Annotated in this window: 51 protein-coding genes and 1 riboswitch (2 of these 52 cut by a window edge); of the genes, 26 read left to right on the top strand and 25 right to left on the bottom strand. The window is 70.7% G+C overall.

Annotation, left to right across the window (positions count from 1 at the left end):
* The 3 genes from ACFVFQ_RS15175 to ACFVFQ_RS15165 form a co-directional block, all read right to left on the bottom strand.
* On the bottom strand, nt 1–266 hold the beginning of the coding sequence (locus ACFVFQ_RS15175) for a serine/threonine protein kinase (protein ID WP_383414802.1). It extends 1462 nt beyond the left edge of the window; only the first 266 of its 1728 coding nucleotides appear in the window; it begins with the start codon at nt 264–266; its stop codon lies off the left edge, out of view.
* 107 nt (nt 267–373) lie between these two features.
* Complete coding sequence (murJ, locus tag ACFVFQ_RS15170; RefSeq protein WP_383414799.1) at nt 374–2572, bottom strand: murein biosynthesis integral membrane protein MurJ; 2199 nt, start codon at nt 2570–2572, stop codon at nt 374–376.
* Between the two features lie 46 nt (nt 2573–2618).
* The gene (locus ACFVFQ_RS15165; protein WP_383414796.1) at nt 2619–4865 is read right to left on the bottom strand and encodes a DUF6049 family protein; all 2247 of its coding nucleotides are present in this window, start codon (nt 4863–4865) and stop codon (nt 2619–2621) included.
* 247 nt (nt 4866–5112) lie between these two features.
* On the opposite strand from ACFVFQ_RS15165, the gene ACFVFQ_RS15160 reads away from it, so the two are divergent.
* Entirely contained in the window at nt 5113–6588 is a 1476-nt protein-coding gene (locus tag ACFVFQ_RS15160) for a CCA tRNA nucleotidyltransferase (protein WP_383414793.1), read from the top strand.
* Nucleotides 6589–6743: 155 nt separating this feature from the next.
* Here ACFVFQ_RS15160 and ACFVFQ_RS15155 read toward each other — a convergent pair whose 3' ends face one another.
* The 4 genes from ACFVFQ_RS15155 to ACFVFQ_RS15140 all read right to left on the bottom strand — a co-directional run bounded on the left by ACFVFQ_RS15155 (nt 6744) and on the right by ACFVFQ_RS15140 (nt 10644).
* Nucleotides 6744–7367: a hypothetical protein gene (locus ACFVFQ_RS15155; protein ID WP_383414790.1), complete on the bottom strand. Its 624-nt coding sequence runs from the start codon at nt 7365–7367 to the stop codon at nt 6744–6746.
* 126 nt (nt 7368–7493) lie between these two features.
* Entirely contained in the window at nt 7494–8753 is a 1260-nt protein-coding gene (locus ACFVFQ_RS15150) for an MFS transporter (protein ID WP_383414787.1), read from the bottom strand.
* 77 nt (nt 8754–8830) lie between these two features.
* A complete protein-coding gene (locus ACFVFQ_RS15145; protein ID WP_383414785.1) occupies nt 8831–9913 on the bottom strand; it encodes an inositol-3-phosphate synthase in 1083 nt (360 codons plus the stop codon).
* Between the two features lie 59 nt (nt 9914–9972).
* On the bottom strand, nt 9973–10644 hold the full coding sequence (locus tag ACFVFQ_RS15140) for a helix-turn-helix transcriptional regulator (protein ID WP_383414782.1): 672 nt from the start codon (nt 10642–10644) through the stop codon (nt 9973–9975).
* Between the two features lie 730 nt (nt 10645–11374).
* Between ACFVFQ_RS15140 and ACFVFQ_RS15135 the strand changes: the two genes are divergently transcribed.
* The gene (locus ACFVFQ_RS15135) at nt 11375–13657 is read left to right on the top strand and encodes a transglycosylase domain-containing protein (protein WP_383414780.1); all 2283 of its coding nucleotides are present in this window, start codon (nt 11375–11377) and stop codon (nt 13655–13657) included.
* Between the two features lie 122 nt (nt 13658–13779).
* Nucleotides 13780–15261, top strand: coding sequence for a glycosyltransferase family 87 protein (locus ACFVFQ_RS15130; protein WP_383414777.1), 1482 nt, complete (start codon nt 13780–13782; stop codon nt 15259–15261).
* Nucleotides 15262–15343: 82 nt separating this feature from the next.
* Here ACFVFQ_RS15130 and ACFVFQ_RS15125 read toward each other — a convergent pair whose 3' ends face one another.
* The 3 genes from ACFVFQ_RS15125 to ACFVFQ_RS15115 form a co-directional block, all read right to left on the bottom strand.
* Nucleotides 15344–16375, bottom strand: coding sequence for an alanine racemase (locus ACFVFQ_RS15125; RefSeq protein WP_383414774.1), 1032 nt, complete (start codon nt 16373–16375; stop codon nt 15344–15346).
* 61 nt (nt 16376–16436) lie between these two features.
* Nucleotides 16437–17555: a lipid II:glycine glycyltransferase FemX gene (locus ACFVFQ_RS15120; RefSeq protein WP_383414771.1), complete on the bottom strand. Its 1119-nt coding sequence runs from the start codon at nt 17553–17555 to the stop codon at nt 16437–16439.
* Nucleotides 17556–17691: 136 nt separating this feature from the next.
* Nucleotides 17692–18009, bottom strand: coding sequence for a hypothetical protein (locus ACFVFQ_RS15115; protein WP_383414769.1), 318 nt, complete (start codon nt 18007–18009; stop codon nt 17692–17694).
* Between the two features lie 230 nt (nt 18010–18239).
* Here ACFVFQ_RS15115 and rpsF point away from each other — a divergent pair, with 230 nt between their 5' ends.
* The 4 genes from rpsF to rplI all read left to right on the top strand — a co-directional run bounded on the left by rpsF (nt 18240) and on the right by rplI (nt 20033).
* Entirely contained in the window at nt 18240–18530 is a 291-nt protein-coding gene (gene rpsF / locus ACFVFQ_RS15110) for a 30S ribosomal protein S6 (RefSeq protein ID WP_383414766.1), read from the top strand.
* Nucleotides 18531–18612: 82 nt separating this feature from the next.
* Nucleotides 18613–19206, top strand: a complete 594-nt coding sequence (locus ACFVFQ_RS15105) for a single-stranded DNA-binding protein (RefSeq protein ID WP_274914620.1) — start codon at nt 18613–18615, stop codon at nt 19204–19206.
* A 125-nt stretch (nt 19207–19331) separates the two neighbouring features.
* Nucleotides 19332–19568, top strand: coding sequence for a 30S ribosomal protein S18 (gene rpsR / locus ACFVFQ_RS15100; RefSeq protein ID WP_003978893.1), 237 nt, complete (start codon nt 19332–19334; stop codon nt 19566–19568).
* 18 nt (nt 19569–19586) lie between these two features.
* Nucleotides 19587–20033, top strand: a complete 447-nt coding sequence (gene rplI / locus ACFVFQ_RS15095) for a 50S ribosomal protein L9 (protein WP_383414761.1) — start codon at nt 19587–19589, stop codon at nt 20031–20033.
* 82 nt (nt 20034–20115) lie between these two features.
* On the opposite strand, the gene ACFVFQ_RS15090 is transcribed toward rplI, so the two are convergent.
* Together ACFVFQ_RS15090 and ACFVFQ_RS15085 are read right to left on the bottom strand one after the other, a co-directional pair.
* Nucleotides 20116–20982 carry a trypsin-like serine peptidase gene (locus tag ACFVFQ_RS15090; RefSeq protein ID WP_383414758.1) on the bottom strand — a complete coding sequence of 289 codons (867 nt, stop codon included), beginning with the start codon at nt 20980–20982 and terminating at the stop codon, nt 20116–20118.
* A gap of 40 nt (nt 20983–21022) precedes the next feature.
* Nucleotides 21023–22360 (bottom strand): MATE family efflux transporter, encoded by a 1338-nt coding sequence (locus tag ACFVFQ_RS15085; RefSeq protein ID WP_383414755.1) that lies wholly within the window; start codon nt 22358–22360, stop codon nt 21023–21025.
* A gap of 460 nt (nt 22361–22820) precedes the next feature.
* Here ACFVFQ_RS15085 and dnaB point away from each other — a divergent pair, with 460 nt between their 5' ends.
* Nucleotides 22821–24299 carry a replicative DNA helicase gene (gene dnaB / locus ACFVFQ_RS15080; RefSeq protein ID WP_383414752.1) on the top strand — a complete coding sequence of 493 codons (1479 nt, stop codon included), beginning with the start codon at nt 22821–22823 and terminating at the stop codon, nt 24297–24299.
* Between the two features lie 23 nt (nt 24300–24322).
* Here the strand turns inward: dnaB and ACFVFQ_RS15075 are convergent, their stop codons facing one another.
* Nucleotides 24323–25264, bottom strand: coding sequence for a beta-ketoacyl-ACP synthase III (locus ACFVFQ_RS15075; RefSeq protein WP_383414749.1), 942 nt, complete (start codon nt 25262–25264; stop codon nt 24323–24325).
* Nucleotides 25265–25372: 108 nt separating this feature from the next.
* Here ACFVFQ_RS15075 and ACFVFQ_RS15070 point away from each other — a divergent pair, with 108 nt between their 5' ends.
* The 6 genes from ACFVFQ_RS15070 to ACFVFQ_RS15045 all read left to right on the top strand — a co-directional run bounded on the left by ACFVFQ_RS15070 (nt 25373) and on the right by ACFVFQ_RS15045 (nt 32033).
* Nucleotides 25373–25999, top strand: a complete 627-nt coding sequence (locus ACFVFQ_RS15070; RefSeq protein WP_383414746.1) for a TetR/AcrR family transcriptional regulator — start codon at nt 25373–25375, stop codon at nt 25997–25999.
* Nucleotides 26000–26073: 74 nt separating this feature from the next.
* Complete coding sequence (locus ACFVFQ_RS15065) at nt 26074–27216, top strand: MerR family transcriptional regulator (RefSeq protein ID WP_383414743.1); 1143 nt, start codon at nt 26074–26076, stop codon at nt 27214–27216.
* Between the two features lie 35 nt (nt 27217–27251).
* Nucleotides 27252–27956 (top strand): hypothetical protein, encoded by a 705-nt coding sequence (locus ACFVFQ_RS15060; protein WP_383414741.1) that lies wholly within the window; start codon nt 27252–27254, stop codon nt 27954–27956.
* 182 nt (nt 27957–28138) lie between these two features.
* A complete protein-coding gene (locus ACFVFQ_RS15055) occupies nt 28139–29614 on the top strand; it encodes a serine hydrolase domain-containing protein (RefSeq protein ID WP_383414739.1) in 1476 nt (491 codons plus the stop codon).
* Between the two features lie 160 nt (nt 29615–29774).
* Nucleotides 29775–30914 (top strand): pyridoxal-phosphate-dependent aminotransferase family protein, encoded by a 1140-nt coding sequence (locus ACFVFQ_RS15050; RefSeq protein WP_383414735.1) that lies wholly within the window; start codon nt 29775–29777, stop codon nt 30912–30914.
* A 321-nt stretch (nt 30915–31235) separates the two neighbouring features.
* Complete coding sequence (locus ACFVFQ_RS15045; protein ID WP_383414732.1) at nt 31236–32033, top strand: TetR/AcrR family transcriptional regulator; 798 nt, start codon at nt 31236–31238, stop codon at nt 32031–32033.
* A gap of 16 nt (nt 32034–32049) precedes the next feature.
* On the opposite strand, the gene ACFVFQ_RS15040 is transcribed toward ACFVFQ_RS15045, so the two are convergent.
* Both ACFVFQ_RS15040 and ACFVFQ_RS15035 read right to left on the bottom strand, forming a co-directional pair.
* Nucleotides 32050–32502: a GNAT family N-acetyltransferase gene (locus ACFVFQ_RS15040; protein ID WP_383414729.1), complete on the bottom strand. Its 453-nt coding sequence runs from the start codon at nt 32500–32502 to the stop codon at nt 32050–32052.
* 86 nt (nt 32503–32588) lie between these two features.
* The gene (locus tag ACFVFQ_RS15035; RefSeq protein WP_383414726.1) at nt 32589–33071 is read right to left on the bottom strand and encodes a MarR family winged helix-turn-helix transcriptional regulator; all 483 of its coding nucleotides are present in this window, start codon (nt 33069–33071) and stop codon (nt 32589–32591) included.
* Nucleotides 33072–33204: 133 nt separating this feature from the next.
* Here ACFVFQ_RS15035 and ACFVFQ_RS15030 point away from each other — a divergent pair, with 133 nt between their 5' ends.
* Nucleotides 33205–34443 (top strand): MFS transporter, encoded by a 1239-nt coding sequence (locus ACFVFQ_RS15030; RefSeq protein ID WP_383414723.1) that lies wholly within the window; start codon nt 33205–33207, stop codon nt 34441–34443.
* A gap of 58 nt (nt 34444–34501) precedes the next feature.
* On the opposite strand, the gene ACFVFQ_RS15025 is transcribed toward ACFVFQ_RS15030, so the two are convergent.
* A complete protein-coding gene (locus ACFVFQ_RS15025) occupies nt 34502–35032 on the bottom strand; it encodes a DUF2269 domain-containing protein (protein WP_383414720.1) in 531 nt (176 codons plus the stop codon).
* A gap of 154 nt (nt 35033–35186) precedes the next feature.
* On the opposite strand from ACFVFQ_RS15025, the gene ACFVFQ_RS15020 reads away from it, so the two are divergent.
* From ACFVFQ_RS15020 to ACFVFQ_RS15010, 3 genes are all read left to right on the top strand, one after another.
* Nucleotides 35187–35822: an HAD family hydrolase gene (locus ACFVFQ_RS15020; RefSeq protein ID WP_383414717.1), complete on the top strand. Its 636-nt coding sequence runs from the start codon at nt 35187–35189 to the stop codon at nt 35820–35822.
* Nucleotides 35823–36280: 458 nt separating this feature from the next.
* Nucleotides 36281–38020 carry a globin domain-containing protein gene (locus ACFVFQ_RS15015; protein WP_383414714.1) on the top strand — a complete coding sequence of 580 codons (1740 nt, stop codon included), beginning with the start codon at nt 36281–36283 and terminating at the stop codon, nt 38018–38020.
* Between the two features lie 94 nt (nt 38021–38114).
* Nucleotides 38115–38936, top strand: coding sequence for a pyridoxamine 5'-phosphate oxidase family protein (locus ACFVFQ_RS15010; RefSeq protein WP_383415035.1), 822 nt, complete (start codon nt 38115–38117; stop codon nt 38934–38936).
* Nucleotides 38937–38960: 24 nt separating this feature from the next.
* Here ACFVFQ_RS15010 and ACFVFQ_RS15005 read toward each other — a convergent pair whose 3' ends face one another.
* The 5 genes from ACFVFQ_RS15005 to ACFVFQ_RS14985 all read right to left on the bottom strand — a co-directional run bounded on the left by ACFVFQ_RS15005 (nt 38961) and on the right by ACFVFQ_RS14985 (nt 42763).
* Nucleotides 38961–39440 (bottom strand): NUDIX domain-containing protein, encoded by a 480-nt coding sequence (locus ACFVFQ_RS15005; protein ID WP_383414711.1) that lies wholly within the window; start codon nt 39438–39440, stop codon nt 38961–38963.
* A gap of 54 nt (nt 39441–39494) precedes the next feature.
* Complete coding sequence (locus ACFVFQ_RS15000) at nt 39495–40391, bottom strand: LysR family transcriptional regulator (RefSeq protein ID WP_383414709.1); 897 nt, start codon at nt 40389–40391, stop codon at nt 39495–39497.
* Nucleotides 40392–40668: 277 nt separating this feature from the next.
* On the bottom strand, nt 40669–41793 hold the full coding sequence (locus ACFVFQ_RS14995) for a cystathionine gamma-lyase (protein ID WP_383414706.1): 1125 nt from the start codon (nt 41791–41793) through the stop codon (nt 40669–40671).
* A gap of 22 nt (nt 41794–41815) precedes the next feature.
* Nucleotides 41816–42382, bottom strand: a complete 567-nt coding sequence (locus ACFVFQ_RS14990; protein ID WP_383414703.1) for a low molecular weight protein-tyrosine-phosphatase — start codon at nt 42380–42382, stop codon at nt 41816–41818.
* 3 nt (nt 42383–42385) lie between these two features.
* Nucleotides 42386–42763 (bottom strand): phage holin family protein, encoded by a 378-nt coding sequence (locus ACFVFQ_RS14985; protein WP_383414700.1) that lies wholly within the window; start codon nt 42761–42763, stop codon nt 42386–42388.
* A 48-nt stretch (nt 42764–42811) separates the two neighbouring features.
* On the opposite strand from ACFVFQ_RS14985, the gene ACFVFQ_RS14980 reads away from it, so the two are divergent.
* The 4 genes from ACFVFQ_RS14980 (at nt 42812) to ACFVFQ_RS14965 (ending at nt 45321) form a co-directional block, all read left to right on the top strand.
* The gene (locus tag ACFVFQ_RS14980) at nt 42812–43129 is read left to right on the top strand and encodes a cupin domain-containing protein (RefSeq protein WP_383414697.1); all 318 of its coding nucleotides are present in this window, start codon (nt 42812–42814) and stop codon (nt 43127–43129) included.
* Between the two features lie 204 nt (nt 43130–43333).
* Nucleotides 43334–43567, top strand: coding sequence for a DUF5326 family protein (locus tag ACFVFQ_RS14975; RefSeq protein ID WP_383414694.1), 234 nt, complete (start codon nt 43334–43336; stop codon nt 43565–43567).
* Nucleotides 43568–44017: 450 nt separating this feature from the next.
* Nucleotides 44018–44794 carry an IclR family transcriptional regulator gene (locus ACFVFQ_RS14970; protein ID WP_383414691.1) on the top strand — a complete coding sequence of 259 codons (777 nt, stop codon included), beginning with the start codon at nt 44018–44020 and terminating at the stop codon, nt 44792–44794.
* A gap of 104 nt (nt 44795–44898) precedes the next feature.
* Nucleotides 44899–45321 carry an SsgA family sporulation/cell division regulator gene (locus ACFVFQ_RS14965; protein ID WP_383414688.1) on the top strand — a complete coding sequence of 141 codons (423 nt, stop codon included), beginning with the start codon at nt 44899–44901 and terminating at the stop codon, nt 45319–45321.
* A 171-nt stretch (nt 45322–45492) separates the two neighbouring features.
* Here the strand turns inward: ACFVFQ_RS14965 and ACFVFQ_RS14960 are convergent, their stop codons facing one another.
* Nucleotides 45493–46821, bottom strand: coding sequence for a YibE/F family protein (locus ACFVFQ_RS14960; RefSeq protein WP_383414685.1), 1329 nt, complete (start codon nt 46819–46821; stop codon nt 45493–45495).
* 71 nt (nt 46822–46892) lie between these two features.
* Nucleotides 46893–47049, top strand: a riboswitch (TPP riboswitch).
* Here ACFVFQ_RS14960 and thiC point away from each other — a divergent pair.
* Complete coding sequence (thiC, locus tag ACFVFQ_RS14955; protein WP_383414682.1) at nt 47044–48819, top strand: phosphomethylpyrimidine synthase ThiC; 1776 nt, start codon at nt 47044–47046, stop codon at nt 48817–48819. It overlaps the preceding riboswitch by 6 nt.
* Nucleotides 48820–48924: 105 nt before the next feature.
* On the opposite strand, the gene ACFVFQ_RS14950 is transcribed toward thiC, so the two are convergent.
* From ACFVFQ_RS14950 to ACFVFQ_RS14940, 3 genes are all read right to left on the bottom strand, one after another.
* A complete protein-coding gene (locus tag ACFVFQ_RS14950) occupies nt 48925–49809 on the bottom strand; it encodes a hypothetical protein (RefSeq protein ID WP_383414679.1) in 885 nt (294 codons plus the stop codon).
* A 209-nt stretch (nt 49810–50018) separates the two neighbouring features.
* The gene (locus tag ACFVFQ_RS14945) at nt 50019–51086 is read right to left on the bottom strand and encodes a metallophosphoesterase (RefSeq protein ID WP_383414676.1); all 1068 of its coding nucleotides are present in this window, start codon (nt 51084–51086) and stop codon (nt 50019–50021) included.
* A 270-nt stretch (nt 51087–51356) separates the two neighbouring features.
* Complete coding sequence (locus ACFVFQ_RS14940; protein WP_274914593.1) at nt 51357–52457, bottom strand: LacI family DNA-binding transcriptional regulator; 1101 nt, start codon at nt 52455–52457, stop codon at nt 51357–51359.
* A 396-nt stretch (nt 52458–52853) separates the two neighbouring features.
* Here ACFVFQ_RS14940 and hisC point away from each other — a divergent pair, with 396 nt between their 5' ends.
* The 3 genes from hisC to cydB all read left to right on the top strand — a co-directional run.
* Nucleotides 52854–53948 carry a histidinol-phosphate transaminase gene (gene hisC, locus ACFVFQ_RS14935; RefSeq protein WP_383414672.1) on the top strand — a complete coding sequence of 365 codons (1095 nt, stop codon included), beginning with the start codon at nt 52854–52856 and terminating at the stop codon, nt 53946–53948.
* Nucleotides 53949–54451: 503 nt separating this feature from the next.
* Entirely contained in the window at nt 54452–55960 is a 1509-nt protein-coding gene (locus ACFVFQ_RS14930; protein ID WP_383414669.1) for a cytochrome ubiquinol oxidase subunit I, read from the top strand.
* A 10-nt stretch (nt 55961–55970) separates the two neighbouring features.
* Nucleotides 55971–56571, top strand: partial view of a cytochrome d ubiquinol oxidase subunit II gene (gene cydB / locus ACFVFQ_RS14925; RefSeq protein ID WP_383414666.1) — the 5' portion only. The gene runs 401 nt beyond the window's last position; only the first 601 of its 1002 coding nucleotides appear in the window; its start codon is at nt 55971–55973; its stop codon lies beyond the right edge, outside the window.

Raw genomic sequence — 56571 nt, 5'->3', positions numbered from 1 at the left:
GCTCGCCAGCTGCTGAATCCGTCCAGACGGGTGACGCACTCTTCGAGGCGGTAACGTCTCGCCAGCTTGTGACCGCTGTGGAGTTCCGGTGGCTTGGAATCGGTTGCCTGGGCACCCTTCTCGTCGGTGCGTGCGGCGTCCTTTTCCTTGCCGGATACCTTCTCGGCCTGTGCACCGTCGTCCGTGGCCCGCCCCGCCTTGGCGGTCAGCGGCTCCTCGCCGCTCGTGTCGGCCACGTCGACGGCAGCCGTGCTCCGTTCCGCCACCGTCGTTCCTGCCTCCCCATCCGTTGCAGGCTCAATGAGCCAAGACAATTGTGCCCACAGTCCGCCACTATGCACGACACACGGTGGCAGTCGATGGTTGTGCCCGGTCAGCGTCCCAGCTTGGACCTGACCATGCCCACCAGGGCGTTCAGCTCCTCGATCCGCATTTTTCGGGCGGCGAGGTAGAAGACGGCCAGAAGTGCGGCGGCTCCGGCGATGAGCGCGGCGAGCGAGCCGACGAACCCGGTGCCGAGCGCCTGCATCAGCACGTACACCAGGGCACCGGAAACGATCGTGGCCGGGATGCTGGCGCCGGCCAGCCGCGCGTAGGTTCGCACGACGTGCGGGGTGTCCAGGTCGCCGCCCATCCGCTTGCTCAGCCGGCGCCAGGCGACGCCGACGCCGATGACGTAGGCGAGTCCGTAGGACGCCGCCATGCCCACCACGGCCCAGCGGGCGGGCAGGACCAGGAAGCAGAGGGCGGAGGCCGCGGTGTTGACGCCGGCGACGATCACCGTGTTGTAGAAGGGGGTGCGGGTGTCCTCGTACGCGTAGAAGGCGCGCAGGACGACGTACTGCACCGAGAACGGGATCAGGCCCACGCCGAAGGCCATCAGCATGTAACCCATGGGGATGCCGGCGCCGGACGAGCCGTAGACCAGCGTGCACAGCGGGATGCCGAGGGAGAGGAACCCGAACGAGATCGGGACGATGGCCACGGCCGAGGTGCGCAGGCCCTGCGACATGTCGTCGCGGACCGCGCCGGTGTCGCCGTCGTGGGCGGAGCGCGCCAGCCGGGGCAGCAGTGCGGCCATGACGGAGACGGTGATGATCGCCTGCGGCATGTTCCAGATCAGCTGGGCGCTGGCGTAGGAGATGAAGCCGGTGCCCGGGTGGCCCTGGTGGTCGGCGGTCTTGCCGGCCCAGGTGGAGAGCTGGGTGACGACCAGCACGCCCGCCTGGTTGGCGAGGACGAACAGCACCGTCCACTTGGCGAGCTTGGCGGCCTTGCCCAGGCCGTGGCCGCGCCAGTCGAAGCGGAGCCGGAGCTTGAAGTCGGCGTCGCGCAGGTACGGGATCATCGCCAGCGCCTGGACCACCAGGCCGAGGAGCGTGCCGATGCCGAGCAGTCGGATGCCGGCGTCGGGAATGGTGGTGACGCCGATGTGGGAGGTCTTCGCCGTGCCGTAGACCCAGATGAAGAGGCCGAATGTGGCGATCATGACGATGTTGTTGAGGACCGGGGTCCACATCATCGCGCCGAAGCGGCCGCGGGCGTTGAGGATCTGGCCCATGACGACGTGCAGGCCCATGAAGAAGATCGTGGGCACGCAGTAGCGGGTGAAGGCGACCGCGACCTCGTTGGCCGCCGGGTCGCGGGAGATGTCGAACGAGACCAGTTTGACCAGCAGAGGTGCGGCGAAGACCGCGAGTATCGTCAGCGCGCCCAGGACGACGACGACGAGGGTGAGCAGCCGGTTGGCATACGCCTCGCCGCCGTCCTCGTCCTCCTTCATCGCGCGGACGAGCTGCGGGACGAAGACGGAGTTCAGGCCGCCGCCGATGGTCAGGATGAAGATCATCGTCGGGAGCTGGTAGGCGACCTGCCAGGAGTCGCCGAGCACCGCGCCGCCGAGGGCCGCGACGATCAGCGCGGAGCGGACGAAGCCGGTGAGCCGGGACACCATCGTGCCGGCGGCCATCACCGCGCTGGACTTCAGCAGCCCGGACGCGCGGCCGCCGGACGGCTTGCCGGCCGCCGCGACCGGGGCGGGCTCGGGCTCGGGTTCGGCCTCCTCGACGGCCTGCTGGGCCAGCGGCTCCGGTCCGGGAGCTGCCGGCGCCTGCTGGGCGACGGGAGCCGGGGCGGGGCGCGGCGGCTGGTACGGCTGCTGCTGGTCCCGGAAGAGGTGCGCGAACGCGTCCCGCTCGGGGCGCTCGTCGGCGCCCTGGGCCATCAGCGCGTCGCCGCCGGCGAACTGCACCGTCGCGTCGGGGTCGCCCTGCGACAGGTCCTGGACCGGGCCCTGCGGCTGCGCCGGTGCGGGCCACTGCTGCGGGCCGGGCGGCTGCTGGTAGAGCGGATTCGCGGGCGGTCCCGAGGGGGACGGGTGCGCGGGGTGGCCATACGGCGCCGCGCCGGCCGGGTCCTGGGACGCCGGGGCCGGAGCCTGCTGCGGATCGTTGCGGTAGGCGTCCTGGACGTGGGGGTCCTGGTCCGCGGGCAACGGTGGCGTCGGAGGGACCGCCCCCGAGGGATCGCCGTGCGAACCCCGGCCGCGGCCACCGTCATACGGCGCATTCATCGCTGCCCCACCTCATCCGTCGCCGGCCATCCGGCCCCGTCGTCTATCAACGGTCCACTTTCTCACCTGAGCCGGAGGGCCCGGACTTCTCCGAACCGGTGTCCGGCGTGGGGTCACTCGGCTGCTCGGGGCTGTCGCCGCCGGGGTTGCCGCTGTCGCCGCCCTCGCCATCGGCGGTGGCACCGCCGTTGTCCTCGCCGTTCTCCTCGTCCCCGGCGCGCTCGGAGGCCGCCCGCTTGCGCTGGAGGTAGATCCGCACGCCGGCGAGCACCAGCAGCAGGACACCGCCGGCGATGACGAGCATCACAGTGGCGGTGATCTCGGTGACGTTCACCCGGAACGTCATGGGCTCACCGTAGGGCGTGCCGTCCGCGGTGTAGAGCTGGGCGGTCACCGAGGCGAGACCGTTGGCGTTCGCCGTGGTCTCGAACTTGAACGACTGGCTGTGCCCGCCGTCCACCTTGATCTCCTGGGACTTCCCGACGTCCAGCCGGTTGGGCTGCGACGAGGTCAGCCGCAGCGTCAGGCCCTGAACGCCTTGGAGGAGGTTGTTCTGCACCGTCACCGGAATCGTGGCGCTACGCCCGGAGAGCGTCGCCTCGGTCTTCGGGATCAGGCGGACCTTCTTGGTCAGGCCGTCGAGGTAGTCGCGCACCGAGGTGCGGAAGGCGGTGGCGCCCTTGGAATCGCCCCGCCACGACGTCGACATCTCGCGCATTATGGCGTTGCCGAACGGGGTGACCACCCGCTCGGGATGGGCCAGGACCACCTTGAAGTCGTCCAGCGCGGACTGGGTGTCCTCGATCTGTCGGAAGGCGTCGGTGGGGAGCTCCTGCTGCCGCAGTTCCGACGGGTACGCGGAGCGGCCGGGGATCTGGCGGTTGGCGGCCGGGTCGGGCTTCGCCTTCGCCGCGTCCCCCAGCTTCGTCGGCTGGACCCAGCCGGCCTGCTCCAGATTCCGCAGCGCGCCGGCCATCGCCTGGGCCTGGGTCGCCGAGGGCATGCGCTGCGGTGCGACGACGATGCTGCGCTGCTGCTCGGGGTTCTCCAGGCCGATCATCTGGGCCTCGGCGAGGAACTCCTGGATCGCCAGGCTGGCGTTCCCGGACTTCGACATGTCGCCCTCGAAGGCCCGGGAGAGCTGGGCGTCGGTGACGATGGCGGTGTTGCCGCCACCGATGGGCCGGGCCGCGGTCGGGGTGTACGGCAGGTTGTTGTCCCGCAGGCTGTCGCTACGGGTGATGACGTTGTGGGCGCCGGCCGAGGTGGCGACGTCGACGATCGAGGAGTCGATGGCGCCGTTCACCGGCCAGGTGAAGTCGGTGCGCGGCTTCACGCCGAGGATGGTGTCCACGGCCTTCGAGGCGAGCTCGGTGGCCGGGCCGAGGTGGCCGAGCGAGCTGGGCACGCTCTTGCCGTGGTGCGCCAGCGAGGCCAGGTCAGGGTCACCGAAGGGCAGGGCGACGACCTCGTGGCCCTTCACGGCGTTCTGCAGATCGTTGAGCCACTGCTTGGCGGCGGCCTGGTTCTTGCCGACCGGGCCGTCCGGGTCGTGCACGTGGTACGGCTTGGTCATCGCCTCGACGGTCGCGAGCAGGTCGGGGTCGACGACGAAGGTCACCGGGAGGTTCTTCCCGAGCTCGACCATCTTCTGGAGCCGGCCGCCGGGGGCGATCTCCGACGCGAGGCCGTCGTTGCGGAAGACCGGCGTCTGCTGGGCGTCGGCGCCGGTCTCGGCCGTGAGGTGGGTGGTGGAGATCAGCGGCCACAGGTAGGTGAGCTGGGTCTTCTTCGACGGCGCGGAGCCCTGCCAGGGCAGCAGGGTCCGGTCGATGCCGAGGACCTGGTCGTACGACGCGCTCGGGCCGTGCCCGGACAGGGTCACGCCGAGCGGATAGACCCCGTCGCTGCTGAGGCCGAGGTCCTTGACCGGGACGTTGAGGGTGAAGGTCCGGCTGGTGCCCGGGTCCAGCCGGTCGATCTTCTCCGTGTGGTCGCCGATCTCCTTGCCGTCGGCGCCCGGCAGATAGCCGGTGCGTTTGGTCACGGCCTGAATGGAGCTGCGGTCGTTGAGCGCCGCGCCGCGGTGCAGTCCGACGTGGGCGTCGGTGATCGCGCTCTTGGTGTCGTTGGTCAGCGTGCCGGAGACGGTGACGGTGTCGTCCTTGCCGGGGGCGACCGGGGACATCGCGTTGATCGTCACGTTGACCGGGTGCGAGGCCGCCCGGGCCTCGGGGGCGTGGGTGACCTGGAGCGTCCCCACGAGCAGGGGCACTCCGGTGAGCAGCGTCACGGTCCTTCGCAGCCATCGGCCACGCGGCCGTTCAGTCGCCTGGAACCCTGCCGCATCGGCCACGCGCTCGCCCGTCCCTCGTCGTCGTCAGTGGTCGTCGGAATGTGCGTCCACGAATGGTAACGAGGCCCGGCGTGCCGTAGTGCCGGGGACTGCGCCACATGATCATGACGGTGGGATCTGGTGGCCGCTGTCCCCTTTATTAACGTGGCGCCGCGAGCCGCGCGGCCACGTACCCTTTTCTGTTGTGCCGAACGCCAACAATGACTTCCCCACCACGCGGTCCGAGCAGGCTCCGCAGTCGACGAACGCGCTGAACCACGTGCAGCGCCGTGCCGTGAGCGAGCTGCTGCGGGTTTCCCCCGTCGCGGACGACCTGGCCCGTCGCTTCCAGGAGGCCGGGTTCACGCTTGCCCTGGTCGGCGGGTCGGTCCGGGACGCGCTGCTCGGCCGGCTCGGTAACGATCTGGACTTCACCACCGACGCCCGTCCCGAGGACGTGCTGAAGATCGTCCGGCCATGGGCGGACGCGGTCTGGGAGGTCGGCATCGCCTTCGGCACGGTCGGCTGCAAGAAGGACGCGTTCGACATCGAGGTCACGACCTACCGCTCGGAGGCGTACGACCGCACCTCGCGCAAGCCCGAGGTGTCCTACGGCGACTCGATCGAGGACGATCTGGTCCGTCGGGACTTCACGGTCAACGCCATGGCGGTGCTGCTTCCGCAGAAGGAGTTCGTCGACCCGCACGACGGTCTGGAGGACCTGGCGGCCCGCGTGCTGCGGACTCCGGGGACGCCGCAGGAGTCGTTCTCCGACGACCCGCTGCGGATGATGCGGGCGGCCCGCTTCGCCGCGCAGCTGGACTTCACGGTGGCGCCCGAGGTCGTCGAGGCGATGACGGCGATGGCGGAGCGCATCGAGATCGTCTCCGCGGAGCGGGTGCGCGACGAGCTCAACAAGCTGATCCTGGCGCCGAATCCGCGCAAGGGCCTGCGGCTGCTGGTCGATTCCGGGATCGCCGACCGGGTGCTGCCGGAGCTGCCCGCGCTGCGTCTGGAGAGCGACGAGCACCACCGGCACAAGGACGTCTACGAGCACACGCTGACGGTGCTGGAGCAGGCCATCGACCTTGAGGACGACGGGCCCGACCTTGTGCTGCGGCTGGCGGCGCTGCTGCACGACATCGGCAAGCCGAAGACGCGGCGTTTCGAGAGCGACGGTCGGGTCTCCTTCCACCACCACGAGGTGGTCGGGGCAAAGATGACCAAGAAGCGCATGACCGCCCTGAAGTACTCAAACGACATGATCAAGGACGTTGCGCGCCTGGTGGAGCTGCATCTGCGGTTCCACGGGTACGGCACGGGCGAGTGGACGGACTCCGCGGTCCGCCGCTACGTCCGGGACGCCGGCCCGCAGCTGGACCGCCTGCACAAGCTGACCCGCTCGGACTGCACCACGCGCAACAAGCGCAAGGCGGCCGCGCTGTCGCGGGCCTACAGCGGGCTGGAGGAGCGCATCGGTCGGCTTCAGGAGCAGGAGGAGCTGGACGCGATCCGTCCGGACCTGAACGGCAACGAGATCATGGAGATCCTCGACGTCGGCCCCGGCCCGCAGATCGGCAAGGCGTACAAGCACCTGCTGGAGCTGCGGTTGGAGCACGGTCCGATGGACCGCGAGGCGGCGGTGGCCGCTCTCAAGGAGTGGTGGGCGACGCAGAGTTGAGGCGCCGGAGCCCGTGGCGACCGTGAAACCGGCGGTGTTTCACGTGAAACCGGGCGAAGTGCAACGGGGCGGTGTTTCACGTGAAACGCGGCGGCAGAGGCTCTGCCGTTTCACGTGAAACACCGCCCCGCGGTGCAAGTGGGCGGATTCCGCGGCTACTTGACGTCCTGGAGGCAGAGCACGAACCGGGTGTCGGAGGCCCGGCGGCGGTGCTGGACCTCCGAATAGGCCCTCGTGCCGCTGGGGCAGAGCGAGACGTCCGTGGTGTCGGTGTGGACGGACTTCACCTTGTACTTGGCCTCCGCCGTACCGCAGTCCACCACCTTGAGATCGGGCTTGATCTCGTTGCCCTCGTTCTTCATGCAGTCGCCGGCCTTGGCGGTGTCGGCGTCGTGCCAGCTGCTCACCCAGGCCACCCCGATGACGACCAGGCCCACGACCACGACGATGCCCTTCAGGATCGCCTTGGGCGACCGGCCTTGGCGGGCCGGCGGCGGGGGCACGGGAGCCCCGTTCTGCAGGAAGGGCTGCTGCGGCGCCTGCGGATAACCCTGCGGCTGCTGCTGGCCGTACGGCGGCTGCGGTTGCTGGGGGTAGGCGTATCCGCCCTGGGGCGCGGGCCCGCCCTGCGGCTGCCCGCCCGGAGGCGGTCCGTAGCCGGCCTGTGGCGGCTGGGGAGGCTGCGGGTAGGGAGGCTGGCCGTACGGCTGCTGTCCGTATGGCTGCTGCCCGTACGGGGGTTGGCCGTACGGGTTCTGCCCCTGCGGAGGCGTGGTCATGGGAAGTTCCCCCGAAATCTGGTGTGCCCAGACGTGCGGTGTCCGGGCGCGTGAAGTACGCCCGTAAGGTATCTGCTCCGCTGGGGCGCCGTATCGGCGCGGGTGTTGGATGCCGGCGGAGAGTGTTCAGCGGCGCACGAAGCGGACCAGGGCCGCGGCGACCACCGCGTAGAGCGAGGCGACCACGACGATCAGGACTACGGACCGGCCGTCGGGCGGCAGCATCAGGGCGGCGACCGCGGCCGCGCCGACGAACGCGACGTTGAACAGCACGTCGTAGATGGCGAAGATGCGGCCGCGGAAGGCGTCGTCGACCGAGGACTGGACCACCGTGTCCGTGGAGATCTTGGTCCCCTGGGTGCCCAGGCCGAGGACGAAGGCGGCCACCAGCATCGGCGCCGGGCGGAAGAACAGCCCGAGTGCGGGTGCCAGGACCGCGCCCGCCGCGGCACAACAGGCCATCCAGCCGAAGGGGCCGAGCCGTTCGACCGCCCAGGGGGTGACCACCGCGGCCGCGAAGAAGCCGGCTCCCGACACGGCGACGGTCACCCCTAGCAGCGCCAGCCCCTCGGACGTGGTGCTGGACCAGGCGTACCGGCACAGCATCAGCACCATGACCGTCAGCGCGCCGTAGCAGAAGCGGACCACCGTCATGACGGTGAGCGCGCTGGCCGGGGTGGGACGGGCGGCGAGATGGCGCAGGCCCTCCACGAGCCCGCGCACGGTGCTCAACAGGGCGTCTTTCAGATGGGGTTGGAGCACCGAGGGGTCCGGCCCGAGGAGCTGTGGGGTCATCCGCAGGGCGGTGAGGGCGGAGCAGAGGTACAGCCCGGCGGCCAGCAGCACCACGAGGCCGTCCACACTCGTGCCGGCCAGTCGGAGCGCGAAGGCCAGCCCGCCGCCGGCCGTCATGGCGAGCGTTCCCGCCGTGGGGGAAAGGGCGTTGGCCATCACGAGCTGGTGCAGGCCGTCGACCACGCGGGGCAGGGCGGCCGAAAGTCCCGCCAGGACAAAGCGGTTCACGGCGGTCACGCACAGCGCGGAGACGTAGAAGAGCCAGTCGGGGACCCGCACCGCGATCAGCACCGCGGTGAGTGCGGCGAGCAGGGCGCGCAGGAGATTGCCGTGGAGCAGGACCTGCCGCCGGCGCCAGCGGTCGAGCAACACCCCGGTGAACGGCCCGAGAAGGGAGTACGGCAGCAGCAGGATCGCCATGGCGGAGGCGATCGCCTCGGGGGACGCCTGTTTCTCGGGCGAGAAGATGACGAAGGTGGCGAGCGCCGCCTGGAACACCCCGTCGGCGGCCTGCGAGAGGAGCCGCACGGCCAGGAGCGAACGAAAGTCGCGCAGCCGGAGTAATACGCGGAGATCGCGCACAACATGCATGAGGCACAGCCTCACACAGCCCGCCGGCCTCCGGGAGGAATAACCGGAGGCCGGCGGTGGGAGGGGGCGGGACGCGCTTAGCGCTCGACCTCGCCGCGGATGAACTTCTCGACGTTCTCCCGCGCCTCGTCGTCGAAGTACTGCACCGGCGGCGACTTCATGAAGTACGAGGAGGCGGAGAGGATCGGGCCGCCGATGCCCCGGTCCTTGGCGATCTTGGCGGCGCGCAGCGCGTCGATGATGACGCCCGCGGAGTTCGGGGAGTCCCAGACCTCCAGCTTGTATTCGAGGTTCAGCGGGACGTCGCCGAAGGCGCGGCCCTCAAGGCGGACATAGGCCCACTTGCGGTCGTCCAGCCAGGCCACGTAGTCGGACGGGCCGATGTGGACGTTCTTCTCGCCCAGTTCGCGGTCGGGGATCTGGGAGGTGACCGCCTGCGTCTTGGAGATCTTCTTGGACTCCAGGCGCTCGCGCTCCAGCATGTTCTTGAAGTCCATGTTGCCGCCGACGTTCAGCTGCATCGTGCGGTCCAGGACGACGCCCCGGTCCTCGAAGAGCTTGGCCAGCACGCGGTGCGTAATGGTGGCGCCAACCTGGGACTTGATGTCGTCACCGACGATCGGCACGCCGGCCTCGGTGAACTTGTCCGCCCACTCCTTGGTGCCGGCGATGAAGACCGGGAGGGCGTTGACGAAGGCGACCTTGGCGTCGATGGCGCACTGCGCGTAGTACTTCGCCGCGTCCTCGGAGCCGACGGGGAGGTAGCAGACCAGGACGTCGACCTGCCGGTCCTTGAGCACCTGGACGATGTCGACCGGGGCCTGGTCGGACTCCTCGATCGTCTCGCGGTAGTACTTACCCAGGCCGTCGAGGGTGTGGCCGCGCTGGACCTGGACACCGGTGTTCGGCACGTCGCAGATCTTGACGGTGTTGTTCTCGCTGGCGCCGATGGCGTCCGCGAGGTCGAGGCCGACCTTCTTGGCGTCAACGTCGAAGGCGGCCACGAACTCGACGTCGCGGACGTGGTATTCGCCGAACTGCACGTGCATGAGGCCGGGCACGCGGCTGTCCGGGTCGGTGTCCTTGTAGTACTCGACGCCCTGTACCAGCGAGGCGGCGCAGTTGCCCACGCCGACGATGGCTACGCGAACCGAACCCATTCCGGTTGCTCCCTGTGATCTCGATGAGGACCTGGAGGGCAGGGCCTCATGTGGTGGTGTCATTCGGACGGGTCCGGCCGGGAACCACCCCGGTGCCGGGGCAGGCCGCCCGTGTCTCCTGACTGGTTGTTCTTGTCCTGCGCTGTGGAGTCCTCCGGTGCGCGCTGCTCGCGCCCGGTGCGCTCGCTCTCGATGAGCTCGTTGAGCCAACGGACCTCGCGCTCCACGGACTCCATGCCGTGCCGCTGCAGTTCGAGGGTGTAGTCGTCCAGGCGCTCGCGGGTCCTGGCCAAGGAAGTGCGCATCTTCTCCAGGCGTTCCTCCAGCCGGCTGCGGCGGCCTTCCAGCACGCGCATCCGCACATCCCGAGACGTCTGGCCGAAGAACGCGAAGCGGACACCGAAGTGTTCGTCCTCCCAGGCGTCCGGCCCGGAGTGGCTGAGCAGTTCCTCGAAGTGCTCTTTGCCCGCCGGGGTCAGCCGGTAGACGATCTTGGCCCGGCGTCCGGTGAGCGCCGTGGCGGGAACGCCCTCCGGGGCGCCACCCGTTTCCTCGACGAGCCAGCCGTTCGCGACCAGCGACTTGAGGCAGGGGTAGAGCGTGCCGTAGCTGAAGGCGCGGAAGACCCCGAGCGAGGTGTTGAGCCGCTTGCGCAGTTCGTAACCGTGCATCGGGGATTCCCGGAGCAGACCGAGGACGGCGAATTCGAGGATGCCGGAACGCCTGCTCATCCTCCGCCTCCTAGGCCCTGTGCGGTCTTTATCTCGCTCTGATGTATCGAGTCGATACATCCAGACGATAGAACGGGGCCCTGGGCGGAACAAGAGGTCAGACGGTGAACGGCGTCACATCACTTATTCGTGCGACGCAACCTGACTGTTTTGGAGTGAATTTCAACACTGGGCAGGTTTTGGCCGTGCGTAGTCTGTGCGGCATGCAGACTGCCGGGAACCGTGGGCCTATACGTGGCGTCCCTGACCTCGGTGTAGTGCGGCCCGCGCGTCAGGAACGGGCCGTGCACTGGGGGGACCTGAAGCCAACTGCCGCCTTCAGGCGACGAGAGAGCGCGCCTGTCCGAGGAGTATTCGTTCCATGAGCGAGCACCGTCGCAAACCACCCCAGCCGCAAGGTGGCGGGCGTGCCGCTGCCAGACGCGCCGCACAGCCTTCCGGGCGCCGCGCTGCTCCGTCGCGCACCGATGACACCACCCCGCTGACGCCCCAACCGCGGCCGGGTGGCCGCGCCGAGGCCCGTCGGGCCGCCCAACGGGGCGGCCGACGCAAGGCGTCCGACTCCACAGCCATGGCGTCCGGTGGTGGCGTCGGCCAGGGCGGCGGTCGCCGTGGTGGTGGTGGCGGTGGCGGTGAAGGGGGTCGCGGGCGAGGCCGTGGCGGCGGAAAGCCGCCCAGGAAGCGCTTCATTGACTACCCGCGTGCCAACCACACCGGTTGGCGGCGGTGGATGCCGTCCTGGAAACAGGTGGCCAGCATCTGCGTCGGGACCGCCGCCCTGATCGTCGGCGCGGCCGGCGTCGGGCTCGCGATGGTGCAGGTGCCCAACGTGAACAAGGCCGCCAAGTCGCAGAACAATGTCTACCTTTGGTCCAACGGCAAGGTCATGGCCCGCGACGGCGAGACCAACCGTCAGGTGGTCGGGATCAGCGAGATCCCGATGTCCATGCAGAACGCGGTGATTTCAGCGGAGAACGCCTCGTTCCGGAGCGACCACGGCGTCGACCCCATGGGTATCCTCCGGGCCCTGGTCAACATGGCCCGGGGCGGTGACACCCAGGGCGGCTCGACCATCACTCAGCAGTACGTCAAGAACGCGATGCTGAGTCAGGAACAGACCATTGACCGGAAGTTCAAGGAACTGTTCATCTCGATCAAGGTCGGCTGGAAGCAGACCAAGCCCGAGATCCTGCAGGGCTACCTGAACACCAGCTACTTCGGTCGCGGTGCCTACGGGATCCAGGCCGCGGCACAGGCGTACTACGGCAAGGACGCCTCCAAGCTGGACCCGAGCGAGAGCGCCTTCCTGGCCTCCGTACTCAAGGGCGCCAACCTCTACGACCCGTCGGGCGGCATCGGCGCGAACGCCACGCCCGCCCTCAACACGGCGCGGGCCAAGCAGCGTTGGGCCTGGATCCTCGACCGCATGGTCGCCAACAAGCACCTGTCGCAGGCGGACGAGGCCAAGTACAAGGCCAAGGGCTTCCCCACCCCGCTGAAGCCGAGGCCGGTGGCGAGCAAGGGCGGTCAGATCGGTTACCTGATCGACGTCGCCAAGAAGTACGTCCTCAAGAACACGGACATCAGTGAGGCCCGCTTCGACAAGGGCGGCTACACGGTCCAGACGACCTTCGACGAGAAGAAGACCAAGGAACTCGCCGCCGCGGTGCAGAAGGTCAACGACCGCTACATCGACCCGAAGAAGCGTCCGGACAAGGACAAGTACGTCCAGTTCGGCGGCGCTTCGGTGGTGCCGGGCGACGGCCGGATCGTGGCGCTGTACGGCGGCGAGGGCTACGACAAGGGGCACTTCAGCAACAACGCCGACACCTTCGGCGTGCCGGTCGGCTCGACCTGGAAGCCGTTCGTCCTCTCCGCGGCGATGAAGTACGGGAAGGCCGGGAGCGGCCAGCCGATCTCGCCGGACAGCAAGTACAACGGCGACGACCACCTCAAGGTGAAGAACGCGGACGGCTCGTATGTGCTGAAGAAGGACGGTTCGCCCTTCTACCAGGTGAACGAGAGCAACTACCCCTGGGGCTACATCTCCTTGCGGAAGGCGATGGAGCAGTCGGTCAACACCCCGTTCGTCCAACTCGGCATGGACGTCGGCATGGACAAGGTGCGGTCCATGGCGCAGGCCGCCGGCATCTCGCAGTCCAGTTTCGACAAGAACCTCAACCCGTCGTTCGCACTGGGTACTTCGACGCCGAGCGCGATCCGGATGGCGGACGCCTACGCCACCTTCGCCTCCTCCGGTACGCAGGTGGAGCCCTACTCGGTGACCAAGGTGGTCTCCGAGGGCAAGGAACTGCCGGGCTTCGACAAGCCGACTCCGAAGTCGAATGCGATCGACGCGAACATCGCCAACAACGTCACCGACGTGCTGCAGAACGTGATCAAGAACGGCACCGGCAAGAACGCCCTGAAGTTGGGCATGCCGGCCGCGGGCAAGACGGGTACCACGGACGAGAACAAGTCGGCCTGGTTCGTCGGCTACACCAAGCAGTTGTCGACCGCCATCGCCATGTTCCGCGAGGACGCCCAGAACCCGCGCCAGCTGTCGATGAACGGCGTCGGTGGCTTCGACTCGATCCACGGTGGCGCGCTGCCGACCGAGGTGTGGACGCAGTACATGATGCAGGCGATGGAGGGCATGAGTCCGCAGCCGTTCCCGGAGGCCCAGCCGATCGGGCAGGTCATCAACGAGCCCGGCATGCCCACCCCCACACCGACGCCCACGCCGAGCGCCACGCAGTCGCCGAGCCCGACGGCCACGCCCAGCCAGAGCGCCACTCCGACGGGCAGTGGCAGCCCGACGCCGACCAAGAGCTGCTCTCCCTGGGACCTGCACTGCAAGGACCACGGAGGCAACGCCGGGACGACCGGCGGAGGCCCGGGCGGACCGGGTGGTGACACCGGTGGGACGCCTCCCGGCACCCCCGACCCGACCAACGGCGGGGGCACCGGCGGAGGCATCTTCGGCGGGCCCACCGGAGGTGAGACGGGCTGAGCGTTTCACGTGAAACGTTGACGCGTTTCACGTGAAACATGGCTCGACGAAGCCCCCGACCCGGCGCGACCGGGCGGGGGCTTCGTCGCGTTCGTCCCCGGTCCGTACGGCAGGATGGGGCCATGACGAGCCTGCGACAGGACGAGCCCGTTCGGCCGACGAAACGGGATGAGGTGGCCGCGGCCGGCAGCGAGCTGGTCGGCGGGCCGATCGGCCGGCGCGCCCTGCTCGGGGCGCACTGGCTGACGCCGGTGCGGGTGGTCGTGCTCGTCGCCCTCGGCATGTTCGCGCTCGGCATGGTGCAGAAGCTGCCCTGCTACAACGGCGGCTGGTTCTTCGGCGCCACCAGCCAGTACGTCCATGCCTGCTACTCGGACATCCCCCACCTCTACTCGGGCCGGGGCTTCGCCGACGGCCTGATCCCGTACTTCGACAAGCTGCCCGGGGACATGCAGTACCTGGAGTACCCGGTGCTGACCGGGCTCTTCATGGAAGTCGCGTCGTGGCTGACCCCGCACGGCGGGGCGATCCAGGGCCGGGAGCAGATCTACTGGCTGGTCAATGCCGGCATGCTGATGGTCTGCGCGGCCGTCATCGCGGTCTGCGTGACCCGGACCCACCGGCGGCGTCCGTGGGACGGGCTGCTGGTGGCCCTGGCGCCGGCCTTCGCCCTCACCGCCACCATCAACTGGGATCTGTTGGCGGTCGCCCTGACCGCCGCCGGCATGCTGATGTGGTCGCGCAGTCGCCCGTTGGCGGCCGGCGTCCTGATCGGGCTGGCGACCGCGGCGAAGCTCTATCCGGTGCTGCTGCTGGGCCCGCTGCTGGTGCTGTGCTGGCGGGCCGGGACCTGGCGCGCTTACGGGCGGACCGTCCTCGGCGCGGTGGTCTCCTGGCTGGTGGTGAACCTGCCGGTGATGATCGCCCACGACGCCTCCGGCTTCCACATCCGCGAGGGCTGGGCGAAGTTCTACACCTTCAGCCAGGAGCGGCCGATCGACTTCGGCTCGCTCTGGCTGCTGCTCTCCCAGCGCACCGGCAACCCGCTGGAGAACGCCAACCTCTACGCGACGCTGCTGATGATCGTCGGCTGCGGCGCCCTCGCGCTGCTGACGCTCTACGCTCCGCGCCGGCCGCGCTTCGCCCAACTCGCCTTCCTGGTCGTGGCGTTGTTCATCCTCACCAACAAGGTCTACTCGCCGCAGTACGTCCTGTGGCTGATCCCGCTGGCCGCGCTGGCCCGGCCGCGCTGGCGGGACTTCCTGATCTGGCAGGCGTGCGAGGTCATGTACTTCCTGGGGATCTGGCTGTACCTGGCCTACACCGGCAACGGCGACAAGCACCAGGGGCTGCCGCCCGAGGGCTACCAACTGGCCATCGCCGTGCACCTGTTGGGCACCCTCTATGTGTGTGCCCTGGTCGTCCGGGACATCCTGATGCCCGAGCGCGACGTGGTCCGCAGGGACGGGGACGACGACCCCTCGGGCGGTGTCCTGGACCGCAGCCCCGATGTCTTCGTCCTCGGGGGGACGGCCCACGAGCCGCGGCACGCGGTGCGCTTCGAGGCGACACCGCGGGTGCGCTGGGGCGTCGCCCGGGACTGAGCGGCGGAAAAGCATCGGGGGCCCGGTGCCGCGGAGAGTTCCGCGGCACCGGGCCCCTGACGTTGTGTGCGGGCCGGCCGGCTCAGCGGTCCACGACGCGGTCGTACTGCGTGGTCGTGTGCCGCAGATGGGCCACCAACTCCTCGCCCACCTTGGGCTCGGGGGCGTCGCCCGGGACGAAGAGGATCGACACCTGCATGTGCGGGGGCTCGGCGAACCAGCGCTGCTTGCCGGCCCAGACGTACGGCGCCAGGTTGCGGTTGACGCTCGCCAGGCCGGCGCGGGCCACGCCCTTGGCGCGCGGCATCACCCCGTGCAGCGCCTTGGGCGACTCCAGGCCCACGCCGTGCGAGGTGCCGCCGGCCACCACGACGAGGTAGCCGTCCGAGGCCGCCTTCTGCTGGCGATAGCCGAACCGGTCGCCCTTGGCGACGCGGGTGACGTCGAGGACCGAGCCGCGGTACTCGGTGGCGTCGTGGTCGCCGAGCCAGAGCCGGGTGCCGATCCGCGCCCGGAAGCGGGTCTGCGGGAACTGCTGCTGGAGCCGGGCGAATTCATCCGGCTTGAGGTGGCTGACGAACATGGTGTGCAGCGGGAGGCGGGCGGCGCGCAGCCGGTCCATCCACCCGATGACCTCGTCGACGGAGTCGGAGCCGTCGGTGCGGTCCAGCGGCAGGTGGATCGCGAAGCCCTCCAGCCGGACGTCCTCGATGGCCGCGGCCAGCTTCGGCAGGTCCTCCGGCTGGACGCCGTGCCGCTTCATGCTGCTCATGACCTCGATGACGACACGGGCGCCGACCAGCCCGCCCACGCCCTCGACCGAGGAGACCGAGCGGATCGCCCGGTCGGGCAGCGGCACCGGCTCCTCGCCGTGCCGGAAGGGCGTCAGCACCAGCAGGTCGCCGCTGAAGTAGTCCTTGATCCGGGCCGCTTCGTAGGTCGTGCCGACCGCGAGGATGTCGGAACCGAGTCGGGTGGCCTCCTCGGCGAGGCGCTCGTGGCCGAAGCCGTAGCCGTTGCCCTTGCAGACCGGGACCAGCCCGGGGAACTGCTGGAGAACGCTCTGCTGATGCGCCCGCCAGCGCGCGGTGTCGACGTAGAGGGTGAGCGCCATGGCCGGCCCGGAACCTTTCTCGTGGGGGTGTGTCAGGAGTACGGACGGTGCGAAGGAGCGGTCAGCGACGCGACATGTAGATGTCGAGCGCCTTGTGCAGCAGCTTGTTGAGCGGGAAGTCCCACTCGCCGAGGTACTCCGCCGCCTGCCCGCCCGTGCCGACCTTGAACTGGATCAGGCCGAAGAGGTGGTCGTTCTCGTCCAGCGAGTCGCTGATGCCGCGGAGGTCGTAGACCGAGGCACCGAGCGCGTGGGCGTCCTGGAGCATCCGCCACTGCATCGCGTTGGAGGGCCGCACCTCGCGGCCGATGTTGTCCGAGGCGCCGTACGAGTACCAGACGTGCCCGCCGACGACGAGCATGGTCGCGGCGGAGAGGTTCACGCCGTTGTGGCGGGCGAAGTAGAGCCGCATGCGGTTGGGGTCCTCGGCGTTGAGGGCGGACCACATGCGCTGGAAGTAGCTGAGCGGGCGCGGCCGGAACTGGTCGCGCTTCGCGGTGATCTCGTAGAGCCGCTGCCACTCCTCCAGGTCCTGGTAGCCGCCCTGGACAACCTCGACGCCGGCCTTCTCGGCCTTCTTGATGTTGCGGCGCCACAGCTGGTTGAAGCCCTTGTGGACCTCTTCGAGCGGCCGGCCGTCCAGCGGGACCTGGAAGACGTAGCGGGGCTGCACGTCGCCGAAGCCGGCGCCGCCGTCCTCGCCCTGCTGCCACCCCATGCGGCGCAGCCGGTCGGCGACCTCGAAGGCGCGCGCCTCGATGTGGCTGGCCTCGACGTCCCGCAGCCGCTTGACGTCGGGGTTCTGGATGCCCGCCTTGATCGCGGCGGAGTCCCAGCGGCGGATGACCACCGGCGGGCCCATCTTCACGGAGAAGGCGCCCTGCTGCTTGAGGTGGCCGAGCATCGGCTGCAGCCACTCCTCCAGGTTCGGCGCGTACCAGTTGATGACCGGGCCCTCGGGAAGGTAGGCGAGGTACCGCTTGATCTTGGGCAGCTGGCGGTAGAGGACCAGACCGGCGCCGACCAGCTCGCCGGACGCGTCGAACCAGCCCAGGCTCTCGGACCGCCACTCGGCCTTGACGTCAGCCCAGGCCGGGACCTGCATGTGGCTCGCCGCGGGCAGGCTCTGGATGTATGCCAGATGCTGCTCTCGACTGATGGTCCTCAGGGTCAGGCTCATGCGGGGCGCTCCTCGGCTGGTGTGTCCCCATGGTCGGGGCTCCGGCTCTCGCGCCGAAGCCTACTGTGACCCGGGAGCGCCCCGTTTGGGCCGTACGGGACCAGGCCCCGTATAGCCGCCAGCGCGACGGTGCGGACTAGCCGATGACGCCGCCGAAGAGGCCGCCGTGGGCCAGGCCGATGTAGAACCCGACGCCCGCCGCGCCGAGCCCGATGATCAACAGGAAGCGCTCCGCCGTCGTGGAGGAGATGTACTGGCCCCACAGGCCCGTACCGATCCCGATCAGGCCCACCCAGGAACTGACCAGGTGGAGGCTGGGGGAGAGTGCGGTGAAGGCGGCAATCGCTCCGAGGACGAGGGTCACGACCGCGAAGGTGTTCTCTACGGGATGGGCTTGGCCGTCGCTGTTGAGGATCGCGAGCAGATTCCGCTGGGTCCGTGCTGCCTGTGCCATACGGCACCTCCCACTGACGAGGCGGCGCACTGTAACGCCGCTCACACCCGTTGTGTTCCAGATTGCGGGGTCCGGTGGGCGGATTTCAACCGGAAGCGCGGAGGCAGGTACTCTGTACGGTCTGCGCCCATGTCTGCCCGGATACACGGGTCGGCGGGCGCGGAAACGCATCACGACCCTCCTGCCACGGAACGACCGTGGCCGCTGAGTCCAAAGGAGGTGGGTTCACCATGCGTCACTACGAGGTGATGGTCATCCTCGACCCCGATCTGGAGGAGCGCTCCGTTGCCCCCCTGATCGAGAACTTCCTCTCCGTCGTCCGCGAGGGCAACGGAAAGGTCGAGAAGGTCGACACCTGGGGCCGTCGTCGTCTCTCGTACGAGATCAACAAGAAGCCCGAGGGCATCTACTCGGTCATCGACCTGCAGGCCGAGCCTGCGGTCGTCAAGGAGCTCGACCGTCAGATGAACCTGAACGAGTCGGTTCTTCGGACCAAGGTCCTCCGTCCCGAGACCCACTGAGCGCGTACGCGTCCAGCGGTAACCGGGTTCGAGTAGCAGCAACACCAGCAGCCAGCAGCACACCCGCCGAGAGGTTCCCCTAATGGCAGGCGAGACCGTCATCACGGTCGTCGGCAATCTTGTCGACGACCCCGAGCTGCGCTTCACCCCGTCCGGTGCGGCGGTCGCGAAGTTCCGCGTCGCGTCCACTCCCCGCACCTTCGATCGCCAGACCAATGAGTGGAAGGACGGCGAGAGCCTGTTCCTGACCTGCTCGGTGTGGCGTCAGGCGGCGGAGAACGTCGCCGAATCCCTTACGCGGGGTACCCGCGTGATCGTCCAGGGCCGTCTCAAGCAGCGGTCCTACGAGGATCGCGAGGGCGTGAAGCGCACGGTCTACGAGCTCGACGTCGAGGAAGTGGGCGCGAGCCTGCGGAACGCCACGGCGAAGGTCACCAAGACCAGCGGTCGCGGTGGCCAGGGCGGCGGCTTCGGCGGCGGCCAGCAGGGCGGCGGCCAGGGTGGCGGCGGCTGGGGCGGCGGCCCCAGCGGCGGTCAGCAGGGTGGCGGTGCTCCGGCCGACGACCCGTGGGCCACTGGTGGTCCCTCTGGCGGTGGCCAGGGTGGCGGCGGTGGCTGGGGCGGTGGCTCCGGCGGCTCCGGTGGCGGTGGCTACTCGGACGAGCCGCCCTTCTAGGTCCGGCGATGCGTTACTCCGTCGGTGTTTCACGTGAAACGGCGTGTTTCCCGTGGCACGGGGCGGAGAGCGGCCGGGGCCTGAGGGCGTCAGCACACACTTCTTGAACTCACTGGAGAGAGACAATGGCGAAGCCGCCTGCTCGCAAGCCTAAGAAGAAGGTTTGCGTGTTCTGCAAGGAGAAGATCTCCTACGTCGACTACAAGGACACGAACCTGCTGCGGAAGTTCATCTCCGACCGCGGCAAGATCCGTGCCCGCCGGGTCACCGGCAACTGCACTCAGCACCAGCGTGACGTCGCCACGGCCGTGAAGAACAGCCGTGAGATGGCGCTGCTGCCCTACACGTCCACCGCGCGATAAGGGAAGGGTGACTGACACATGAAGATCATCCTCACCCACGAGGTCTCCGGCCTCGGCACCGCCGGCGACGTCGTTGACGTCAAGGACGGGTACGCCCGCAACTACCTGGTTCCGCGCGGTTTCGCGATCCGCTGGACCAAGGGTGGCGAGAAGGACGTCGAGCAGATCCGCCGCGGTCGCAAGATCCGCGAGATCGCCACGATCGAGCAGGCCAACGAGGTCAAGGCTCAGCTTGAGGGCGTCAACGTGAAGCTGGCCGTGCGTGCCGGCGAGGCCGGCCGCCTGTTCGGCTCGGTCACCCAGGCCGACATCGCCTCGGCGATCAAGGCCGCCGGTGGTCCGGACGTCGACAAGCGCCGCGTCGAGGTCGGTTCGCCGATCAAGACCCTGGGCGCGCACCAGATCTCGGTGCGTCTGCACGCCGAGGTCGTCGCGAAGCTGGGCGTCGAGGTCGTCGCCGCCTGAGCGTAGTTCGCAGCGAACGCCGAAGGGCCGTACCCCCTCGCGGGGTACGGCCCTTCGCGTTGCGCGGGCGGGCTGAGCGCGGTCAGTCCTCGTCCTGGGCGCGCTTGTAGAGCTTGGCGATGTCGTCGTCGAAGTACGCGGCGTAGGAGACGTCGTCCTGGTCGCCGCCGCCCTCGTGGCCGCCGAGGACGCCGATGACCGTGCCGGTGTGGCTCTTGGGGTCGTAGTCGGCCAGCCAGGGGCTGCCGCTGGTGCCGCCCTCGAAGTCGGTGCACTGGATGCGCATCTGGGTGTCGCTGAACTTCGTGGCGCGGTTCTGGCAGGAGATCGGGGTGTCCCGGCTGGTGGGGTAGCCGGTGATCTTGACCTCGTTGTCGAAGCCGCGGTCGATGCCGAGGGTGTTGCCGCCGAGGACGTCCTGGATCTGCTTGCCGTCCTTGGCGTCGAGGCTGAGGAAGGCGACGTCGAGGTCCTCGTCCTGCGACGTGGCCCAACGGTCGTCCACCACAACCTTGTTGACCTTCCACAGGCCGGTGGGCTCGTCGCCGTTGCGGTAGTCCGGGGCGAAGACCAGGTCGTCCACCGGCTTGCCGGTGTCCGCGTCGAAGGCGCAGTGGGCCGCGGTGATCAGCATGTTCCGGCCCGGGCTCTGCACCACGCTCGCGGTGCAGAAGTGGGCGCCGTGGTCGTCCTTCTCGAAGACCGCGCCGATCCGGCCGTTCTCCTCGGTCCTGCGCGGGGTGTAGGCGTTGCCGTCCTGGGGCGGGGCGGAGGCGGTCGGGTCCTGGTCCTGGGGCGGCCCGCCGGGCGCGCCGGACTTGCCGTAACCGGCGGGGCCACTGCCGGCTCTGCTGTGGTGGTTCTCCTCCGCGGCGTAGCCCACCACTGCGGCTGCCCCGACGATGACGAGCGTCAGGGGCAGGACGGATTTCCTGGCAAGCGAGCGCACAAGGTCATTATCTGTGCGGGGCCGGAATTCGGCAGGTGCTTCATCGCGAGGCCCCGGTCACAATCCACCGTCCTGATCGGGTACGCACCCAGAGCGTCAGCATCCGGACGGTCATCATGAGGGCCATCGCCCACCACACGGCGACCAGGCCGCCGCCGAGGGCCGGGACGGCGAGGGCGGCCGGGACGAAGACGGCCAGCGTCACCACCATCGCCCCGGCGAGATAGGGCCCGTCCCCCGCGCCCATGAGGACGCCGTCGAGGATGAAGACGACGCCCGAGACCGGCTGGGTGACCGCGACGACCAGGAGCGTGGCGAGCAGCGGGTGTTGGACGGCGGGGTCGGTGGTGAAGAGGGGGATGAAGAGCGGTCGGGCGAGCGCCACCAGCACGCCGAGGACCACTCCGGAGGCGATGCCCCACTGCACCATCCGGCGGCAGGCGGCCCGGGCGCCGTCCTCGTCCCCGGCGCCGAGGTAGCGCCCGATGATGGCCTGCCCGGCGATGGCGATGGCGTCCAGGGCGAAGGCCAGGAGGGACCAGAGGGACAGCACGATCTGGTGGGCGGCGACCTCGGCGTCGCCGAGTCGGGCGGCGACGGCGGTGGCGATCATCAGCACCGCGCGCAGCGAGAGGGTGCGGATCAGCAGCGGAACGCCGGCCTGGGCGCAGGCCCGGATCCCGGCGGCGTCCGGGCGGAGTGAGGCACCATGGTGGCGGGCGCCGCGGACCACGACGACGAGGTAGGCGGCGGCCATGCCGCACTGGGCGATCACGGTGCCCCAGGCGGAGCCGGCGATGCCGAGGCCGGCGAGGTAGACCAGCCCGGCGTTGAGGGCGGCGTTGGCGGTGAAGCCGCCGACGGCGACATAGAGCGGGGTCCTGGTGTCCTGGAGGCCGCGCAGGACTCCGGTGGCGGCGAGCACCACCAGCATCGCGGGGATGCCGAGCGCGCTGATCCGCAGGTACGTGGTGGCGTACGGGGCGGCGGCCGGGGAGGCGCCGAAGACCTCGACGAGCCAGGGGGCGGTGGGCAGGACGACGGCGATGACGGCCGCGCCGAGGAGCAGGGCGAGGTAGATGCCGTCCATGCCCTGGCGTATCGCCGCGGGGAGGTCGCCGGCGCCGACCCGGCGGGCGACCGCGGCGGTGGTGGCGTAGGCGAGGAAGACGAAGACCGAGACGGCGGTCGTGAGGAGAGCGGCGGCGACGCCGAGGCCGGCGAGCTGGCGGGTGCCGAGGTGGCCGATGACGGCGCTGTCGACCATGACGAAGAGCGGTTCCGCGACCAGGGCGCCGAAGGCCGGCAGGGCGAGCGCGATGATCTCGCGGTCATGGCGGCGGGGGGCACGCCGTGGCGTCGCGGGGGCCGATGTCATGAGCGGCAATCTAATCGTCCACAGGTAACAGATGCAACTGTCTTGTGATCCTTACTTTCCGCTGTGCGGAGGTGCCTTCTGTGTGGCGTTCGCGGTGATCATGAACAGGTTGCCGAAGTTTTTCTCCCCCACAGCCTATGGATGAGAAAAGCCCAGGTCAGAGGGGTGTGGATGGCGTGATTGTGTGCTTGTCCACAGAAGTTTCCCCCGGCCCGTGCACAGGATCCGGGGACTTCTCCACAGCTATGGGGCGGTCATCCACACGGCCTGTGGATAACCAGATTGGCGGACGGTGCGCGCGGGCCTACCGTGGTCCGGCGCCCGCCGCCTGTTCCGGCCAGGAAACCTCGTCCGAACTCGACGCGCCGTAACCGGAGTCGGGCAACTTGATTGTCAGAGCTGTGCCGTAAGAAAGAACCGCACAGCAAGGTCCGCGTCGCGGACGGGAGGAGGTGCCGGGGTGAGTATTCCCGAGCCCATGGAAGACCCCTGGGCCGACTCCGGTCCGAGCGACCTGCTGCCGGCCGCCCGCTCCCGTCGCGGCGAGGGCAAGGGCCGGGGCCGCGGCGACCGCCCGGACCGGGACGACGAGGGCGGCGGCTCCTGGTCCGGCGGCTTCGAGCGCGTCCCCCCGCAGGACCTCGACGCCGAGCAGTCGGTGCTCGGCGGCATGCTGCTGTCCAAGGACGCCATCGCCGATGTCGTCGAGGTGCTCAAGGGCGAGGACTTCTACCGTCCCGCCCATGAGCTGATCTACCAGGCGATCCTCGATCTGTACGCCAAGGGCGAGCCGGCCGACCCGATCACCATCGCCGCCGAGCTCACCAAGCGCGGCGAGATCGGCCGGGTCGGTGGCGGCTCGTACCTGCACACCCTGGTGCAGTCCGTTCCGACGGCCGCCAACGCCGAGTACTACGCGGAGATCGTCCACGAGCGGGCCGTGCTGCGCCGCCTCGTCGAGGCCGGCACCCGGATCACGCAGATGGGATACGCCGCCGACGGCGACGTCGACGAGATCGTCAACAAGGCCCAGGCGGAGATCTACGCCGTCACCGAGCAGCGCACCAGCGAGGACTATCTGCCGCTCGGCGAGATCATGGAGGGCGCGCTCGACGAGATCGAGGCGATCGGCTCGCGCCAGGGGCAGATGACCGGCGTGCCGACCGGCTTCACCGATCTCGACGCGCTCACCAACGGCCTGCACCCGGGCCAGATGATCGTGATCGCGGCCCGTCCGGCCATGGGTAAGTCGACGCTGGCGCTGGACTTCGCGCGGGCCTGCTCGATCAAGAACAACCTGCCGAGCGTGATCTTCTCCCTCGAAATGGGGCGCAACGAGATCGCGATGCGTCTGTTGTCCGCCGAGGCCCGGGTCGCGCTGCACCACATGCGGTCCGGCAGCATGACCGACGACGACTGGACGCGGCTGGCGCGCCGGATGCCGGACGTCTCGGCGGCGCCGCTCTACATCGACGATTCGCCGAACCTCTCGATGATGGAGATCCGCGCCAAGTGCCGCCGGCTGAAGCAGCGGAACGAGCTCAAACTGGTCGTCATCGACTACCTCCAGCTGATGCAGTCCGGCGGTTCCAAGCGCGCCGAGAGCCGTCAGCAGGAGGTTTCGGACATGTCCCGAAACCTCAAGCTGCTGGCCAAGGAGTTGGAGCTCCCGGTCATCGCGCTCTCGCAGCTGAACCGTGGTCCCGAGCAGCGCACGGACAAGAAGCCGATGGTTTCTGACCTGCGTGAATCCGGTTCCATCGAGCAGGACGCCGACATGGTGATCCTGCTGCACCGCGAGGACGCCTACGAGAAGGAGTCGCCGCGGGCCGGCGAGGCCGACCTGATCGTGGCGAAGCACCGTAACGGTCCCACCGCGACGATCACCGTGGCCTTCCAGGGCCACTACTCGCGCTTCGTGGACATGGCGCAGACCTGAGCCGAGCGGGTGCCCGGCGGTCCTCAGGGGCAGCTGACGACCTGGCCCGCCCAGGAGAGGCCGCCGCCGAAGCTGAGCAGCAGGACGGGGGCGCCGGCGGGGATCTCCCGGCGTTCGACCAGCTTGGCGAAGGCGAGCGGGACGGAGGCGGCCGAGGTGTTGCCGGAGTCGATGACGTCCTGGGCGATGACGGTGGTCTGTGGCAGGTCGAGCTGGCGGACCACGGCCTCGATGATGCGCAGGTTCGCCTGGTGGGTGACGACGCCGGCGAGGTCGGCGGGGGCGATCCCGGCCCGGCGGCAGGCTTCCCTGGCCAGGTCCGGGAGCGCGGTGGTGACCCAGCGGAAGACGGTCTGGCCCTCCTGGGCGAAGCGCGGGTGCCAGTCGTCGAGCAGCCGGACCGCGTCCGCGCGGGTGGGGTCGGAGCCCCAGACCACCGGGCCGATGCCGGCCTCGTCGTCGGCGCTGAGGACCGCGGCGCCGGCGCCGTCCCCGAGCAGGACGCAGGTGCTGCGGTCGGTCCAGTCCGTGACGTCGGACATTTTCTCCGCTCCGATGACCAGGGCGTGCCGCGCGGCGCCCGCCCGGACGGAGTGGTCGGCCGAGGCCAGGGCGGTGCAGAAGCCGGCGCAGCCGTTATTGAGGTCGTAGGCCACCGCGGTGGGGATGCCGAGGCGGCCGGCGACCTGGGCCGCGATGGAGGGGCAGCGGTCGATGGCGGAGCAGGTCGCAACGGTGATCAGGCCGATGTCCGCGGGGGCGAGGCCGGCCGCGGCGAGTGCCTTGGCCGCGGCGCCGTGGGCCAGGTCGGTCACCGACTCGGTGTCGGCGATCCGGCGGGTGGCGATGCCGGTGCGGCGCCGGATCCACTCGTCGCTGGTGTCGACCATGCCGGCCAGGTCGTCGTTGGTGAGCACGCGGGACGGCTGGTAGTGCCCCAGGGCGGCGATACGGGTTCCCGGCACGTTGGACTCCTCGGTTCGCGGTGGTGGTGCGGTGCACTGCTGGTGGCCCGGGAATATAGCAACCGAACGGTCGGAAGTTAAAGCCGGGTCGGCGGCTACGATGGCGCCATGAGCCCACGGAAGTCCGTCGCCGAGGCCCGCAGAACGCGGGAGCGGATCGTCGAGCGCAGTGTCGCGATCGCCTCGGTGGAGGGGCTGGAGGGGCTGACGATCGGGCGGTTGGCGGCCGACCTTGAGATGAGCAAGGCGGGGGTGCTCGGCCACTTCGGCACCAAGCAGGCGCTCCAACTGGCCGCGTTGGAGGGGGCGTCGGCGATCTTCTCCCGGGTGGTGTGGGAGCCGGCCGCGGACGAGAAGCCGGGGCTGACCCGGCTCCGGGCTATCTGTGAGGGCTGGATCAGGTATCTGGAGCGCGAGCGCGGCGCCTTTCCCGGCGGCTGTTTCTTCATCACCGCCTCGGTGGAGTTCGACGCCCGCGGCGGTCCGGTGCGGGACACGGTGGCCCGGCTCTTCCTGCTGTGGCGGCGGCGCCTGGCCCAGGAGGTGCGCACCGCGGTCGGGCAGGGCGAACTGCCGCCGGACACCGACCCCGAGCAGGTCGGGTTCGAGGTGGTCGGCATCTATCTGGGGCTCAACCAGGCGGTCCAGCTGGCCGCCGACCCGTCGGCGGCGGACCGCGCCCGACGGGCCCTCGACCGGCTCCTGGCGCCCATGGACGCGGCCGGGCGGGGCTGACCTCGTGGCCCGGCCGCTGGCGGTTTGACCTTCGAGTTGACCTTCGAGTTGGTCGAAGCCCGACAATCGCGGACATGGACGACGGGGAACTGTTGGGCATCGGCGCGTTCGCCCGATGCGTGGGGCTGACGCCGAGCGCACTGCGCTTCTACGACGACTGCGGGGTGCTCCGACCGGACCGGGTGGACGCCGCCACGGGATACCGGCGCTACGGGTCCGGGCAGGCGCAGCGGGCGGTGCAGCTGCGGCAACTGCGGGCGGCCGGGCTGCCGTTGGTGGACGTGGAGACTGTGCTCGACGGGCCCGAGGACGCGGCCCGGGACGTGCTGCGGGCGCATCTGGAGCGGACCCGGCGGGCGGCCGACGAGGCGCGGGCCGTCGTGGAGGGCTTTTTGCGCGAGGCGTCCGGGCACCCGGAGCGGTCCGCCGGCACGGTGCGGGCGCGGGTGGACGGGCCGGAGCTCGCCAGCGCGGTGCGGCAGGTGGGGCCCGCGGCGGCGACCGGCGGGGCGGCGGCCGAATTCCCGGTGCTGGGGTGCGTGCTGCTCGAACTCGCCGACGGGGAAGTGCGGTTGGTGGCCACCGATCGCTATCGGCTGGCGGTGCGGGTGCTGCGGCCGGAGGTCTGCGAGGGCGGTCCGTTGCGGGTGCTGATCGCGGCGGACCGGGCGCGGCGGATGGCCGAGTGGGCGGTGCGGCAGTCGGCGGTGGAGGTGGAGTGCGCCTCGGCCGCGGCGGACGCTCCGGGCGTCGCGCGGGTCCGGCTGCGGAGTGGCCGGGCGTGCTGGGACGTCGAGGGGCCGGCCGGCGGAGTCGAACCGGGGGATTTCCCGGACTACCGGCTGATGCTGGCCGGGTTGGCCGCCGCCCGGCATCGGGTGATCGTGGACCGGGTCGGGCTGCGGGACGCGGTGGCGGAGCGGAGCGGCGGGCCGGCGTCGTTGGCGTTCGGACCGGACGCGGGGGGCACCGCGGACGGGGCGGTGGAGGTGCTGGAGGTGTCGGGCGGGGAGGCCGGGCCCGTACGGCTGCGGGCGGTGCGGACCGGGCCCGAGGTGCGGTTGGCCTTCGATCCGGCAGTCCTGGTGCCGGTGTTGGAGGCGGGCGTGGGGCCCGACGTGCTGCTGGAGGTCGCGGGGGCGGACCAGCCGGTCGTCGTCCGTTCCGCGGACCAGGGGAGTTTCACGACGGTGGTGATGCCGGTGCGGGACCGCTGAGGGAGCCGAGGAGAACCGGAAGGCGGGAGCGGGCGATGGCTGAGGGGGAGAACGGGCGGATGGATCCGGAACTGCCGGTGGTGCGGCTGTGCGTGGCGGGCATGCGGGCCGAGGCGGAGGGGCGCCCCGGGGTGGCACGGGAGCTCTTCCGACAGGCGTGGGACGGGGCGCGCGACGACTACGAGGCGTGCATCGCCGCGCACTACCTCGCGCGGCACCAGAACTCGGCGGAGGAGACGCTGCGTTGGAACCGGGAGTGCCTGGGCCGCGCCGACCTGGTCGGGGACGAACGGGTGCGGGGCTTCTACCCGTCGCTGTACATCAACCTGGGGAACGCGCATCGTGAGCTCGGCCAACGCGCCGCTGCGCACCGGTACTTCCTTCGCGCGGCCGAGCGGGCGGCCGAGGCGCCCGAGGGACAGTACGGCGACTGGAACCGCTTCGCCATTGCGGAAGGGTTGCGCGAGACCGCGGGCGACGGGGAAGAGGTGGCCGCGGGACACGGGAGCGTGGCCGTGGGGGTTGAGGAGCCCCTGCGGGATCTGTTCGCGCGTTGGTGCGAGCGGGGCGATCTCAAGGCGCTGGGGCTGACGTTGCCGGCCTTTCTGGGCTTCTTGGGAACGGACCAGGACCGGGCGCGGCTGCGGAGCGCGCTGCACATGGTGCGTGCCGGGCGCTGGCTCCCCGAGGCTGAACAGGCCGCGCTTCAGGGGGTGTTGGGAGCGCTGGAGGTCTCGTGATGGCGTGCGCCGGGCGGCGTTTCACGTGAAACGGTGCGCTGCTGCATGCGGTCGTTTCACGTGAAACGTGGCGGCGTCGTTGGCGGTTGGCGGGCAGGATGGCGGCGCGGTGGGCGTCGTCCGCCGCTGACAGGGCCGGCCGGGCCGGTGCGGCCGGCGAGAAGCCTTACTTGGGGAGCGTCATGACGGTCGTGGAGCCGACGGAGTCGCAGGAGCCCGGGGCGCGCGGGGGCGGGGTGGGCGCGGTGGTTCCGCGTGAGGGTGTCGTCGTCGAAGTGGCGGAGGACTATGCGGAGTTGCTGCCGCAGACGCGGCGGGACTTGGTGCGGCGGTTGGCGGTCGCGCAGTCCGAGGGGCGGGCGCCGTCGATGATGGGGGCGGTGGTCCGCGAGGGGCGGGTGGTCTGGGCGGGGGCCCGCGGCACGGTGGACGGGGAGGTGCCGCACGGCGATGTGCAGTACCGGATCGGCTCGTTGACCAAGAACTTCGTGGCCGTGCTGGTGCTGCGACTCCGGGACGAGGGGCTGCTGGGTCTGGACGACCCCATCGGGACCCATCTGACGGACGTCCCCGTTCCGGAGGCGACGATCGCCCAACTTCTCTCGCACAGCGCCGGGTTGGCGGCGGAGTCGCAGGGCCCCTGGTGGGAGCGGACCGACGGTGGGTTGCGGCCCGAGCCGGCCAATCTGTTCGGTGAGCGGGCGCGGCTGCATCCGGTGGGGCGGCGCCACCACTACTCCAACCCCGGCTATGCGGTGCTCGGGGCGCTCGTGGAGCGGCTGCGGGGCGGGACGCCGTGGGGTGAGGTCCTGCGGCGCGAGGTGCTGGAGCCGCTGGGCCTGGCCCGGACGACGCTGCTGCCGGAGGCGCCGCACGCGGAGGGGTGGGCGGTCCATCCGTGGGCCGACGCGGTGCTGCCGGAGCCCGCGCACGACACCGGACTGATGGGCCCGGCGGGGCAGTTGTGGTCCACGGTGGAGGACCTGTGCCGGTGGGCGTTCTTCCTGTTGCGGGGCGACGAGCGGGTGCTGAGCGGGGCGAGCCTGGCCGAGATGCAGAAGCCCGCGGTGCCGCCGGAGGGCGACGCCTGGGACGGGGGGTACGGGCTGGGCACGCAGTTCGTACGGCGGCGCGGGCGGTTGCTCGCTGGCCACACCGGGTCGATGCCGGGGTTCCTGGCGACGCTGTGGATCGACCGGGGGCAGGACACGGCGGCGCTGGCGCTGGCGAACTGCACCTCCGGCGTGCCGATCAGCACGGTGGCGGCCGACTTCCTGGAGACCGTCGCGAGCCGGGAGCCGCGGATCCCGGAGCCGTGGCGCCCGCTGCCGGGCCCGGTCGACGAGGAGCTGCTGGCCCTGACCGGGCCCTGGTACTGGGGCGCGAACCCGTTCGCGCTGCGGTTGCTGGACGGGCGCGGACTGGAGCTGATCACGCTGTCCGGCGGCGGGCGTACCTCGCGCTTCCGGGCCGAGGATGACGGCACCTGGACCGGATTGGACGGCTACTACGCCGGTGAGACGCTCCGTGCGCAGCGGGCGCCGGACGGCACGGTCACCCACCTCGACCTGGGGAGCTTCGTCTTCACCCGAGGGCCCTACGAGCCCGCGGGACCGGTGCCGGGCGGGGTGGACCCCGAGGGCTGGCGGGGCGTCTGATCCGGAGGCCGGGAGGGGTAGCGGGGGCTCCGCGTCGAGGCGGGTCCGGCCCCGGGGAGGGCCCCGGACCCGGCCGATGGAGGTGCACCGGCGGACGTACAGTCGAGCGAGATGTCAGGAGCCGCCGCAGCGCGCGGCTCGCTACCGCTGGAAGGCCACCGTGACTGCCGTGACTGCGAACGCCGACGCCCCGCTTCTGCTCGACCTGCCCCCGCTCGACGCCGCCCGTTTCGCGCGGATCGAGGACAAGGTCGCGGCCCTGATGCGCACCCGCTGCGATGTCGTGACGATGCAGGGCGAGGCGTTGCTGCCCCTGGAGGCGTGCATCCGCTCGGCCGTGCGGCCGGGCAGCACCGCCCTCAACGTCATCACCGGCCCCTACGGCGAGACGTTCGGCGGCTGGTTGCGGTCCTGCGGCGCCGAGGTGATCTCCATCAGCGCGCCGTTCACCGGTGCGGTCAGCCCCGAGCAGGTGGCGGAGGCGCTGCGGGAGCACCCCGAGATCGACTTCGTGAGCCTGGTGCACGCCGAGGCGGCGACCGGCAACACCAACCCGGTCGCCGAGATCGGCGCGGTGGTGCGGGAGCACGGGGCGCTGCTGATGCTCGACGCGGTCGCCTCGGTGGGTGCCGAGCCGCTGCTCACCGACGACTGGGGGGTGGATCTCTGCGTCATCGGCGGCCAGAAGGCGCTGGCCGGTCCGGCCGGGGTCTCCGCGGTGTCGGTCAGCGCCCGCGCCTGGGAGCGGATCGCCGCCAACGAGCAGGCGCCGCGGCGCTCTTACCTCTCGCTGCTGGACTGGAAGGAGCGTTGGATCGACGCCGGCCGCACTGCCCTTCCGCATGCTCCGGCGCAGTTGGAGATGCTGGCGCTGGAGCAGGCCGTGGACCGGATCGAGGAAGAGCGGCTGGACGCGGTCATCACCCGTCACCGGGCGGCCGCCGCGGCGGTCCGGGCGGGCGTCGCGGTGCTCGGCGGGCCGGTGCCGTACGTGATCCGCGACGAGCACGCGGCGCCGGCCGCCACCACGCTCCGTGCGCCGGCGGGGGTGGACGCCCGTGAGGTGGTGTCCGCGGCGCTGGCCGCCGACGGCTCGGTCCCGGTGCAGGCCGCCGCCGGTGCGCTGGCCGCGGAGATGATCAGGGTGAACCACTACGGGCGGGCCGCGGACCGCGCGGTGGTGCTCGCCTCGTTGGCGGCGCTGGCTGCTGGCCTGCGGGCGCTGGGAGTCGCGGTCGACGAGGACGCGGCGGCCGGTGCGGCCGGTGCGGCATGGGACGGGGCCGTCTCCGCGGCCTGAGCCGTGCCGCTCCACTGATCCGGCGGGCGGTTCTCGACCGTCGGACGCCCCTCGACATGAGGCCCAGGGGTGTGGTCTGTTTCACGTGAAACGGACCACACCCCTTTTGCGTGGGGGCGCGCCCGCCCACCGTGTGCGGCGTGCTGCGCGCCCGGAACCTCGGCCTCCCCCGCTGTCTCCGTCACCCCGCGCCCCACTTCCTCGCGCCGCCCCGCCCGCCACCCCAGCGTGGCGATCCGCACGCGTGTTTTAACGGCCTCGTAGAATCGGAACGATCAACCCGGTTGTTCTCCCGGGTGTGGAGCGCGGAGGAGCCGGGTGGTGCCAGCAGGTGTGTGGCGGGCGGAGAGCCGGTCGGCGACCCCGCGCGCGGATGCCCGGCGCAATCGCGCGCTGGTGCTCCAGGCGGCCCGATCCGCCTTTGCGGAACGGGGGTTGGGGGTCCCGCTCGATGAGATCGCCCGGCGTGCCGGGGTCGGTGCCGGGACGGTGTACCGCCATTTCCCTTCCAAGGAAGCCCTGTTCAGGGCGGCGGTCCGGGACCGGATGTGGCTCTTCGCCGATGCCGCGGGGGAGTTGACCGATGCGGACGACCCCGGCGAGGTGTTCTTCCGCTTCCTGGCGTCGGTGGTGCGGCTGGCCGCCCCCAACCGGGCGCTGTGCGAGGTGCTTGAGGCGGTTGAGGGGCGCGGCCCCGAGGCGGCCGAGGAGGGCCCGGAGCTGGAGTTTCTGGCGGCCCTCGGGGTGCTGCTGGCGCGGGCCCAACGTGCCGGCGCGGTAAGGGCGGACGTCGATCTGGACGACGTCCGGGTGCTGCTGGCCGGGGTGCTGACGATGGAGCGCCGGCGGTCGGCCGGGTGGGGTCCCGCGGGCGCGGAAGGGGAGCCCCAAGCGGCGCCGGCGGGTCGGATGGCGGCGCTGCTGTTCGACGGGCTGCGCGCCGACCGGGGTGTAACGGAACTTCCGGCGGTGCGGGCGGAGCGTAACGAAACCCGGTGTCAGGTGTGCGGGGCGGAGCTCGCGGTGGCGCGCACCGGGCGGCCCGCGAGGTACTGCGGCGGGGCCTGCCGGCAGAAGGCCCACCGCGCCCGCCGCACCGCTCCCCCGGCCGGCCGCTGACCGTTCCCCGGGGCCGTCAGAGGGGCAGCTTGAAGCCGAGGTGGGACGCCTCGAAGCCGAGCCGCTCGTAGAAGCGGTGGGCGTCGACCCGGGTGGCGTCGGAGGTGAGCTGGACGAGCTGGCAGCCCAGCTTCCGGGACTGGCTGACCGCCCAGTCGATGAGCTCGGTGCCCAGGCCGGCGCCGCGCTCGTCGGCGTGGATCCGTACCGCCTCGATGATCGAGCGGGTGGCGCCGCGCCGGGAGAGGCCGGGGATCACCGTGAGTTGGAGCGTGCCGACGACCCGGCCGCCGCGGTCGGCGACGACCAGGTGCTGGTGCGGATCGGCGTCCAGGACGGCGAACGCGGCGCGGTAGGGCGTCAGGTCGTCGGGGGACTCGCGGGTGGCGCCCAGGGGGTCGTCGGCCAGCATCGCCACGATGGCGGGCAGGTCGTTCTCGGTGGCGCGCCTTATCTCAAGATCGCTCATGAGCGCGACCTTATGCCGCGCCGGCCGGCCTGCCCAGGGTTTCGGGGCGCTCGCGACGCCCGCAGCGGGCGGGTGGGCCGTCCCCGTTACGCGGAGGTGCCGAGCGTCTCGACCGCCGTCACCAGTGGCGCCAGCTCGGGTCGCTGGGCAGCGTCCCGGAGGGCCTCGCGCAGCGCGGTGTCATGGACGGGCCGGGCGGCTTCGAGGAGGCGCAGGCCGTCCGGTGTGACGTCGGTGTAGATGCCGCGCCGGTCGTCGGGGCAGAGGTAGCGGGAGAGCAGCCCGCGCTCTTCGAGCCGGGTGACCAGCCGGGTGGTGGCGCTCTGGCTGAGCACGACCGCGTCGGCGACCTGGTGCATCCGGAGGTGGCCGCCGGGTCCGTCGTGCTGCTCGCTGAGCACGTTGAGCACCGAGAACTCCCGGACGCTGAGGCCGTGTTGGGCCTGGAGGGCGCGCTCGATGTGCGACTCGATGCGGCCGTGCAGGGCGGAGAGCGCGCACCAGCCCTGGGCGAGGGCCCCGGAGGCGGCATCCCGTGTCGTGGTCGTCTCCCGCGTCCGCTGCGTCATCGCAGACCTCCTCATCCGTTGTCCGCACCAGGATAGGCCACCTCCGAAATAGTCGGCGCTTGCAAATAAAGCGCGTCTGCAATTATTGTCTGCGCTGGTTGAGGATGTGTGCAATCAATGGGAAGGACCCGCCATGCCTCTCGCGCTCCTGGCGCTCGCCATCGGCGCCTTCGGGATCGGAACGACCGAGTTCGCGGTGATGGGGCTGTTGCCCGACATGGCGGCCGACTTCGGTGTCTCCATCCCGCTCGCCGGCTACGCGACCACGCTCTACGCCCTCGGCGTGGTGGTCGGCGCCCCCCTGATGACGGTGCTCGGCACCCGCTTCACCCGGAAGCAGATGCTGATGCTGCTGATGGGCCTGTTCGTCGTGGGTAACCTGCTCACCGGCCTTGCGCCCACCTTCGGGCTGGTGCTCGTCGGCCGGGTCGTCTCGGCCTTCGCCCACGGCGCGTTCTTCGGCATCGGCTCGCTGGTGGCCGCCGACCTCGTCGCTCCAGAGAAGCGGGCCGCCGCGCTCTCGCTGCTGTTCAGCGGACTGACCGTGGCCAACGTCGTGGGCGTGCCGGCCGGCACCCTGGTCAGCCAGCAGCTCGGCTGGCGCACCACGTTCTACGCGATCACCGTGCTCGGCGTGCTGGGGCTGTTCGGCATCGTGAAGCTGGTCCCGGCGCAGCGGGCCAAGGCGGCCGCCCGGATCGGCAGCGAGCTGGCGGTCTTCCGCAACCCGCAGGTCGGCCTGGCGATGCTGATGACCGTCCTCGGCTTCGGCGGGGTCTTCGCGGCCATCACCTATCTCGCCTCGATGATGACCGGGGTCGCCGGCTTCGCGCCGTCCTCCGTCATCTGGCTGATCGCGGTCTTCGGCCTCGGGATGGTCGGCGGGAACCTCTTCTCCGGTCGGTACACCGACCGCGCCATGATGCCGATGCTCTACGCGTCCCTGGCCGGACTGGCGGTGGTGCTGGCCGCGTTCACCTTCACCGCGCACCACAAGGTCGCCGCGGTGATCACCATTGGGCTGATCGGCTTCTTCGGCTTCGCGACCGTACCGCCGCTCCAGAAGCGGGTGTTGGACCAGGCGGCCGCCGCGCCCACCCTGGCCTCGGCCGGCAACATCGCGGCCTTCAACTTCGGCAACGCGCTGGCCGCGTGGCTCGGCGGCCTGGTGATCTCGGGTGGGCTCGGGCTGACCGCGCCCAACTGGGTGGGCGCGCTGATGACCGTCGCGGCGCTGGGGGTGGCGGTGCTGGCCTCCTCCCTGGAGCGCCGGCGGCCGGGCCACAGCCAGGTGGTGGCCGCGGGCGATCCGGTCGTGACGGTGGAGGCGACCGAGGGGGACGGGGCGGCCGCGCCGGCGGTGCGGAGCTGAGCGTTCCGGTCGCCCGTCCCGGTGGGGTCGCGCGGCCGCGGCCCCCAGGCGGGACCCGTCACGACGCGACGTCCCTCCGGAGGCGCCCCCCGGCCGACCGTGCCCCGTGCGGTCGGCCGCCGCGCGTGGTGCGCCCCCACGGCTTGAGGACGGAGAGCGCGGTCAGGAAGAGGTACAGCGCGGAGGCGACCCCCGGGGCCACGAGGAGGCCGACGTCGGACACGGGGTGATCGGCGGCGGCCGCCGCGGCGAGGCGGGCGATGCCGGGACGGAGCGCGAGCACCGTCAGCAGCAGGGCCGGGGGCGTCAGCCACGCCTTGGTGAGGACCCAGCGGTACCGGGTCAGCCCCCACGGCGTACCGAGGGCCAGCACCAACCCGCTGACCAGTGAGGCCAGCGCCACTGGGAGCACCAGGTGGTCGATGAGGAGCTGCATCGCCCGGTAGGCGACCTCGGCGGTGGGGGCGGAGGTGGCCGTGAAGCCGGTGACCCCGAGCACGAACAGCCCGGCGGTGAGCCCCAGCCAGCCGACGGAGCAGGCGACATGGGCGACGAGGAGGGCCCGGCGGGCGGGCCGGCGAAGCTGCATGCCCCCACGGTGCCGGGCGGCGGGGGACGGGACATCTGACGGCGGGAGTATCCGCGCGTACGCGGCGGCGAGTACGGCCCGGGTCCGCCGGCGGGCGGCGGGACGCCCCGGCCTTTCCGACCCCGACCCACCGGACAGGACCTAGGCTCCGTCCATGAGCAAGCTGCATCTGTTCGATATGGACGGCACCCTGCTCCACGGGTCCGCGGCCGCCGTCGAGATCGCCCGTCAGCTGGGGCTGGATCGCGAGATCGCCGAACTGGAGCGGGCGTTCGCGGCCCGGGAGTTGACCCCGGCGGGCTTCGCGCAGCGGGCGTGTGACCTGTGGGCCGCCGAGCTGACCGAGGCGCATGTGGCGGCGGCCTTCGAGGGCGCGCCGTGGCTGGCCGGTATCCGGGAGGTGTGGGCCGACATCCGGGCCCGCGGCGAGCGGTGCGCCGTGATTTCGCTCTCGCCCGGTTTCTTCGTCGAGCGGCTGCTGGACTGGGGCGTCGACACCGCGCACGGCTCCCGTTGGCCCGCGGTGCCGATCCGCACCCCGGTGGAACCGGCCGGCATCCTCTCGTCGTCAGCGAAGGTGCGGATCGCGGACGAACTCTGTGCGCGGTACGGGCTGGGCCGGGTCGACTGCGTGGCATACGGCGACTCGATGTCGGACGTCGAACTCTTCGCGGTGGTACCGGAGTCGGTGGCGGTGAATGCGGATCACCATGTCAGCGACCTGGCCACGTATGCGTATGCGGGACGTGATCTTCGTGCGGCATACGAACTGGTGCGTACCGGCGGGTAATTCGACGGGGCGCGCGCTTTCCGTGGTGCATTCGTCCGCCGCGCGTACGGAATTCGCCGTCTGTGGGGAGGATCACTGGTATTGGCGGGGGCGCGTTGAGTGTCCCCGGATCGGGGGTTGTGGTTTCAACTACTGCCGGTATGGTCGACTCCGGCTCGACGGGGGTGCGGGTCCTTCGCGGGGCGTGGACGGCGGACAAAGCCCGTCAGCCTAGCGGGGAGTCGGCCCGTGTCACCCGACTTTCCGGCTGTTTGTCCGATGCGGTGGAGTGGGGTGGCATGCTGACGGAACGGTATGTGCGCCGCTTGCCACAGGGAAGTGAGATGTGTCCGCTTTAGAGAGTGTTGCCGGGATCGCTTGAGGCGACGAAGAATTCCGGGCAGGGCGGGGGAATTCCGGGCAGTTCCGGTCAGTGGAACGGCAAAGACCACCGAAAGACGTTCGAGGCGAGGCAGACCATGGACGCTCCGACCACCACGTCGGCCGATAACGGCCCTTCTGGCGGCAGCAGTGGCGATTGGGGTTGGTTCACTCCGCCGGCGAAGAAATCTTCCGGAGAGGAACCCGGCCGGCAAAACGGCCCGGACGAGCGGGAATCGGCGCAAGAAGACCGCGACGAGCCGGGCGAACGCGTCGACGCCGAGCGGATACCCAGCCGGTCCGTGAACCCGATACGTCCGGTGGGTACCGCCGCCGAGCGGGAGCGCGAGCCGGCGGCGCAACGAGTGCCGCGGCAGGGCGCGGCGCCCGCCGCCCCGCGTCCCGCGGCGGAGCCGGAGCCGGTCCACGAGCCCGCCGCACACACGCCGTTCGACGCCTTCGGTGGCTTCGACCCGCGCACTGTGGCCCCCGGACCCGCCCCGGACGCCCCCGCGGCCCCGCCGAACTCGGCGGCCCCCACCGCCCCGTCGGCCGCTCCTGAACCACCGCCCGCCCCAGCCCCACCCGCACCTCCGGCCCCTTCCGCGGCTCCGACCCCGCCTGCGCCACCGGCACCCTCCGCGGCTCCGTCCTCCCTGGCCGCGCTGGAAGCCACCGGCCCGTCAGAAGCCATGGCCTCTCCCGACGCGGTGCTCATCCGGCGCACCATGAACGAGATCGAGCCCGTGGCCGACAAGGTCACCTCGTACTTCTACGCGCTGCTGTTCGTCCAACACCCCGATCTGCGGGCGCTGTTCCCCGCCTCGATGGACACCCAGCGCGACCGGCTCTTCAAGGCGCTGCTCACCGCCGCCAAGCACGTCGACAACGCCGAGGTGCTCGGCCAGTACCTCACCCAACTCGGCCGCGGCCACCGCAAGTACGGCACCCTGCCCGACCACTACCCGGCGGTCGGTGAGTGCCTGCTGAGCGCGCTCTCCCGTTATGCCACGGCCACCTGGAGCCCGGAGGCCGAGGCCGCGTGGGTGCGCGCCTACACCGCCATCTCCCAGACCATGATCGACGCGGCGGCCGAGAACGAGGCCATCGCCCCGGCCTGGTGGCAGGCCGAGGTCGTCGCGCACGAACTGCGCACCCCCGACACCGCGGTGGTGACGGTCCGCCCGGACCAGCCGTACCCGTTCCGCGCCGGCCAGTACACCAGCCTGGAGACCCCCTGGTGGCCCCGGGTGTGGCGGCACTACTCCTTCGCCTCGGCGCCGCGCTCCGACGGCCTGCTCTCGTTCCACGTGAAGGCGGTGCCGGCCGGCTGGGTCTCCAACGCGCTGGTGCACCGCGCCCGGCCCGGCGACGTCGTCCGGCTGGGCGCGCCCGCCGGCTCGATGACCGTCGACCACTCCACCGGCAACGGCCTGTTGTGCGTCGGCGGCGGTACCGGCATCGCGCCCATCAAGGCGCTGATCGAGGACATCGCCGACCGCGGCGCCGGGCGCCCGGTGGAGGTCTTCTACGGTGCCCGCAGCGACCACGACCTCTACGACATCGACACCATGCTGCGGCTGGAGCAGACCCACCCCTGGCTCTCCGTCCGCCCGGTCGTCACCGTCGGGCCGGGTACCCGGGGCGGCCCGAACACCCTCACGGGCCAACTCCCCGACGCCGTACGGCAATACGGGCCGTACCGGGAATACGACGCATATCTTTCCGGTCCGCTGGGGCTGATCCGCAACGGTGTGGAGGCACTGGTGGAGGTCGGCGTCCCGGCCGGGCGGATTTGGCACGACTCCATCGACGAGCTGGTAGCAACGGGAGACTGAAGTCTTGGCAGCACACGGTGAACACGACCGCGCGACGGAGTCATGGGGCCCGGGCCGGCCGGCGGAGCGGCCCGGGAGCGACGGTGAGCACCTGGTGCAGCGGAGACTCGGGACGACCGCGCGCGCCGACCGCTTCTACGCGGACCAGGTCCTGGACCATCTCAACGCGCGGATGCAGGAGTTCGTGGCCTGCCAGGAGATGTTCTTCCTGGCCACCGCCGACCGGCACGGCGAGTGCGACTCGACTTTCCGGGCCGGGCCGCCCGGCTTCGTCCAGGTGCTGGGCGACCGGCTGTTGGCGTACCCGGAGTACCGCGGCAACGGCGTGATGGCCTCCCTCGGCAACCTCTCCGAGAACCCGCGGCTGGGCATCCTCATGGTCGACTTCACCCGCTACCGGATCGGGCTGCACATCAACGGGCGGGCCCGGGTGGTGCTGGACGAGGAGATGCGGGCGCACTTTCCGGGGCTGCCGGTCGATCCGGTCCCGGGCCGGCGGGCCCAACTGTGGGTGGCGGTCGAGGTCGAGGAGGCGTACATCCACTGCTCCAAGCACATCCCGCACTTGGCGAAGGTCCCCGCGACCGAGCGCCGGGCGCGTGCCTGGGGCACCGACGACGTCAAGCGCAAGGGCGGCGACTTCTTCGGGTCCGCCGCCGAGGCCGACCGGCGCCCGCCGTTCCGCCGCCCGCAGCGCGGGAGCGAGCATCTGCGCGGCGGGCTGCACGAGGACGTCCCCGAGCCCGGCCCGGTGCCGGTGCCCGGCCAACGGTGCCCAGCGCGGGGTGACTTGGCCGCGGAGCTGAACGAGGAGTTCCTCGACCGGGTCGAGGCGGTGCTGGCCCGGGCCCAGCCGCGCCGGCCGGCCGAGGATGGCCCGGAGTTCCGCGGCTGGTTCGACCGGCGCGACGGCTGACCGGGGCCGGTTCGCCAGGGGGTGTCAGCCGAGGTCGGGGGCGTGCATCGCGCGCACGCCCTCGATGTTGCCGTCCAGGTAGTGCCGCAGGGAGAGCGGGACGACGTCGACCGAGGCGATCCCGACCCGGGTGAAGGGCACCCGCACGATCTCGTACTCGCCGCACGGCTCCTCGACCTCGGGGCCGTGCCGGCGGGCCGGGTCCATCGAGTCCAGCCGGCAGACGAAGAAGTGCTGCACCTTGACGCCGTCCACCCCGCCGTCGGTGAGGTGCTCGACGGTGTCGACGAAGACCGGCACCACGTCGGTGACCTTGGCGCCCAGCTCCTCGTCCAGCTCGCGGTGGAGGGCCTCGATGACCGTGGCGTCCTCCGGCTCCACGCCGCCGCCGGGGGTGATCCAGTACGGGGCCCGGCCCGGCTTGGTGCGCTTGATCAGTACGAGGTCCGCGCCGTCGAGGAGGATCGCGCGGGCGGTGCGTTTGACGACTGGCCGTACGGTCATAGGGGACAGATGCCGCAGTCGAGCCGGGGTGAAACCCCCGTCCCGCGGCTCACGTCACCAGCCGGCGGCGGTCCGCAGCAGCCACTCGTGCGCCCGCGCGATGTGCGGCAGCCCCAGCGTCCCGGTCCGCACGGCCAGGAAGTAGGTGCGCAGCGGGGGCACCGGCGGGTCGAGGAGGGCGATCACGGCGCCGCTGTCCAGCGCCTCGGCGCACAGGTAGCGGGGCAGGACGGCCAGCCCCGCGCCCGCCGCGACGCAGGACAGCACCGCCCGCAGATCGTCGACGACGACCGCGGCGGAGGCGGTGGGTTTGGCGTCGAAGACGGCGGCCCAGTAGCGGGCGATCAGCGGCAGGCTCTCGTGGACCTCGACCAGCGGGACGGGGTCGAGGACCCGGACGCCGCCGGCCTGGACGACGCCGGGGCCGCCCAACCGGGTCGCCCAGCGGGGCGCAGCGACCAGTACGTGTTCCTCGTCGCAGAGCGGGGTGGCGGTGAGCAGCCCGCCGCGCGGCCGGGTGGTGGTGACGGTCAGGTCGTGGTGGCCGGCGGCCAGGCCGTTCAGCAACTCGTCGGCGGCGCCGTAGGCGGTGCGTATGGACAGGCCCTGGGAGACCAGCGGGCTCAGCGCGGGTAACGCGCGCTCGGCGGTGAACTCCGGGGGGCCGCCGAGGTGGAGGGTGCGGGTGGTGGAGTCCTGGTCCAGGCCCGCCTCGGTGATCTCGGTGAGGGCGTCGAGGTGGGGCGCGACCTTGTGGGCGAGTTCGTCGCCGAAGGTGGTGGCGGTGACGCCACGGGCGCAACGGACGAAGAGCGGGCGCCCTAACTGCCGCTCCAGCGTGCGGATTTGGCTGGTCACCGCCGGCTGGGAGAGCCCGAGGAGCGCGGCGGCCCGGGTGAACGAGCCGGCCCGGTGGACCGTGACGAAGGTACGCAGCAGGGCCAGATCCATCGCGTACCTCCTGCGCCCCTCAGAAGCCTGGTCGCGGGGCAACTATAAATTTGTCGATAGGACTGTGTCGCTAGCGTGATTGGACACTGACGCTGAGTCAACTAGCCTTGTTGAAGCGGTTCGTTCCACGTGAAACATCCGGCCCGTGAAACGTCCGGACCGGAGGCACGGGAGCCGCAGGCCGGCAGGGTGACGAGGGGGGATACCCTGCCGGCCTTTTCGTGCCCAGGGGTCGCCGGACCACCGCGACGTGCCCGCTCCTCCGTCGGGCGCCGCCCTACGGCCTCGCCGCGTCCAACGCCCGCCGCACATCGGCTATCAGGTCCTGCGGCTCCTCGATGCCGACGGAGAGCCGGATGAAGCCGTCCGGGACGTCGTCCCCGCCCCAACGGGCCCGGCGCTCGGCGGTGGAGCGCACGCCGCCGAAGCTGGTCGCGTTGTCCACCAACGTCAGTGCGGCCAGGAACCGTTCGGCGTACGCCCGGTCCGGGAGGACGAAGGAGACCACGCAGCCGAAGCGGCCGGGGCGCATCTGGCGCACCGCGAGGGCGTGGGACGGGTCCGACGGCAGGCCGGGGTGGCGCACCCCGGTGACCTCGGGGCGGGCGGTCAGCGCGGTGGCCAACGCCAGTGCGCCCTCGGCCTGTTGGCGGACGCGCAGGGCCAGGGTAGCGAGCGAGCGGTGTGCGAGCCAGCTCTCCATCGGGCCGGGGATCGCGCCGAGCGTCTTGCGCCACAGCCGGACGTCGTCGGCCAGCGCCGCGTTTCGGGTGCTGGCGTACCCCAGCAGCAGATCGCCATGGCCGGTCAGGGCCTTGGTGCCGCTGGCGACCGAGAAGTCCGCGCCGAGGTCCAACGGGCGCTGGCCGAGCGGGGTGGCGAGGGTGTTGTCCACGGCGACCAGCGCGCCGCGGGCGTGCGCGGCGTCCGCCAGCCGTCGGATGTCGCAGACGTCGAGGCCCGGGTTGGAGGGCGTCTCGATCCACAACAGCCGGGCGCCGTCGAGGACATCGAGCTGGGCGTCGTGGGCGGTGGGCGCCGTGCGGACCTCGATCCCGTAGCTCTCCAGGCGGGTGCGGACCGCGGGCAGGAGCTGGTAGCCGTCGTCGGGGAGCACCACCGCGTCGCCGGCGCGCAGTTGGGAGAAGAGCACGGCGCTGATCGCCGCCATCCCGGAGGCGAAGGAGACGGTGTGCGCGGGCTCGTCCGGCGCTTCCAGCTCGCCGATGGCGGCTTCCAGCAGGGTCCAGGTGGGGTTGGTGCCGCGGCCGTACGTATACGGGCCGGTGGCCTCGCCGGGGAGGTGGAAGTGGGCGGCGAACACCGGGCCGGGAAGAGCCGGTTCGTGGGCCGCCGGCTCCGGGAGACCGGCCCGGACCGCGCGGGTGCCGTCTGCCGTCATGCGCTCTCCTTGGGGTGCGCCGTCATGCGCTTTCCTTGTAGGGCGGGTGGTGCAGACCCGGTCGCGGCACGGCGGGGCCCGGCGCACCGGAGGTGACCTCGGCCCGGACCGCCTCCAGGAGGCCGTCGCAGGCCGCTTCGATCATCTCCAGGCACGCCGCGAAGCCGGCGCGGCCGCCGTAGTACGGGTCCGGCACATCGAGGTCCGCGGGCCCGGCGGAGGGGCCGGTGCCGCAGTTGTAGGCGCGCAGCAGGTGGACCTTGGCGGCGTCCTCGGCGGTGGGGGCCAGCCGGCGCAGCTCGCGCAGATGGCCCGAGTCGAGCGCGATCACCAGATCGCGGCGGGCGAACCAGGAGGCGTGGAACTGCCGGGCGGTGTGCGCGGACCGATAGCCGCCGGTGCGCAGCACGTCGCGGGTGCGGGGGTCGGCTGCCTCGCCCTCGTGCCAGCCGCCGGTGCCGGCGCTGTCGATCTCGACCAGCGCGTCGAGCCCGTCCTCCGCGATGCGGGCGCGGAAGACGGACTCGGCCATCGGCGAGCGGCATATGTTGCCGGTGCAGACGAAGCAGACGCGGTACGGGGTGGTCAACCGTCAGTCCTTGTCGGGGAGGAGCACGTGCATCGCCCAGGAGACGATGGAGACGATCACGCCGCCGAGCAGCGCCGTCCAGAAGCCGTCCACATGGAAGGCGAGATCGACCTTGCCGGCGAGCCAGGAGGTCAGCAACAGCATCAGGGCGTTCACGACCAGTGTGATCAGGCCGAGCGTGAGGATGAAGAGGGGGAAGGAGAGCACCTTCACCACGGGCTTCACCAGGAAGTTGACCAGCCCGAAGATCAGCGCCACGAGGATCAGCGTGAGCACCTTGCGACCGGTGTTCTCACCGGTGAGCGTGATGCCTTTGAGGAGCCAGATGGCCACGGCCAGTGCCGCGGCATTGGCGAGCGTCTTGACCAGGAAATGCTTCATGGTGAGATCGTCGCAGACGACAGCAGACCGGTGAGAGGTGCGAACGGCATGAAGGCTTTCCGACTGGACGAACTGGAAGCGGAACGGGCCGCGAACGACGGCGCGTATCTCCAGTTCCTCCGGGAGCGCACTATGTCGGTGGGGCTCTACGCACTGGACGCCGGCGGCGTCGACCCGCAGCAGCCGCACCGCCAGGACGAGGTGTACATGGTGGTGAGCGGCCGCGGGGCGATCACGGTGGGGACGGAGACGGAGTCGGTGGCCCGCGGCAGCATCGTCTACGTGCCCGCGGGGGTGCCCCACAAGTTCCACCACATCAGCGAGGATCTCCGGGTCGTGGTGGTCTTCTCTCCGCCCGAAAGCTGAGACCCGACCCCCCGAAACCCCTAGGGGTTGGCTCAGGGACGAGCCGGGGCTGTCGGGCCCCCACGGAGGCCCTCGGCGCCCTAGCATCGTTGATGTACAGGGGGAACCGGAGACGCGGCGCGGCAGACGCGAAACGCGCGCGGACGGTGCCACCGGACGGCAGAGACCGACAAGAGCGCGACCGACAGAAAGTAGGGCAGAGCAGTGGCTGGTAAGGGGATACTCGCAGGGCTTCCGTGGTGGGTCACCTGGGTCGTGGTGCCCGTCATCCTGATCGTCGTCTTCGGCGGACTGATCACCACCGCACTCGGCTTCCTGATCAGCCTGCTCTTCAAGGTGCTGGTCGCGGCGGCCCTGATCGCCGGTGTCATCTATCTGGTGCGCAGGTTCACCGGTTCCTCGTCCTCGTCCTCGTCCTCGTCGAAGAGCGACTGGTAGGCCGAGCCCGAGCGACCGGTACCGTCCGGCCCCCACCGTCCGACGACGCCCTGCCCCCTCCCGGGGTGGGGCGTCCGGCGTTCCCGGGCCCGGGACGACACTCCCGCGACGGAGTCGAACGCGGATCGGAAAGCCGGTCGTCGGCCGCCCCGGGGCGTTCGGTGCGGCGGGCGTTGCACCTGTTCACCACGAGTGCGCGCGGCGCTCCGTAGGGGCAGCGGTGTCGGAGAGGAGGTCGGCCCGGGGGCAACTCCCGGACTTTCGGCTCCCGTTGTGGACCGCCCGGGCTAAAGTGCAGATCGCAGGCGTCTTCCGGACCTTGACGTTCCGGAAAGCACCGAGCGATCGGGCCAGGTGTCGGGGCGGACGTACGGGGAGACGCGCGGTCGCGGGAGCGGGTCCCGCGGCCGGGGCCGCGGGGACCATGGCGCTCGGACCTGGGGGTTGGCGTTGGTGATCGACAACGGCGAATCCGGCTCGCACCCCACCCTGATCGGGTCGGTGCAGCGGGCGTTGCGACTCCTGGAGGCGGTGGCCGCGCACACCGGCGGCGCGCCCGCCAAGCAGCTGGCCAGAGAGGCCCAACTGCCGCTGCCCACCACGTATCACCTGCTGCGGACGCTGACCCACGAGGGCTATCTGCGCCGGCAGAACGGCGTGTTCGTGATCGGCGAGGGCGCCGAGTCCCTCAGTCAGGCGGGGGCGCGGCGGCGCCGCCGTCGCGAGCTGGCCGACGCCCTGGCCGCCGCGGGCCGCGAACTCGGCGCCGCCGTCTACTTCGCCGTCTACCGCGAGGGGGAGATCGAGGTGGTGGCGATAACCGACGATCCGGCGCGACCACCCGTCGAGGAGTGGGTCGACTTCCGCTCCACCGCCCACACCCACGCGATCGGGCAGTGTCTGCTGGCGCAGCTCGACGAGGCGACCAGGAAAGAACATCTGTCGCGCTATCCCGTGCAGTCGATAACGCCCTTTTCGGTGCGTTCCGAGGGCGATCTGCTGAATCGACTGGCTACGGTGCGTCGCGGCCAAGTCGCCTACGACCGCCAGGAATATGCCCTGGGCACGGTGTGCTCGGCGATCCCCATTCGTGTTGGCTCGGCCGCCGCGACGCTGGCGGTTTCTCTTCCTGCGACGGAAGTGCACCGATTGCAAACAGTTACGAACCGACTACGGAAAATGGCGGAGACGGTACTAACGACACTCGCCTTCTCTATCAGTATCTGAAAACTCACTCCTTGTGATCTGCCTGCACGTGACCGACGATGGCGTCAATAGGGCTTCAGGGGATGATTCCCGGCCATCTCCGATCAAGTGCGGGGCAGTGGTTGATGAACGACACGGTTCAGGCAGAAGTGATCATGAGCTTCCTCGTCTCGGAGGAGCTCTCCTTCCGGATCCCGGTGGAATTGGATTTCGACAGCGGCGACCCCTATGCCGTCCGGCTCACCTTCGACCTTCCCGGCGATGCGCCCGTGACCTGGGTGTTCGGCCGTGAACTGCTGCTGGACGGGCTGAACCGCCCGGCCGGCGAGGGGGACGTGCGGGTCGAGCCGTCCTCCCCCGAGCGTCTCAGCGATGTCTACATCAGCCTTCAAGTCGGCCCGGAGCGCGCCCTGTTCCGGGCCAGCGCGCCACCGCTGATCGCCTTCCTGGACCGCACGGACCGCATCGTTCCGCTCGGCAAGGAGGAGGTCTGCGACACCCTGGAGGCCACGCTGGACCGGATCCTGGCGGAGGCCCCGGCCGGCTGACCCCGGCCGCCGGCCCACCGCTCCACCGTCGCCGCGCCCGGCCGGACGCCGGTCGCCCCTGCCCGTTCGCCCTTGCCCGGTCGGCCCTGCCCAGAACCGCCAACGCCCGCCGCCCACCCCGCACTTCGCCCGCCCGCTCGTCCCGGCTCGCCCCGCCCCCGTATTGCCCGCTCAGTGCTTGCGGCGTCGCCCGCGCGCCGCCCGGCGCCCGCCCCGTCGTCCCCCGGCGCCCGCCCCGCCCGGCGCCGGACGGTCCGCCGAGACCACCAGGGCCGCCAGCAAGGTGGTCACCGGCACCGACGCGACCAGCCCGATGCTGCCCACGAGCGTGCGGACGATCTCCTCCGCCACCACCTCGCTGCTGGCGACCGTGCCGACGCTGCTCTGCGCGATCGAGAACAGCAGGAGCAGCGGCAGCGCGGCACCCGCGTAGGCCATGACCAGGGTGTTCACCACGGAGGCGATGTGGTCGCGCCCGATCCGCATCGCCGCGCCGTACAGCTTGCGCCAACTCGCCGACGGATCAGCGTCCTTGAGCTCCCACACCGCGGCGGTCTGGGTCACCGTCACATCGTCGAGCACCCCCAGCGACCCGATGATGACGCCCGCCAGCAGCAGGCCGCGGATCTCGATGTTCGGGTAGAGCCCGTGCACCAGGCCGGTGGTGTCGTCCGTATTGCCGGTCAGCAGCGCCCAGTTGATGAACACCGAGCCCAACAGCCCGATGAGCAGCAGCGAGGCGAGGGTGCCGAGCACCGCCACGGAGGTGCGGGCCGTCAGCCCGTGGCACATGTAGAGCGCGATCAACATGATGGCGCTGCCGCCGACCATCGCCACCACCAGCGGATCGGAGCCCTGGAGGATCGCCGGCAGGATGAACACCGTCAACAGCCCGAAGCTGGCCGCCAGCGCGACCAGCGCCAGCACCCCGCGCAGCCGTCCGATGGCCACCACGGCGAGCGCGAAGAGCGCGGCCAGCACCCACATCGGAACGGTGCGGTCGACGTCGGTCACCGCGTACTGCAGTTCCTTGGGCGCCTTGGGGGAGTAGGAGACGACCACGTCCTGCCCGGTCGTGTAGTGCCGCGAGGCGTCCGGCGTCACCACCGTCTGGAAGGTTCGGCCGGCGTTCTGCCCCGTGGTCACCTTGACCGTCGCCTGCTCGCAGGGCTTGTCCCGGGCCGCTCCCCCGGTCGCCGGCTGCCCGCCCGGCGCGGTGGGCCGTGGCTGCTGCTCGGCGTGCACCGCCGCGCAGTTGACCTCCTCGACCTTGATGACCCGGGCGCTCTCGGTCGGCTGGTCGAAGCCCACGCCGGACGGTTGGTGCGGGGGCGCGCCACCGGGCCAGAGGACGATCAGGCCGACCGCGACGGCGGCCGCGAACGGGACCAGGACGGCGGCGATGACCTTGCGCAGATGCCGGGAGACGGGGGCGGCGGGTCCGTGGCTGTGGGTGTGGCCATGGGCCGCGGGAGCGTGCAGGGTTTCGGGAGGGCTCACCGCCCGATCATTGCAAGAACCGATGGGGCCCCCTGTTCACACTGCCGCATCGGCCGCTACCGTGGTGGCACCTTTGCAATCGCGGGAGCTCGGAGCACCGGGCTGAGAGGGCGCTGACCTCCGTCCCAGCGGTGTTTCACGTGAAACACCGGATGACGGAAGCCGCTGCGTCGACCGCCGAACCTGTTACCGGGTAATGCCGGCGTAGGGAGTTGGGTCTCTATGACTCTGGATGCACGCACGCCCGAAAACGACCCGGCCGACGGCGAGCAGTCGCAGATCGGCTGGCACAAGGGCTATGTCTCCGGATCGCGCCCGGACCTCCGGGTCCCGGTCCGGCGGGTGCACCTCACCAACGGCAAGCATGTGACGCTCTACGACACATCAGGGCCGTACACCGACCCCACCATCGAAACCGATGTCCGCCGCGGTCTGGCGCCGCTGCGGGAGAACTGGATCATCACCCGCGGCGACACCGAGGAGTACGCGGGCCGCCCGATGCGTCCCGAGGACGACGGGATCAAGCACACCTCCCCGCGCGGGGGGCTGCGCAACCTCGACGCGGTCTTCCCGGGCCGGCCGCGGCAGCCGCGCCGCGGGCGGGACGGTGCCCCGGTCACGCAGCTCGCCTACGCGCAGCGCGGCGAGATCACCGCGGAGATGGAGTACGTCGCGCTCCGCGAGAACGTCAGCCCCGAGTTCGTGCGGGACGAGATCGCGGCCGGGCGCGCGGTGCTGCCGGCCAACATCAACCACCCGGAGATCGAGCCGATGATCATCGGCAAGAACTTCCTGGTGAAGGTGAACGCCAACATCGGCAATTCCGCGGTCACTTCCTCGATCGAGGAGGAGGTGGAGAAGATGACCTGGGCGACCCGCTGGGGCGCCGACACGGTCATGGACCTCTCCACCGGCCGCAACATCCACACCACCCGCGAGTGGGTGCTCCGCAACTCCCCCGTGCCGATCGGCACCGTCCCCCTCTACCAGGCGCTGGAGAAGGTCGACGGCAAGGCCGAGGAGCTGACCTGGGAGATCTACAAGGACACCGTCATCGAGCAGGCCGAGCAGGGCGTCGACTACATGACGGTGCACGCCGGCGTGCTGCTCCGCTACGTCCCGCTGACCGCCAACCGCAAGACCGGCATCGTCTCCCGCGGCGGCTCGATCATGGCGGCCTGGTGCCTGGCGCACCACCAGGAGTCGTTCCTCTACACGCACTTCGAGGAGCTCTGCGACATCCTGGCCGCCTATGACGTCACCTTCTCGCTCGGCGACGGCCTGCGCCCCGGCTCCATCGCGGACGCCAACGACGAGGCGCAGTTCGCCGAGTTGCGGACCCTCGGCGAGCTGAACACCATCGCCAAGCGGCACGGCGTGCAGACCATGATCGAGGGCCCGGGACACGTCCCGATGCACAAGATCAAGGAGAACATCGACCTCCAGCAGGAGATCTGCGAGGAGGCCCCGTTCTACACGCTCGGCCCGCTCACCACCGACGTCGCGCCCGCCTACGACCACATCACCTCCGGCATCGGCGCCGCGATGATCGCCTGGTGGGGCACCGCCATGCTCTGCTACGTCACGCCCAAGGAACACCTGGGCCTCCCGGACCGCGACGACGTCAAGACCGGCGTCATCACGTACAAGATCGCGGCCCACGCGGCGGACCTGGCCAAGGGCCACCCGGGCGCCCAGGAATGGGACGACGCCCTCTCCGACGCCCGCTTCGAGTTCCGCTGGGAGGACCAGTTCAACCTGGCCCTCGACCCGGACACCGCCCGCGCCTTCCACGACGCGACGCTGCCCGCGGAGCCGGCCAAGACGGCCCACTTCTGCTCGATGTGCGGGCCGAAGTTCTGCTCGATGAAGATCTCCCAGGACATCCGGCGCGAGCACGGTGGTGCCCTGGCGGTCGACCCCGAGGCCGGGATGGCCGAGAAGTCGCGGGAGTTCGCGGCGGCCGGCAACCGCGTCTACCTGCCGATCGCGGACTGAGCGAACGGAGCGGGCCGAAGGGAGCACCGCGGGCCGGGGCCGGCCCAAAGGCGCGTCTGTGGCGCGGTCTTCGGGCGGCCCGCCCCGGGCCCGCGGTGCTTTGGCCTACTCCGGTCGCTGCTCCGTCCCCCCGTAGTCCGGGCTGCTGTAGTCCGGGCGGGAGTAGCGGGGACCGGACCAGGAGGTGTCGGTGTCGGGGCTGGTGAACCGCGGGCGGGTGTAGCCGAGGGTGGGGGTGCGGCGCTCGGGGGCCTCCAGGGGCCGGGGGACGTAGCGGACCGGGTCGTCCGTCGGGTCGGCTGAGGGGTCGGCCAGCGCCTCGCGGAGGAAGGGCAGCAGCCCGCGCTCCAAAAGGGCCTGCCGCCAGACGCCGTGGGCGGTGTCCAGTGCGGCGGCGCGCTCCTCGGCCGCGGTGTCGCGGGACGCGCCGTTGCGCAGCGCGGTGACGAGCACGCAGCCCATGGCGACCAGCGCGCCGGCGGCGGCCAGCGCCGCGAAGATCCAACCGACGCTGACCAGCGGTCGGGAGACGGCCGGGTCCGGGTCGACGGCGCGCAGCACATAGCCGATGACGAGGAAGAGGACGGCCGCGATTCCGGCGAGCACCGGGACGAGCACGGTGGCCATCGCCGCAAGGCCGAAGCCGGCCGCATCGGCGGCCGGTTCGTCGTCCGCGGTGTCCGGTCCGCTGCCCTCGTCAGGTGACCAGTCCGTCGACGGGCCACCACCGCGCGCGCCGTACGTGGTGGGCGCAGGGGCGCGCAGCTCGGCGCGCAGCCGTATGTAGCGCTGGTATTCGGCCGTCGCGCACGCGGCGATCGCGCTGGTCGCGCTGAGCGCCATCACGCGCAACTGCTCGGTGCTGAGCCGGTTTTCGGCGGCAGCGGAGGCGTGGTCGTCCGGGCGGTATGCGGCGGTGCGCAGCGCCTCATCAAGGATCCGCGCGAATTCCGCGCGGTCCTCGTTCAGCAGGTGCGGAGCGCTGTTCATGTGGATCCCCCGAAGCTCCGTAGGGCCGTACGGGCCGGCCTGGGCCGGGCGCCGGGCGGAAACGGAGGAGAGCCTGCTACGGATAGACCGATGGTAGAGGGCGTGCGGCGGGGGGTGACAGGGAGTTTGTGGAATTTCCGGTCGGCCCCGACCGGATTCCTTCCGTCCCGCTCATCCGACAGAGCGGAATCTGCTCCTCCGGTTAACTGTCAGCCGGCCAACGGGAGTTGGCAGACCAGCAGCTTTCCGGCCATCGTGATACCACCGTCCATCGCGATGGCCAACCCGTCCGCATAGACGTGCGGACCGTCCACCGTGGCCCCGTCGTTGTCGCCGTCCTCCGCGCCGACCTCGCCCAGCAGGTACGGGATCGGGCTGTGCCCGTGCACCACGCGGGTGCCGCCGTAGGTGTCGAGCAGTTCCCGTACGGCGCCCGCGCCGGCGGCCTCGTCGCGGAAGGCGAACCGCTTGGTGAACTTGCGGAAGAGGTCCCAGACTTCGTCCGCCTCGCTGCGCGTCAGCACGTCGTGGACGGTGTCGTTGACCTCCTCGATGGAGGTGCCGTACTCCAGGTAGGCGGTGGTGTCGGAGTGCACGAGCAGGTGCCCGTCCTCCTCCATCACGGCGTCCAGGCGGGCCATCCACTGGATGTGGTGGTCCTGCAGCCGGTCCATGTCGCTCTTCTGTCCGCCGTTGAGGAGCCACGCCGCGTGGAAGGAGGCGGTGCCCGCGCCGGACTGGACGGGGGTGTCGCCGAACCGCTTGGCGCCCAGCAGCAGCAGTTCGTGATTGCCCATCAGGGCCTTGCAGTAGCCGCCGGCCGCCGCGGCCTCGGCGGAGAGCTGCATGACCAGGTCGATGACGCCGATGCCGTCCGGGCCGCGGTCGGTGAAGTCGCCGAGGAACCACAGCCGGGCGTTGCCGGCCGCCCATCCGCCCTCGGCGTCGATCAGCCCCTCGGCCTCCAACGCGGCGCGCAGCTCGTCGTAGTAGCCGTGCACGTCGCCGACGACGTACAGCGGGCCCAGGCCCTCGGAGGCGGGCGTCGGCTCCGGGACGGACAGCACGGACGGGTGGTCCACGAGGGTGTCCGTGGGGCCGATGACCGGCAGGTCGCGGGCGGTCGGGGTGTAGTCCTCGGGCAGCGGGGCCACGGGCGCGGGCGGCGCGACCGGGGGCGCCGAAGGCGCGGCGAGGGGCGGGCCGGCCGGCGGTACCGAGGGCACTCCGGGCGGCGGAACGGACCCCGGAGGTTGTGCCCCCATGGTCCACACCATGGGTCCTTGACTGGCCCCCTGAGTCATCGACCCCTCCACCGTTGCGCCGCCGTGCACCTCTCGGACCTTTGCCTGGTCGACGGCGGTCCGCGGTGTCGTGCGCCCATCATAGGAACGCCGCTCGCGGGTTGTGACGCACCCGGGGGTGATCAATCCTGTGGAGCCCGGCGTTCGCGATGGTTTTCTCCCGGGATCGCCCTGTTTTTTCCTCGGTGGACCGGCCGCCCGGGACCCGCCCGGTGCGCCCGGCCCGCCGTGCCCGGCGCACGCTCAATCGCCGGCCGGGCCCCGCGGCGGGCTGACCGTCGTCCGCGGGGAGCGGCGCTGCGAGGAAGTCCGCACGATCAGGTCGGTCGGTATCACCTGCTCGACCGGGCAGCTGCCGTCGAGCCCCTCGATGGCGTCGATGAGGATCTGGACGACGGCGGTGCCGATCCGCCGCGGCTTGAGGGAGAGCGTGGTGATCGGCGGCTCGGTGGTGGCGTAGACGGTGGACTCGCTGCAGCAGACCAGCAGCAGGTCGTCCGGCACCCGCAGGCCGTAGCGGCGGGCCGCGGCCAGCAGGTCGGTGCCGTTGGGGTCGAACAGCCCGTAGACCGCGTCCGGTCGGTCCGGGCGGGCCAGCAGCCGGTCCGCGGCCACCGCGCCGGCCCGCGGGTCGTACGCGGGATAGGACTCGTAGACCGGGTCCTGGCCGACGCGTTCGCACCAGCTGAGGTAGGCGGTGGTGGACAGCCGGGTGTAGGTGTCGGTGGTGGTGCCCGTGAGCAGCCCGATGCGGCGGGCGCCGGCCTCGGCGAGGTGGTCGAGCAGGCCGAGCACGGCCTCCTCGTGGTCGTTGTCGACCCAGCCGGTGACCGGGAGGGTGCCGCCGGGGCGACCGTCGGAGACGACGGGGACGCCGTGCCGGACGAGCTCGGTGACGACGGGGTCGCCGTCGGCCGGATCGATGACGACGGTGCCGTCGAGGGCGACGTTGGACCAGACGTCGTGCCGGGAGGTCGCGGGCAGGATGACCAGGGCGTAGCCGCGGGCCAGCGCGGCCGAGGTGGCGGCCCTGGCCATCTCGGCGAAGTACGCGAACTCGGTGAAGGTGAAAGGTTCATCCCCGTACGTGGTCACGGTCAGACCGATGAGGCCGGACTTGCCGGTACGGAGGGTGCGGGCGGCGGCGGACGGGCGGTAGCCCAGCCGATCGGCCACCTCGCGGACGTGGCTACGGGTGGCATCCGGAAGCCGGCCCTTGCCGTTGAGCGCGTCGGAGACAGTCGTGATCGATACGCCGGCTGCGGCGGCCACGTCCCGGATGCCCGCCCGTCCCAGTCGGCGACCGGTCGACCGGCCCACCTGGTGCTTCCCTGCTGCTGTCATGGCGAGCCGATAGTAGGGCTCGGTACGGCCATTCGCGGGGGACCGACAACGATGGCAAGAAGGCACGTTTCTGCATGGTGACGCACCATCAATTGCCTTGAAATATAAGGAAGTTGCTGATTTCGGCGATCAATCAAGGAGAGTGAAAACCGCTCTACCTGGCGATCCGCCCAGGTCTCGAAGAGGTCTCAAGTCACCTTGACGAGGGACGCGCGCCACGGAGCGAGCCACCGGCGCGCGGTGTCCGAGCTAGCGCTCCCCTGGGGGTGCACGCCCGGCGCCCGCTACGGAGGTGCCGGTGGAACGGCGGATTTTCCGGGGCCTGCCGCTGGGAGGGGCAATCCTCATAAGGTGTGCAGTATTGGAGTCGAGAGGGATGGTTGAGGAGGACCTGCGGTGAGCGAGAAGACCCCGAGGCTGCGTGCTGCACTGGACGGTGTCCCCACCTACAAGCCGGGGCGGCCGGCGGCGACCGGCGGCCCGGTCGCCTACAAGCTGTCCTCCAACGAGAACCCCTATCCGCCGCTGCCGGGCGTCCTGGAGAGCGCGGTGACGGCCGCCGGATCGTTCAACCGCTACCCCGACATGGCGTGCACGGGGCTGATGGCGGAGCTGGCCGATCGCTTCTCGGTGCCGCTGACGCACCTGGCGACCGGCACCGGATCGGTCGGGGTGGCCCAGCAGTTGGTCCAGGCGACGGCCGGTCCCGGTGACGAAGTGATCTACGCCTGGCGGTCGTTCGAGGCGTACCCGATCATCACCCAGGTCTCCGGCGCGACGTCGGTGCAGGTGCCGTTGACCTCCGACGAGGTGCACGACCTGGAGGCGATGCTGGCGGCGATCACCGACCGGACCCGACTGATCTTCGTCTGCAACCCCAACAACCCCACCGGCACCGTCGTGCGCCGTGCGGAACTGGAGTCCTTCCTGGACCGTGTGCCGGGCGACATCCTGGTGGTGCTGGACGAGGCGTACCGCGAGTTCATCCGCGCCGCCGAAGGTGAAGGAGGTGACGTGCCGGACGGGATCGAGCTCTACCGGGACCGCCCCAACGTCTGTGTGCTGCGCACGTTTTCCAAGGCGTACGGGCTGGCCGGGCTGCGGGTCGGCTTCGCGGTGGCGCACCCGGAGGTGGCCGCCGCGCTGCGCAAGACGGCGGTGCCGTTCGGCGTGAGCCAGCTCGCCCAGGAGGCCGCGGTGGCGTCGCTGCGCAGTGAGTCGGCGCTGCTGGAGCGGGTCGACGCAGTGGTCGCCGACCGGGCCCGGGTGTACGACGCGCTGGTGGCCCAGGGGTGGACCGTGCCGGCTTCGGAGGCGAACTTCGTCTGGCTGCGGCTGGGGGACCGGACGACCGAGTTCGCCGAGGCGTGCGAGCGGGCCGGGGTGGTCGTGCGGCCGTTCCCGGGCGAGGGCGTGCGGGTGACGATCGGCGAGAAGCCGGCGATGGACCTGTTCCTGAAGGCGGCCGAGGAGTTCCGCAAGGCGCTGTAGCCCTTTCCCGACGGGCGGGAGCGGTGTCGCGCCTGTGTCGGGGGGTGTTCTCTGAGGCCGTGGGTCCGCCGGACCCGCGGCCTCAACCGTGTGTGAACGAGGGGCAGTTGGGATTCTCCCCCCGCCAGGTGTGGGCGGTGGCCTTGAGCGGCAGGGTGGCGAGGAGTGCGGCGGCGGTCGGGGTGTCGTCGAGGGCGGCGCTCGGTACAGGTTTCGGGGCGAGCTGGGAGATGCGGATCTCCGCGACGGGAAATTCAACAATATGTTGAAGGGGTGCCGGAGAGTGCTCGCGTAATCACGGCATAAATGTTTCATCCACCATGGATTTCGGCGTGATGGCAGTCACGTACCCCCCTTCCGTAAGGCCGGAGTCGTATGGGAGATAATGCTTGTGAATGTGAACGCGTTCACAAGCTCGCGTCCTGGTTTGTGCTGCTTTATGTGGCGCAAAAGGGACAAGCCGTTGTTGTAACGGCGACGTAAGGACGTAAGGAGGCCGCGACGTGGAACTGGCGCTGGCGCCAGAGACTATGGCGCGATGGCAATTCGGCATCACGACCGTCTACCACTTCCTGTTCGTGCCCCTGACGATCTCGCTCGCGGCCTTGGTGGCCGGGTTGGAGACCGCATGGGTGCGCACGGGTAAGCAGAAGTACCTCAAGGCCACCAAGTTCTGGGGCAAGCTGTTCCTGATCAATATCGCGATGGGCGTTGTCACCGGCATCGTCCAGGAATTCCAGTTCGGTATGAACTGGTCCGACTACTCGCGGTTCGTCGGGGACGTCTTCGGTGCGCCGCTCGCCTTCGAAGCCTTGATCGCGTTCTTCTTCGAGTCCACCTTCATCGGATTGTGGATCTTCGGCTGGGACAAGCTGCCGAAGAAGATCCACTGCTTCTGCATGTGGATGGTCTCGATCGGCACCATTCTCTCGGCGTACTTCATCCTGGCGGCGAACTCCTGGATGCAGCACCCGGTCGGCTACAAGTACAACCACGCCACCGGGCGGGCCGAACTCACCGATTTCTGGAAGGTGCTGACGCAGGACACCACCCTCGTCGTCGTCTTCCACACCCTGACCGCGGCCTTCCTGACCGGTGCCGCGTTCATGGTCGGCATCGCCGCGTACCACCTGATGCGCAAGAAGCACGTCAAGGTGATGCGGACGTCGCTGCGGCTCGGCCTGGTCACCCTGGTCGTCGCCGGACTGCTCACCGCGGTCAGCGGCGACAGCCTGGGCAAGGTCATGTTCAAGCAGCAGCCGATGAAGATGGCCTCGGCCGAGGCGCTGTGGGACACGGCCGCGCCCGCGCCGTTCTCGGTCTTCTCCTACGGCGACGTCGCCAAGGGCCACAACAAGGTCGCCATCGAGATACCCGGTGTGCTGTCCTTCCTCGCGCACAGCGACTTCTCCTCGCCCGTCCCCGGCATCAACGACGTCAACAAGTCCGAGCAGCAGAAGTTCGGGCCCGGCGACTACCGGCCCAACATTCCGGTCACCTACTGGGGCTTCCGCTGGATGATCGGCTTCGGGATGACGTCCTTCGCCATCGGTCTGGCCGGACTCTGGCTCACCCGCAAGAAGTTCTGGCTCGCGCCCGCCCTGCGGACCGGCGACGAGGAACCACCGCATCTCGCGCTCACCAAGAACAGGACGCTGGGCGAGCGGCTGACCAAGTGGTACTGGCGACTGGCCTTCCTCACCCTCGGTTTCCCGCTGATCGCGAACTCCTGGGGCTGGATCTTCACCGAGATGGGCCGCCAACCCTGGGTCGTCTACGGCGTGCTGCGCACCCGTGACGCGGTCTCGCCGGGCGTCTCGCAGGGCGAGGTGATCACCTCGCTGGTCGTCTTCACCACGCTCTACGCGATCCTCGCCGTGGTCGAGGTCAGGCTGCTGGCGAAGTACATCAAGGCCGGACCCCAGGAACTCTCCGACTCCGACCTCAACCCGCCCACCAAGATCGGCGGCGACCCCACGGACGCCGACCGGCCGATGGCCTTCTCGTACTAAGGAGGCGACCGTGCAACTCCACGACGTCTGGTTCGTCCTCATCGCCTTCCTCTGGACCGGGTACTTCTTCCTCGAAGGCTTCGACTTCGGGATCGGCGTGCTCACCAAGCTGCTCGCCCGGGACCGGCGCGAGAAGCGGGTGTTGATCAACACCATCGGGCCGGTCTGGGACGGCAACGAGGTCTGGCTGCTCAGCGCGGGCGGGGCGACCTTCGCCGCCTTCCCCGACTGGTACGCCACCCTCTTCTCCGGCTTCTATCTCCCGCTGCTGCTGATCCTGGTCTGCCTGATCGTGCGCGGCGTCGCGTTCGAGTACCGCGCCAAGCGGCCCGAGGAGCGCTGGCAGCGCAACTGGGAGCACGCGATCTTCTGGACCTCGCTGCTGCCCGCCGTGCTGTGGGGCGTGGCCTTCGGCAACATCGTCCACGGCGTGAAGATCGATGCCCACAAGGAGTACGTCGGCAGCGTGCTTGACCTGCTCAACCCGTATGCGCTCCTCGGCGGCCTGGTCACGCTGGCGCTGTTCACCTTCCACGGTGCGGTGTTCGCGTCGCTGAAGACCGTGGGGGACATCCGGGAGCGGGCGCGCCGGATGGCGGGCGTCCTCGGGC

Source organism: Streptomyces sp. NPDC057743 (assembly GCF_042798755.1).
Taxonomy (GTDB): domain Bacteria; phylum Actinomycetota; class Actinomycetes; order Streptomycetales; family Streptomycetaceae; genus Streptomyces.
Note: the sequence above shows the minus strand (reverse complement) of the source record. Positions and strands in the feature narration are given on the sequence as shown.

Excerpts from the sequence above, each read along its gene's own strand:
- murJ (WP_383414799.1), bottom strand. The coding sequence starts at position 2,572 with ATGAATGCGCCGTATGACGGTGGCCGCGGCCGGGGTTCGCACGGCGAT.
- ACFVFQ_RS15155 (WP_383414790.1), bottom strand. The coding sequence starts at position 7,367 with ATGACCACGCCTCCGCAGGGGCAGAACCCGTACGGCCAACCCCCGTAC.
- ACFVFQ_RS15150 (WP_383414787.1), bottom strand. The coding sequence starts at position 8,753 with ATGCATGTTGTGCGCGATCTCCGCGTATTACTCCGGCTGCGCGACTTT.
- ACFVFQ_RS15145 (WP_383414785.1), bottom strand. The coding sequence starts at position 9,913 with ATGGGTTCGGTTCGCGTAGCCATCGTCGGCGTGGGCAACTGCGCCGCC.
- ACFVFQ_RS15140 (WP_383414782.1), bottom strand. The coding sequence starts at position 10,644 with ATGAGCAGGCGTTCCGGCATCCTCGAATTCGCCGTCCTCGGTCTGCTC.
- ACFVFQ_RS15135 (WP_383414780.1), top strand. The coding sequence starts at position 11,375 with ATGCCGTCCTGGAAACAGGTGGCCAGCATCTGCGTCGGGACCGCCGCC.
- ACFVFQ_RS15130 (WP_383414777.1), top strand. The coding sequence starts at position 13,780 with ATGACGAGCCTGCGACAGGACGAGCCCGTTCGGCCGACGAAACGGGAT.
- ACFVFQ_RS15125 (WP_383414774.1), bottom strand. The coding sequence starts at position 16,375 with ATGGCGCTCACCCTCTACGTCGACACCGCGCGCTGGCGGGCGCATCAG.
- ACFVFQ_RS15120 (WP_383414771.1), bottom strand. The coding sequence starts at position 17,555 with ATGAGCCTGACCCTGAGGACCATCAGTCGAGAGCAGCATCTGGCATAC.
- ACFVFQ_RS15115 (WP_383414769.1), bottom strand. The coding sequence starts at position 18,009 with ATGGCACAGGCAGCACGGACCCAGCGGAATCTGCTCGCGATCCTCAAC.
- rpsF (WP_383414766.1), top strand. The coding sequence starts at position 18,240 with ATGCGTCACTACGAGGTGATGGTCATCCTCGACCCCGATCTGGAGGAG.
- ACFVFQ_RS15105 (WP_274914620.1), top strand. The coding sequence starts at position 18,613 with ATGGCAGGCGAGACCGTCATCACGGTCGTCGGCAATCTTGTCGACGAC.
- rpsR (WP_003978893.1), top strand. The coding sequence starts at position 19,332 with ATGGCGAAGCCGCCTGCTCGCAAGCCTAAGAAGAAGGTTTGCGTGTTC.
- rplI (WP_383414761.1), top strand. The coding sequence starts at position 19,587 with ATGAAGATCATCCTCACCCACGAGGTCTCCGGCCTCGGCACCGCCGGC.
- ACFVFQ_RS15085 (WP_383414755.1), bottom strand. The coding sequence starts at position 22,360 with ATGACATCGGCCCCCGCGACGCCACGGCGTGCCCCCCGCCGCCATGAC.
- ACFVFQ_RS15070 (WP_383414746.1), top strand. The coding sequence starts at position 25,373 with ATGAGCCCACGGAAGTCCGTCGCCGAGGCCCGCAGAACGCGGGAGCGG.
- ACFVFQ_RS15065 (WP_383414743.1), top strand. The coding sequence starts at position 26,074 with ATGGACGACGGGGAACTGTTGGGCATCGGCGCGTTCGCCCGATGCGTG.
- ACFVFQ_RS15060 (WP_383414741.1), top strand. The coding sequence starts at position 27,252 with ATGGCTGAGGGGGAGAACGGGCGGATGGATCCGGAACTGCCGGTGGTG.
- ACFVFQ_RS15055 (WP_383414739.1), top strand. The coding sequence starts at position 28,139 with ATGACGGTCGTGGAGCCGACGGAGTCGCAGGAGCCCGGGGCGCGCGGG.
- ACFVFQ_RS15040 (WP_383414729.1), bottom strand. The coding sequence starts at position 32,502 with ATGAGCGATCTTGAGATAAGGCGCGCCACCGAGAACGACCTGCCCGCC.
- ACFVFQ_RS15035 (WP_383414726.1), bottom strand. The coding sequence starts at position 33,071 with ATGACGCAGCGGACGCGGGAGACGACCACGACACGGGATGCCGCCTCC.
- ACFVFQ_RS15030 (WP_383414723.1), top strand. The coding sequence starts at position 33,205 with ATGCCTCTCGCGCTCCTGGCGCTCGCCATCGGCGCCTTCGGGATCGGA.
- ACFVFQ_RS15025 (WP_383414720.1), bottom strand. The coding sequence starts at position 35,032 with ATGCAGCTTCGCCGGCCCGCCCGCCGGGCCCTCCTCGTCGCCCATGTC.
- ACFVFQ_RS15020 (WP_383414717.1), top strand. The coding sequence starts at position 35,187 with ATGAGCAAGCTGCATCTGTTCGATATGGACGGCACCCTGCTCCACGGG.
- ACFVFQ_RS15015 (WP_383414714.1), top strand. The coding sequence starts at position 36,281 with ATGGACGCTCCGACCACCACGTCGGCCGATAACGGCCCTTCTGGCGGC.
- ACFVFQ_RS15005 (WP_383414711.1), bottom strand. The coding sequence starts at position 39,440 with ATGACCGTACGGCCAGTCGTCAAACGCACCGCCCGCGCGATCCTCCTC.
- ACFVFQ_RS15000 (WP_383414709.1), bottom strand. The coding sequence starts at position 40,391 with ATGGATCTGGCCCTGCTGCGTACCTTCGTCACGGTCCACCGGGCCGGC.
- ACFVFQ_RS14995 (WP_383414706.1), bottom strand. The coding sequence starts at position 41,793 with ATGACGGCAGACGGCACCCGCGCGGTCCGGGCCGGTCTCCCGGAGCCG.
- ACFVFQ_RS14985 (WP_383414700.1), bottom strand. The coding sequence starts at position 42,763 with ATGAAGCATTTCCTGGTCAAGACGCTCGCCAATGCCGCGGCACTGGCC.
- ACFVFQ_RS14980 (WP_383414697.1), top strand. The coding sequence starts at position 42,812 with ATGAAGGCTTTCCGACTGGACGAACTGGAAGCGGAACGGGCCGCGAAC.
- ACFVFQ_RS14965 (WP_383414688.1), top strand. The coding sequence starts at position 44,899 with ATGAACGACACGGTTCAGGCAGAAGTGATCATGAGCTTCCTCGTCTCG.
- thiC (WP_383414682.1), top strand. The coding sequence starts at position 47,044 with ATGACTCTGGATGCACGCACGCCCGAAAACGACCCGGCCGACGGCGAG.
- ACFVFQ_RS14950 (WP_383414679.1), bottom strand. The coding sequence starts at position 49,809 with ATGAACAGCGCTCCGCACCTGCTGAACGAGGACCGCGCGGAATTCGCG.
- ACFVFQ_RS14945 (WP_383414676.1), bottom strand. The coding sequence starts at position 51,086 with ATGGTGTGGACCATGGGGGCACAACCTCCGGGGTCCGTTCCGCCGCCC.
- ACFVFQ_RS14940 (WP_274914593.1), bottom strand. The coding sequence starts at position 52,457 with ATGACAGCAGCAGGGAAGCACCAGGTGGGCCGGTCGACCGGTCGCCGA.